Origin of the sequence: Bacillus sp. FSL W8-1127 (genome assembly GCF_038006725.1) — a bacterium.
GTDB lineage: Bacteria > Bacillota > Bacilli > Bacillales > DSM-4216 > Bacillus_O > Bacillus_O smithii.
This window is the reverse complement of record NZ_JBBOVU010000001.1, coordinates 3,338,015-3,395,685: the sequence shown is the minus strand read 5'-3', so window position 1 is coordinate 3,395,685 and position 57,671 is coordinate 3,338,015. Positions and strand designations below refer to the sequence as shown.

General features: G+C 41.9%; 56 protein-coding genes and 2 pseudogenes (2 of these 58 running past the window's edge). 50 read left to right on the top strand and 8 right to left on the bottom strand.

The window, feature by feature from the left end:
• Positions 1-337: the 5' portion of a YojF family protein gene (locus tag NST12_RS15910; RefSeq protein WP_003354347.1), read on the bottom strand. The gene continues 11 nt to the left of window position 1, outside the view; only the first 337 of its 348 coding nucleotides appear in the window; it begins with the start codon at positions 335-337; its stop codon lies beyond the left edge, outside the window.
• 552 nt (positions 338-889) lie between these two features.
• Here NST12_RS15910 and mobA point away from each other — a divergent pair.
• The 5 genes from mobA to NST12_RS15885 all read left to right on the top strand — a co-directional run bounded on the left by mobA (position 890) and on the right by NST12_RS15885 (position 4,280).
• Positions 890-1,507 carry a molybdenum cofactor guanylyltransferase gene (gene mobA, locus NST12_RS15905; RefSeq protein WP_341102018.1) on the top strand — a complete coding sequence of 206 codons (618 nt, stop codon included), beginning with the start codon at positions 890-892 and terminating at the stop codon, positions 1,505-1,507.
• Positions 1,500-1,952 (top strand): molybdenum cofactor biosynthesis protein MoaE, encoded by a 453-nt coding sequence (locus NST12_RS15900; protein ID WP_048624280.1) that lies wholly within the window; start codon positions 1,500-1,502, stop codon positions 1,950-1,952. Before mobA ends, NST12_RS15900 begins: the two co-directional genes overlap by 8 nt.
• Before the next feature lie 71 nt (positions 1,953-2,023).
• Positions 2,024-2,257, top strand: a complete 234-nt coding sequence (gene moaD, locus NST12_RS15895) for a molybdopterin converting factor subunit 1 (protein WP_003354344.1) — start codon at positions 2,024-2,026, stop codon at positions 2,255-2,257.
• A 43-nt stretch (positions 2,258-2,300) separates the two neighbouring features.
• Positions 2,301-3,317, top strand: a complete 1,017-nt coding sequence (locus NST12_RS15890; RefSeq protein ID WP_003354343.1) for a ThiF family adenylyltransferase — start codon at positions 2,301-2,303, stop codon at positions 3,315-3,317.
• 279 nt (positions 3,318-3,596) lie between these two features.
• On the top strand, positions 3,597-4,280 hold the full coding sequence (locus NST12_RS15885; protein WP_003354340.1) for a uracil-DNA glycosylase: 684 nt from the start codon (positions 3,597-3,599) through the stop codon (positions 4,278-4,280).
• A 150-nt stretch (positions 4,281-4,430) separates the two neighbouring features.
• Here NST12_RS15885 and speE (NST12_RS15880) read toward each other — a convergent pair whose 3' ends face one another.
• Positions 4,431-5,291, bottom strand: a complete 861-nt coding sequence (speE, locus tag NST12_RS15880) for a polyamine aminopropyltransferase (protein WP_048624278.1) — start codon at positions 5,289-5,291, stop codon at positions 4,431-4,433.
• Between the two features lie 325 nt (positions 5,292-5,616).
• On the opposite strand from speE (NST12_RS15880), the gene NST12_RS15875 reads away from it, so the two are divergent.
• Both NST12_RS15875 and NST12_RS15870 read left to right on the top strand, forming a co-directional pair.
• Entirely contained in the window at positions 5,617-5,886 is a 270-nt protein-coding gene (locus tag NST12_RS15875; protein WP_048624277.1) for a YwdI family protein, read from the top strand.
• A gap of 105 nt (positions 5,887-5,991) precedes the next feature.
• Positions 5,992-6,363: a DUF423 domain-containing protein gene (locus NST12_RS15870; RefSeq protein WP_048624276.1), complete on the top strand. Its 372-nt coding sequence runs from the start codon at positions 5,992-5,994 to the stop codon at positions 6,361-6,363.
• A gap of 194 nt (positions 6,364-6,557) precedes the next feature.
• On the opposite strand, the gene gerQ is transcribed toward NST12_RS15870, so the two are convergent.
• Positions 6,558-7,043 carry a spore coat protein GerQ gene (gene gerQ / locus NST12_RS15865; RefSeq protein ID WP_327804605.1) on the bottom strand — a complete coding sequence of 162 codons (486 nt, stop codon included), beginning with the start codon at positions 7,041-7,043 and terminating at the stop codon, positions 6,558-6,560.
• Between the two features lie 549 nt (positions 7,044-7,592).
• Entirely contained in the window at positions 7,593-8,348 is a 756-nt protein-coding gene (gene hemQ, locus NST12_RS15860; RefSeq protein WP_003354335.1) for a hydrogen peroxide-dependent heme synthase, read from the bottom strand.
• A gap of 269 nt (positions 8,349-8,617) precedes the next feature.
• Here hemQ and NST12_RS15855 point away from each other — a divergent pair, with 269 nt between their 5' ends.
• Positions 8,618-9,463, top strand: coding sequence for a lipoate--protein ligase family protein (locus NST12_RS15855; RefSeq protein WP_327796724.1), 846 nt, complete (start codon positions 8,618-8,620; stop codon positions 9,461-9,463).
• A gap of 58 nt (positions 9,464-9,521) precedes the next feature.
• Here the strand turns inward: NST12_RS15855 and NST12_RS15850 are convergent, their stop codons facing one another.
• Positions 9,522-10,217: an RsfA family transcriptional regulator gene (locus NST12_RS15850; protein WP_048624273.1), complete on the bottom strand. Its 696-nt coding sequence runs from the start codon at positions 10,215-10,217 to the stop codon at positions 9,522-9,524.
• Between the two features lie 495 nt (positions 10,218-10,712).
• Here NST12_RS15850 and NST12_RS15845 point away from each other — a divergent pair, with 495 nt between their 5' ends.
• The 9 genes from NST12_RS15845 (at position 10,713) to NST12_RS15805 (ending at position 19,314) form a co-directional block, all read left to right on the top strand.
• On the top strand, positions 10,713-11,687 hold the full coding sequence (locus tag NST12_RS15845; protein ID WP_341102012.1) for a LacI family DNA-binding transcriptional regulator: 975 nt from the start codon (positions 10,713-10,715) through the stop codon (positions 11,685-11,687).
• Positions 11,687-12,571 carry a ribokinase gene (gene rbsK / locus NST12_RS15840; RefSeq protein ID WP_327796722.1) on the top strand — a complete coding sequence of 295 codons (885 nt, stop codon included), beginning with the start codon at positions 11,687-11,689 and terminating at the stop codon, positions 12,569-12,571. Before NST12_RS15845 ends, rbsK begins: the two co-directional genes overlap by 1 nt.
• Positions 12,568-12,975, top strand: coding sequence for a D-ribose pyranase (gene rbsD, locus NST12_RS15835; protein WP_048624270.1), 408 nt, complete (start codon positions 12,568-12,570; stop codon positions 12,973-12,975). Before rbsK ends, rbsD begins: the two co-directional genes overlap by 4 nt.
• Before the next feature lie 5 nt (positions 12,976-12,980).
• Complete coding sequence (locus NST12_RS15830; protein WP_048624269.1) at positions 12,981-14,483, top strand: sugar ABC transporter ATP-binding protein; 1,503 nt, start codon at positions 12,981-12,983, stop codon at positions 14,481-14,483.
• Positions 14,464-15,414, top strand: a complete 951-nt coding sequence (locus NST12_RS15825) for an ABC transporter permease (protein ID WP_341102008.1) — start codon at positions 14,464-14,466, stop codon at positions 15,412-15,414. The genes NST12_RS15830 and NST12_RS15825 overlap by 20 nt, the downstream gene beginning before the upstream one ends.
• Before the next feature lie 66 nt (positions 15,415-15,480).
• Entirely contained in the window at positions 15,481-16,416 is a 936-nt protein-coding gene (gene rbsB / locus NST12_RS15820; protein WP_048624267.1) for a ribose ABC transporter substrate-binding protein RbsB, read from the top strand.
• 342 nt (positions 16,417-16,758) lie between these two features.
• Positions 16,759-16,980 (top strand): DUF1450 domain-containing protein, encoded by a 222-nt coding sequence (locus NST12_RS15815; protein ID WP_003353397.1) that lies wholly within the window; start codon positions 16,759-16,761, stop codon positions 16,978-16,980.
• 487 nt (positions 16,981-17,467) lie between these two features.
• A complete protein-coding gene (locus tag NST12_RS15810; RefSeq protein WP_040341056.1) occupies positions 17,468-18,766 on the top strand; it encodes an HD domain-containing protein in 1,299 nt (432 codons plus the stop codon).
• A gap of 38 nt (positions 18,767-18,804) precedes the next feature.
• Entirely contained in the window at positions 18,805-19,314 is a 510-nt protein-coding gene (locus NST12_RS15805) for a YwgA family protein (RefSeq protein ID WP_081473027.1), read from the top strand.
• A gap of 17 nt (positions 19,315-19,331) precedes the next feature.
• On the opposite strand, the gene NST12_RS15800 is transcribed toward NST12_RS15805, so the two are convergent.
• Positions 19,332-19,520: a 2-hydroxymuconate tautomerase gene (locus NST12_RS15800; RefSeq protein WP_003353394.1), complete on the bottom strand. Its 189-nt coding sequence runs from the start codon at positions 19,518-19,520 to the stop codon at positions 19,332-19,334.
• A 233-nt stretch (positions 19,521-19,753) separates the two neighbouring features.
• Between NST12_RS15800 and NST12_RS15795 the strand changes: the two genes are divergently transcribed.
• From NST12_RS15795 to NST12_RS15785, 3 genes are all read left to right on the top strand, one after another.
• Positions 19,754-20,407: a site-2 protease family protein gene (locus NST12_RS15795; RefSeq protein WP_048624265.1), complete on the top strand. Its 654-nt coding sequence runs from the start codon at positions 19,754-19,756 to the stop codon at positions 20,405-20,407.
• 108 nt (positions 20,408-20,515) lie between these two features.
• Positions 20,516-20,722 (top strand): hypothetical protein, encoded by a 207-nt coding sequence (locus NST12_RS15790; protein WP_048624264.1) that lies wholly within the window; start codon positions 20,516-20,518, stop codon positions 20,720-20,722.
• Between the two features lie 170 nt (positions 20,723-20,892).
• Complete coding sequence (locus tag NST12_RS15785) at positions 20,893-21,393, top strand: YwhD family protein (RefSeq protein ID WP_003353390.1); 501 nt, start codon at positions 20,893-20,895, stop codon at positions 21,391-21,393.
• A 151-nt stretch (positions 21,394-21,544) separates the two neighbouring features.
• On the opposite strand, the gene NST12_RS15780 is transcribed toward NST12_RS15785, so the two are convergent.
• Entirely contained in the window at positions 21,545-23,602 is a 2,058-nt protein-coding gene (locus tag NST12_RS15780; protein ID WP_048624263.1) for a transglycosylase domain-containing protein, read from the bottom strand.
• A gap of 332 nt (positions 23,603-23,934) precedes the next feature.
• On the opposite strand from NST12_RS15780, the gene speE (NST12_RS15775) reads away from it, so the two are divergent.
• From speE (NST12_RS15775) to argS, 4 genes are all read left to right on the top strand, one after another.
• Positions 23,935-24,765 (top strand): spermidine synthase, encoded by an 831-nt coding sequence (gene speE, locus NST12_RS15775; protein ID WP_003353388.1) that lies wholly within the window; start codon positions 23,935-23,937, stop codon positions 24,763-24,765.
• A gap of 26 nt (positions 24,766-24,791) precedes the next feature.
• A complete protein-coding gene (speB, locus tag NST12_RS15770) occupies positions 24,792-25,661 on the top strand; it encodes an agmatinase (protein WP_003353387.1) in 870 nt (289 codons plus the stop codon).
• A gap of 332 nt (positions 25,662-25,993) precedes the next feature.
• On the top strand, positions 25,994-26,524 hold the full coding sequence (locus tag NST12_RS15765) for a DUF1934 domain-containing protein (RefSeq protein ID WP_048624262.1): 531 nt from the start codon (positions 25,994-25,996) through the stop codon (positions 26,522-26,524).
• Positions 26,521-28,191, top strand: coding sequence for an arginine--tRNA ligase (gene argS, locus NST12_RS15760; protein ID WP_328202862.1), 1,671 nt, complete (start codon positions 26,521-26,523; stop codon positions 28,189-28,191). The genes NST12_RS15765 and argS overlap by 4 nt, the downstream gene beginning before the upstream one ends.
• Positions 28,192-28,378: 187 nt before the next feature.
• Here argS and cls read toward each other — a convergent pair whose 3' ends face one another.
• On the bottom strand, positions 28,379-29,581 hold the full coding sequence (gene cls, locus NST12_RS15755; protein ID WP_048624259.1) for a cardiolipin synthase: 1,203 nt from the start codon (positions 29,579-29,581) through the stop codon (positions 28,379-28,381).
• A 318-nt stretch (positions 29,582-29,899) separates the two neighbouring features.
• Between cls and NST12_RS15750 the strand changes: the two genes are divergently transcribed.
• The 26 genes and pseudogenes from NST12_RS15750 to NST12_RS15625 form a co-directional block, all read left to right on the top strand.
• A complete protein-coding gene (locus NST12_RS15750; protein ID WP_048624258.1) occupies positions 29,900-32,026 on the top strand; it encodes a heterodisulfide reductase-related iron-sulfur binding cluster in 2,127 nt (708 codons plus the stop codon).
• Positions 32,027-32,211: 185 nt separating this feature from the next.
• Positions 32,212-33,399: an acetyl-CoA C-acetyltransferase gene (locus tag NST12_RS15745; RefSeq protein ID WP_048624257.1), complete on the top strand. Its 1,188-nt coding sequence runs from the start codon at positions 32,212-32,214 to the stop codon at positions 33,397-33,399.
• Positions 33,400-33,673: 274 nt separating this feature from the next.
• On the top strand, positions 33,674-34,525 hold the full coding sequence (locus NST12_RS15740) for a 3-hydroxybutyryl-CoA dehydrogenase (RefSeq protein ID WP_341101996.1): 852 nt from the start codon (positions 33,674-33,676) through the stop codon (positions 34,523-34,525).
• A 91-nt stretch (positions 34,526-34,616) separates the two neighbouring features.
• Entirely contained in the window at positions 34,617-35,747 is a 1,131-nt protein-coding gene (locus NST12_RS15735; RefSeq protein WP_341101992.1) for an acyl-CoA dehydrogenase, read from the top strand.
• A gap of 15 nt (positions 35,748-35,762) precedes the next feature.
• On the top strand, positions 35,763-36,905 hold the full coding sequence (locus NST12_RS15730; RefSeq protein WP_341101991.1) for an acyl-CoA dehydrogenase: 1,143 nt from the start codon (positions 35,763-35,765) through the stop codon (positions 36,903-36,905).
• 229 nt (positions 36,906-37,134) lie between these two features.
• A pseudogene (locus NST12_RS15725) lies at positions 37,135-37,280 on the top strand (TetR/AcrR family transcriptional regulator); the annotation flags it as partial.
• Between the two features lie 145 nt (positions 37,281-37,425).
• Positions 37,426-37,831: pseudogene (gene tnpA, locus NST12_RS15720) on the top strand (IS200/IS605 family transposase).
• 11 nt (positions 37,832-37,842) lie between these two features.
• On the top strand, positions 37,843-38,964 hold the full coding sequence (locus tag NST12_RS15715; protein WP_341101988.1) for a transposase: 1,122 nt from the start codon (positions 37,843-37,845) through the stop codon (positions 38,962-38,964).
• 544 nt (positions 38,965-39,508) lie between these two features.
• A complete protein-coding gene (locus tag NST12_RS15710; RefSeq protein ID WP_040341037.1) occupies positions 39,509-39,715 on the top strand; it encodes a hypothetical protein in 207 nt (68 codons plus the stop codon).
• Between the two features lie 218 nt (positions 39,716-39,933).
• On the top strand, positions 39,934-40,485 hold the full coding sequence (gene rpoE / locus NST12_RS15705) for a DNA-directed RNA polymerase subunit delta (protein ID WP_341101985.1): 552 nt from the start codon (positions 39,934-39,936) through the stop codon (positions 40,483-40,485).
• A 202-nt stretch (positions 40,486-40,687) separates the two neighbouring features.
• Positions 40,688-42,289, top strand: a complete 1,602-nt coding sequence (locus tag NST12_RS15700; protein ID WP_003353371.1) for a CTP synthase — start codon at positions 40,688-40,690, stop codon at positions 42,287-42,289.
• 570 nt (positions 42,290-42,859) lie between these two features.
• On the top strand, positions 42,860-43,219 hold the full coding sequence (locus NST12_RS15695) for a response regulator (protein WP_003353370.1): 360 nt from the start codon (positions 42,860-42,862) through the stop codon (positions 43,217-43,219).
• Between the two features lie 171 nt (positions 43,220-43,390).
• On the top strand, positions 43,391-44,257 hold the full coding sequence (locus NST12_RS15690) for a class II fructose-bisphosphate aldolase (protein ID WP_003353369.1): 867 nt from the start codon (positions 43,391-43,393) through the stop codon (positions 44,255-44,257).
• A gap of 94 nt (positions 44,258-44,351) precedes the next feature.
• Positions 44,352-44,999, top strand: a complete 648-nt coding sequence (gene fsa / locus NST12_RS15685) for a fructose-6-phosphate aldolase (protein WP_048624251.1) — start codon at positions 44,352-44,354, stop codon at positions 44,997-44,999.
• Between the two features lie 447 nt (positions 45,000-45,446).
• On the top strand, positions 45,447-46,733 hold the full coding sequence (locus NST12_RS15680; protein ID WP_003353367.1) for a UDP-N-acetylglucosamine 1-carboxyvinyltransferase: 1,287 nt from the start codon (positions 45,447-45,449) through the stop codon (positions 46,731-46,733).
• A gap of 90 nt (positions 46,734-46,823) precedes the next feature.
• Positions 46,824-47,789: a class II fructose-bisphosphatase gene (glpX, locus tag NST12_RS15675; protein ID WP_003353366.1), complete on the top strand. Its 966-nt coding sequence runs from the start codon at positions 46,824-46,826 to the stop codon at positions 47,787-47,789.
• Positions 47,790-48,028: 239 nt separating this feature from the next.
• Complete coding sequence (gene rho / locus NST12_RS15670) at positions 48,029-49,315, top strand: transcription termination factor Rho (RefSeq protein WP_003353365.1); 1,287 nt, start codon at positions 48,029-48,031, stop codon at positions 49,313-49,315.
• A gap of 201 nt (positions 49,316-49,516) precedes the next feature.
• The gene (rpmE, locus tag NST12_RS15665; RefSeq protein WP_003353364.1) at positions 49,517-49,717 is read left to right on the top strand and encodes a 50S ribosomal protein L31; all 201 of its coding nucleotides are present in this window, start codon (positions 49,517-49,519) and stop codon (positions 49,715-49,717) included.
• Positions 49,718-50,144: 427 nt separating this feature from the next.
• On the top strand, positions 50,145-50,768 hold the full coding sequence (locus tag NST12_RS15660) for a thymidine kinase (protein ID WP_048624249.1): 624 nt from the start codon (positions 50,145-50,147) through the stop codon (positions 50,766-50,768).
• Positions 50,769-50,822: 54 nt separating this feature from the next.
• Positions 50,823-51,257 (top strand): hypothetical protein, encoded by a 435-nt coding sequence (locus NST12_RS15655; protein WP_003353362.1) that lies wholly within the window; start codon positions 50,823-50,825, stop codon positions 51,255-51,257.
• 186 nt (positions 51,258-51,443) lie between these two features.
• Entirely contained in the window at positions 51,444-52,514 is a 1,071-nt protein-coding gene (gene prfA / locus NST12_RS15650) for a peptide chain release factor 1 (RefSeq protein WP_048624248.1), read from the top strand.
• A gap of 2 nt (positions 52,515-52,516) precedes the next feature.
• The gene (gene prmC, locus NST12_RS15645; RefSeq protein ID WP_341101976.1) at positions 52,517-53,389 is read left to right on the top strand and encodes a peptide chain release factor N(5)-glutamine methyltransferase; all 873 of its coding nucleotides are present in this window, start codon (positions 52,517-52,519) and stop codon (positions 53,387-53,389) included.
• 315 nt (positions 53,390-53,704) lie between these two features.
• On the top strand, positions 53,705-54,646 hold the full coding sequence (gene spoIIR / locus NST12_RS15640) for a stage II sporulation protein R (protein ID WP_048624246.1): 942 nt from the start codon (positions 53,705-53,707) through the stop codon (positions 54,644-54,646).
• A 284-nt stretch (positions 54,647-54,930) separates the two neighbouring features.
• Positions 54,931-55,830, top strand: coding sequence for an ABC transporter ATP-binding protein (locus tag NST12_RS15635; RefSeq protein ID WP_048624245.1), 900 nt, complete (start codon positions 54,931-54,933; stop codon positions 55,828-55,830).
• Entirely contained in the window at positions 55,823-57,100 is a 1,278-nt protein-coding gene (locus NST12_RS15630) for an ABC transporter permease (protein ID WP_048624244.1), read from the top strand. Before NST12_RS15635 ends, NST12_RS15630 begins: the two co-directional genes overlap by 8 nt.
• 390 nt (positions 57,101-57,490) lie before the next feature.
• On the top strand, positions 57,491-57,671 hold the beginning of the coding sequence (locus tag NST12_RS15625) for an L-threonylcarbamoyladenylate synthase (protein WP_341101965.1). Its footprint extends 860 nt past the window's final position; 181 of the gene's 1,041 nt are visible here — the first part of the coding sequence; its start codon is at positions 57,491-57,493; the stop codon falls past the right edge of the window.

Below are 57,671 nucleotides of genomic sequence, written 5' to 3'. Positions count from 1 at the left end.
GTGTGTGGCTGATTTCCAAAGCAGCCGCTAATTTTCCGTCATGGCCATGCCCCGAAAGAAGCAGTCGTCCTTGGTCATCCAGTTCAAAATGGGTGAGGCCTTCTACGTAAATCCATCCGAGATCCAACTTCAAACCGATCCGATATGGACCTGTTCCTGCGATTTTGCCATGTTCATAGTTTACTTTGGCATTCCGGATAAAACAACCGGCCGAAAAAAAGCCTTCGTTAAAATGAGAAGCATAAGCGCCGTTCGTCGTTTCCACATGGATATACACATCTTTGCCGGCGAATTGATTGATATATTCTTGGACCTTGTCAGCGAGAATCGGCTCCATTTTCTTCACCTCTATACAAAAATATATAGATTCATTGTACTAGAAAACAGATAGAATTGCGAAAAGAGTTGGGCAATGAAAGACTCTCTGCAAAATGTTCGTAACGGTCGATGGTCCCCTTCTAAATTTCTTTTCTTTCACACTAATTGTTTGAACTTCTTTTCAAACGGTGCTTACTATAGAAGCGTTGCTGACGAGTGAACAGAGTCCGAAATTCGGCGGCTGACCGCAAAGGCTTCCGCTTACACAAGTTCTGATCGTTTCCATATGCCGCTGTGGGAGAAAATACTTTTGGACGTTTTGACGCTGTCGGAAAAATAAAGCGTTTTCTGTCAAAAGGTTTGTTCGTTGTTTAACGATATAGTAAAATCAAGGAAAAAGAACAACTGAAAGATGTTCATGTAACTTTTGAACGGATGCAACGCTACATTACACTATTGGGAAGAATGTTTATTTGTCAAAGAGGCAAAAACCATCGGAATAAATTTTAATCTGTGATTTTCATTTTGTGAATCTTCAATGTAAGCAGCGCAATAGAGGGGAACGAGACAAGTGGAAACAACGGTGTTTTTGTTGGCTGGCGGTCAATCGACCAGAATGGGGATGAATAAAGCACTTTTGGAAGTCGATGGGAAAACCATGCTGGAGCGATTAAAGGATGAGTTTCAACCGTTGACTTCTAAAATGGTGTTGCTGACGGGCAGTCATTCTTATTCTATGGATCTTCCCCAGCTGCCAGACGATGTGTCTTTTCGAGGATGCGGGCCGCTTGCAGGAATTTATACGGGTCTTCTTCATTCGGATACGGAGATGAACTTGTTTGTGGCTTGTGATATGCCGTTCGCTTCCAGACGTATCGGGAAATGGATGATAGACGAATTGGCAAAGACCGATCAAGATGCCATTATCCCTATGACGGATGGGATTCTTCATCCTTTATTCGCTGTTTATAAGACATCAGCGAAAGAAGCGGCCAAAATTCAGCTTAAGCGCAAGCAATATCGTTTGAAAGAATTCCTCCGCTTGTTGGATATGAAGATCGTGGCGGAACACGATGTTCCTGATGCTTTAAAAGCAGAATATGCGAATGCTTTTTGGAATATGAATGATCCCGAATCGTTCAAAGTGGTGAAAACGATAATAAAAGGAATGAAAAGAAACGATGTTTAAGATTACAAAACAGCCAATCAAAATGGAAGAGGTAGTCCAGCAGGTGGTCCGGCCTGAAGCAGGTGCGGTTGTGACGTTTTTAGGTACGGTAAGAGAATTGACAAACGGGAAAAAGACCCTTTATTTGCAATATGAAGCCTATGAATCCATGGCAGAAAAGAAATTGAGACAAATTGGAGAGGAAATTGAAAAAAGATGGCCGGGGGCTAAAACGGCGATCGTGCATCGAATCGGCCGGCTGGACATTTCTGATATTGCGGTAGCGATTGCTGTTTCCACTCCGCATCGGAAGGACGCCTATGAGGCAAACCGCTATGCTATTGAAAGAATAAAAGAAATGGTGCCGATTTGGAAAAAAGAGCATTGGGAAGACGGAGAAGAGTGGATTGGAAATCAGCAAGGCACGATTGCTTATTCCGATGGGAAACCACCGCAGGAATCATAATGTCCCTGGTGAAATGGATGAAGTAAACGTGCAAGCAATGCAGGCATGAAGGAAGAAATGGAGGATGTAGGATGATTCGTATTTTATTTTTTGCTCATCTTCGTGAAGAAACGGGGCAATCCGAAGCAGAAATAGAAGGAGCCGGAAAAACGATCAAACAAATAAAAAAAGAAGTGGTGGAACAGTTTCACGCCAGCCGGCTCGATTCTGCTATGACAGCTGTCAATGAAGAATTCGTTCCGGAAGACTACAGAGTAAAAGAGGGAGATGTCGTTGCCTTTATTCCACCTGTTAGCGGGGGATAACAAGCGCCACAGGATGCTATTTTAACGGAAAGAAGGTGCAGCAATGGAACGGTATTCCCGGCAAATACTGTTTGAACCAATTGGGAGAGAAGGACAGAAGAAGCTTTCCCAAAAGCATGTTTTGATCGTGGGGACTGGAGCTTTAGGTTCTGCAACAGCCGAAATATTGGCTAGAGCGGGAGTAGGCCGGATGACCGTCATTGATCGCGATTACGTGGAAGAAAGCAACTTGCAACGGCAGCATTTATATAGTGAGGAAGATGCTCGCATGCGCTGGCCAAAAGCGGCCGCGGCAGAAAAAAGGCTTGGAGAGATCAATGGTCTCATTGATGTAAATTCCATTGTCGGCGAGGCAGATGCTGCATTGCTGGAAGAGTTGGCGCAGGAAGTCGATCTCATATTGGACGGTACGGATAACTTTGAAACTCGTTTTTTAATCAATGACATTTCCCAAAAATATCGAATTCCTTGGATTTTTGGAGCTTGTGTGGGAAGTTTTGGAATGACTTATACGATTGTTCCCGGAAAAACTCCCTGTCTTCAATGCTTATTAAAGCAAATGCCGATGCAAGGATTGACTTGCGACACGGTGGGAGTGATCGGACCGGCTGTTCAAATGGTGGCTGCTTATCAGTCGGCGGAAGCGTTGAAGATTTTAACCGACCATCAAGAAGATTTGCGTCCGTCTTTTGTAAGCTTTGATCTTTGGAAAAACGATCATTTGGAAATCAAAGCGGGGGCATTAAAGGATGAAAGCTGCTTATCTTGCGGGGCACAGCCTGCTTATCCTTTCTTGTCGCGGGAAGCACGCACAAAAACAACTGTTCTTTGCGGAAGGGACACAGTGCAGGTAAGGCCGGGGAAAAAACGAGACATGGAGCTATCTGCACTCGCTCTTCAATGGAGAAGAGCAGGCTGGAATGTAGAGGGGAATCCTTATTTATTATCCATTGAAAAAGAGGATCTTCGCATCGTTTTATTTCAAGATGGCAGAGCTTTGATTCACGGCACGAAAGATGAAGCCACGGCAAAAAAAATCTATCAAACTCTTTTAGGATAGCTGTTAATGAACATAAACAAGCGGCGGCCCGTTTCAACATCCGGCCGCTCTTTTACTTTTGTATTTTTCTTAAACGAATGTTTGAAAAATTTTTTGAAATCTTTATTTTTCTGATGATGCGCTTTCTGTTGTGTATACAGCAACTTCGAAAAATTTTTTGATGGCGAAGATAACCGAATCCTTCTTTGCTCGTTGGAAGTAGCGCTTTTCGACAAAAATTGATAAGGTATAGTTGAATCAAGAATAAACATTTCATGGAAAAGGCAAAGGTGGGAACGAATGAAAAAGAAAATTCTATCCAATGACTGGGCTCCGTTATTGGAGGAAGAATTTGAAAAAGAATATTATCTACGCTTGCGTGAATTTTTAAAAAAAGAATATCAAACAAGAATTGTTTATCCGGACATGTATGATATTTTCAATGCCCTTCATTTTACTCCCTACAAGAACGTAAAAGTAGTGCTTTTAGGGCAAGATCCTTATCATGGACCTAATCAGGCCCACGGTTTAAGTTTTTCAGTCAAACCGAATGTTCCAATCCCTCCTTCTTTAAAAAATATTTTTCAAGAATTGCATGATGATCTAGGCTGCTATATTCCTGATAACGGCTGTTTGATCCCTTGGGCGCGCCAAGGCGTTTTGCTGTTAAATACAGTTTTAACGGTTCGCCAAGGAGAAGCCCATTCTCACCGCGGAAAAGGATGGGAGCAATTTACCGATCGGGTGATTTCGCTCATCAATAATCGAGAAAAACCGGCGGTATTTATTTTGTGGGGGCGTCCGGCTCAAAGCAAATTGCCGCTGATTGATCAGACGAAGCATTTTATCATCCGCTCGCCGCATCCTAGTCCATTGTCCGCAAACCGAGGATTTTTTGGCAGCCGTCCGTTTTCAAAAGCAAATCGCTTTTTGCGGGAAATAGGTGAGACAGAAATTGACTGGCAAATTCCCAATCTTTCATAAACCATCTTTCATTCTTTTGACAAATAACAACAAAAGTCGAAATGTTTCACGTGAAACATTTCGACAAAATGCTTGAAGGATTTTTTATCATCCAAACGAATCTATTGTGAATTTCCAGCTTTTCTTGCATGCATGGATATAGAAAGAAGTTTATTTCAGCAGGTTTTTCATTTGCTGAGGGAGAAGAAAACAGCTTTGGAAAATTTCGGCGTTGAAATATTTGGTATCAAGGTTAGGTACTTGTTTGCTGTTAGTATCAATCGGATAGACTTTTGATCCTAGCGTAAAACTCCACATTCCTCCTGGGTAGGTTGGAACAACAGCTTTATAGACACCGGCATAAGGGAATAAATTTTGAATATGATCAAACGTTTGTTTAAGAATCTCCTGATGGAACAAAGGAGATTGACTTTGACATACTATAATGCCGTCTTTTTTTAATACTTTTTCTACGCTTGCATAAAAGTCATGTGTAAATAATGCTTCTGCGGGCCCGACAGGATCGGAGGAGTCAATGATGACCACATCATATTCGTCTTGGCGATTTTTCACGAATTCAATCCCGTCTTCAAAAATAAATTGAACGCGGGGATCGGATAAGTTCCCTGAAACATCCGGTAAATATTGTTTGCAAGATTTCACTACCAGTTCGTCAATTTCCACCATATCGATTTGTTCGATGCCGGGATGTTTGGCTGCCTCTCTTGCTGCGCCGCAGTCGCCGCCTCCGATAATGAGCACTTTTTTAGGATGGGGATGAAGCAGAATAGGAACATGGGTAATCATTTCATTATAAATGTGTCCATCCAAGGAAGTCGTTTGTACAACCCCGTCTAAAACCAGCATTCTTCCGAAATCATACGAATCTACAATCATGACATGTTGATAGGGGGATTGTTCTGAGAAAAGAATCTCTTTTAGTTTATAACTGATTTTCAGCGTATTTCGGTCATTTTCTGTCAGCCATAGGCTCCCGTCTATTTCTTGCAGCCATTCGAGATTAGTGTTCATCATGATCGTCTCCTTTCTTTTTTGATTCCCATACAAATGTAAAAATTAGACCTGTTTTGATAGAATAGATCTATACGACCCATATTGTAGCAAAACAAAGCATACTGTGAAAATACTCGGTTTTCGGGCCTTGTTTTACGGATTATTTGAAAAAGTGGCGACGATTTACAGAAGAATTTTTTCGCTTGAATTACATATTTCAGAACGATCATAATGGAATTATGATGTCCTTTTCATTTTGAAAGCATACCGATAAAGCCAATAGAGGACTTTTAATCCGTGAAACAGAGAAGGGTTTAAAAATGGGCTTAGGGAGGTGGAGATTTTGCAGATCAGCCATTATCAACTTTTAAAGAAAATTGAAGAGGAAACAAAAAAGGCGCGCCAAGAAGAAAATAGCGATGCATTATATCAGCATCTTTATACCATAAAAACTCTGTGTGAAGTTGTGCTCGATTCACAATTGAACCCTGCGGCATTTTTGGAAGAGAACAGCACGCCTGTCAGTCCTGCTGAAGAAAGGGCTTTGCCTTTGCAAGGAAACAAGCTGGAAACGGATGATGGAGCCAACGGAGATTCCATTTTTGATTTTTAACGAATTTTTTGCCGCTGGACCCGGAGATGGAAACACTAAAATGCTTTTTAAGCAGATGGCTGTATAGATAAGTGGCAGCAAAACCTTGAAGGGAGAGGGAACAGGATGAAAATTTTTGTCATAATAGGGGCTATTAATGCACTGCTGGCTGTGGCGTTGGGGGCGTTTGGCGCACATGGACTGGAAGGAAAATTGGAACAAAAGTATATGGATATTTGGAAAACCGGCGTCCAATATCAAATGTTTCATGCACTTGGGCTGTTGATTGTCGCCATTTTAGCGGGAAAATATCCGGCTAGTTCACTTATTTCTTGGTCGGGATGGCTTTTGTTTATTGGAATTGTGCTCTTTTCGGGAAGTTTGTATGTACTCAGTTTGACGAAAATTCATATTTTGGGGGCCATTACTCCTTTAGGCGGGATCTCGTTTTTAATAGGTTGGTTTTTGCTTGTTTTGGCAGCAACCAAGTGGATGTAAAAAGATTGGATTGTCAATACAATCAAATATTAAAAGGAAGAGGCGATCCCATCCGCTTTTGTAGGGGCCTCTTCTTTTTTTGATTGTTTCTGTTTTGTGCTTGTGATATCCGCGAAGCTAGGGATAGAAATCATGCATTTGAATCGTTAAACGAGCAGGATCATCACGCTTAAAACACCCCAATAAAGGGCACGTTATCTTGGCTGGTACGATCCGCCTGGTCCGCCGCCTCCGCCTGCAAACGGATATTCATACTCAATCGGTTCTTCAAATGTAATGTAGTCCACGTATACCATAGGAAGCAAATAGCGTGTGCCTGTTTGCGGATCGCTTATAATAAGATGATCGCGGCCGGCTGCCTCGATAACTCCTTTGAAGATTTTGGCATTCCATTCTCGATTGTTTTCAAATGTCATATATACGGTGACGAGTTTCCCTTTATTCAGCCGTAAAATATTTTCAATATACGATTGCTCTAGGGGAAGCATTCCCGGAATATATTGAGCGACGCTGGTTGGAGTTTGTTGGCTTGGAGCAGCACCTCCTACTTGCTGCTGTTGCTGGCTCGCTCCAGGGTAAAAGGGTACATGAGGATATGGGCTTGGCTGGACCGCTTGAGCCGGATATCCTTGCGGATAAGTATAATACACTTGTTGGTTACCACTTGGTTGTTGCCTCATTCGAGATCCTCCTTATTCTAATATTCATACACCTTGGGCAAGAGGTTTAATAGAAAGTAAAAGGAATAGACCTGCCTGGTTCTATTCAGGAAACTGTTCATGAAACAACCACTTTTTAGTTGACGGGTGAAATGGTTCTTTTGCCAACCATTTTCTATTTCTGGCTCTTCTGATATGTCTTCGGAGGTTGGAAGCATGGCGCTGCCAATAGGTCTTATCAGTTGCAAACAGGAAAGCAATGGCATTGGAACATCCATCTTTTATGGATTATAGGCTTACCTTTCCTATAAAACAGACAGAAAAAGCACCATCTTCGCTATAGGCAGTTTTTCTGTATTTCACCTCACTTTTTGAAGAGCGTCTTTATGTTTTTTAATGAAATAGCCCATTTTCATACTTATGCAAGCATCTTCAAAAAATGAACAGCTTTCTTAATGAATTGTACAAATTTTGCGACAAAGTTTTTTAGGGGGAAAGAATACAGGTTTTCATAAACGGAGAGAAAGAAAAAGGTCCTTAAGAGTTTGGCTCTTAAGGACCTATCTCGATTTATTCATTGATATGAAAAAATTGAGGAAGTTTTTCTTTTTCCAACAACGGACCGACGAAGAATGAACCGAATTCGCCGTAGCGGGCGCTTACTTCATCAAAACGCATTTCATAGACCAATTTTTTAAATTGGAGAACATCGTCGGCAAATAAGGTAACTCCCCATTCGTAATCGTCAAAACCGACCGAACCGGAAATAATTTGTTTGACTTTGCCGGCATATTTACGTCCGATTAATCCGTGGCTTCTCATCAATTCACGGCGTTCTTCCATTGGAAGCATATACCAGTTGTCGTTTCCTTGCCGGCGTTTGTCCATTGGATAAAAGCAAATGTATTTCGATTTTGGCAGAATGGGATAAAGCCGAGAACGCACATATGGATTTTCATATGGATCTTCATCGGAATCAGAAGGGAGATAGTTGCTTAGTTCCACGACGGATACATATGAGTAGCTCGGGATCGTAAACTCCGCGATTGTTAGTTTATTAAATTCATTTTCCAGCTCGTTCAATTCTTCCATTGTTGGGCGCAATGTCATAAGCATTATATCGGCTTTTTGCCCCACGATGGAGTAGAGCGCATGGCTGCCTTTTTGTTCAGCTTGTGTTTTTTCTAATTTTTCTAAGAAACGGTTAAGTTCAGCCAGAGCTAATTGACGTTCTTCGCTGGAAAGAGTTTTCCACAGGGCCCAATCGATGGTTCGAAAATCATGAAGGACGTACCAGCCGTCCAGTGTTTGCGCAGCTTCACTCAACGATATCAACTCCTATTCAAAATGCTTCAACTTTCTCTTTTTTTAATATACCATAGTTTGTCCCTATTCATCTGAAAAGAAACCTGTGCAGTTGTGGCTAATTCTTGAAGCTTCATTTAGAAAGTGGGATTACAATGAGAGAAACCGAAAATTTCCTAGAAGTGGACCTTTATTTTAGGCAGGCGAACAATCGCATTCTATTCTTTCCATCCGTGAAATAGCGGTGATATAATAGGATCACGAAACGATGACTGAAGGAGAATTTTTTGATGAGTAATGCTTTGGCTCTATTACAACAGAAAGCGTGGAGGATTATCGACCAATCGAGTTTAGGGCCGATGTTTGACGCTTTGCAATCGTTCGCGGCTGATGATACGCTTTGCACTTCCGTTGGAGCAGGTGCTTCCCCTGCGACTGCAAGAGCGTGGGTTCACCATCAGACGGTAGTTCTTGGCACCCAAGATACGAAACTTCCTTTTCTTCAAGATGGTTTAAGAGTCTTAGAAAATGCGGGCTACCGCTATATTGTCCGAAACTCGGGCGGACTGGCTGTATTGCTTGATGAAGGAGTTTTAAATCTTTCTTTAATATTTCCGGATACGGAAAAAGGCATCGATATTGATAGAGGGTATGATGCCGTGTGGAAGCTGGTTCAATTAATGTTTCACGATTATCCTGAAGAAATCGAAGCGAGAGAAATCATAGGTTCTTACTGTCCCGGAAGCTATGATTTGAGCATTCGCGGAAAAAAGTTTGCCGGGATATCGCAAAGACGAATAAAAAATGGCGTTGCCGTCCAAATTTATATAGGCGTCACCGGAAGCGGGGCAGAACGAGCGGAGTTGATTCGAAAATTTTACCAAGCTGGGAAAAAAGACGTTGTAACCAAGTGGGAGTACCCCGAAATTCGGCCGGAAGTGATGGCCTCCCTCGCTGAGTTAATCGACCCAGCTTTATCGATGACGAAAGTGATGACCCGATTTTTCACGGCATTAAAAACGGTCAGTGAAACCCTTTATATGAGCCAATTGGAAGGGGAAGAAATAGAGCTCTATCAGTACTACTTAAATCGGGTAACTGAACGCAACGAAAAGCTCTTGGCTGCCTCCTGCTAATGCAAAAAAGATCCGTCCTCAACGCCAAAGCATCGGCGGAGGACAGATCTTTCTATAATCATTCAGCCACTTTTTCTAAATTTCCGTTTCGATCCATTTTAAAAGTAGTCGGAGCGGGTTCCTCGTCTTCAAACAAGACTAGTTTGCGGGCGCGGTTCATAATCTTTATTAAAGTTTCGTAGTCTTCTTGCATAATCATAGAATTTTTTTCTAGTTCTTTCACTTTCTTTTCCAATTCTTCTTTTTCTTGCTTTAAGGTCGCAATTTCCTGCTTCAATCTGGCATTCTCGCTTTTTAAAATATCTGCGTGGTAGTTGGAATGGGTCATGTTTTGCAAGAATGCAATGACTTTTTCCAGCGTGATTTCACCGCTTGGTGCGATAACGGCAGGCAATGCCGCTTCTTGTTCTCCGGTTTTTAGATTATCGTTTGCCACGGGCAGGGACATCGCTTCCACTTCCTCTATGGAAGGCACAGGCGGCTGATAAAGAAGTTTCTTTTTGCCTCCTTGGTCTTTGCCTAACAGCCTTTGCCGCTGTTTTCGCTGCTTTTTCGCAAGCTGAAGAGCTTTTTCATATTGATGGCGGACGACAGCGTTCCAGCGAAAGCCGCAAGCAGCAGACGTCCGGTTTAACTTGTCCCCAACTTCCTCAAAAGCGTTTAATTGAGTGCTTCCTTCTCTTACATGACGCAGTACAGTTTCTGCTAAAAGCAGATCATTTTCTTCAGTCCAGGCATCCTGGCGTGTTTTCATGGTTCTCAACTCCCTTTTGTAAAAATGTTCTTTTCTTATCTACATCTTGGTCAATAACGAATAGTTTTATACATTTGCAAGAAAATATTTTGAGTAATAGTTTGATATGGAATTTTGGACGGCGAAAAAAGGAGAGTAAATGACCGTTTCGGCGATAATCATCACTCTGCGGATTTTGGGAATGAAGGATTAATGGCAAAATTTTTCTTTGTTTTATTGGTGATCAAAAAGAAATCACTCTGCTAAGAAGAAGGCATTCATGAGACCGGGAAGATCAACCTTATCAACCTTCCAAAAGAACGAGGCTATTTCGAGTTCATTAAAAAATTCTGAGCAAGCAAAGCCGTTTTAAGAGAGAATGTATTCGTTCAACTTGGAGAAAGAGAACAAACTAATTTATCATGATTTTTTTACAAAAAATTAAGGATTGCACTTTTTAGCATGAAAGAGTAAGATATATGTAAACGGTTACAGTTTTCGTAGAGGTGAAACCAATTGGTGACGATTAGAGACGTTGCGAGAGAGGCGGGGGTCTCTGTAGCAACGGTTTCCCGTGTTTTAAACAAGAGCGGATATGTACAGGAGGATACGAAAAAATTAGTTCTGGAAGTCATTCAAAAGCTTAACTACAAGCCGAATGAAGTGGCTAGATCTTTATACAAGCGGGAATCCAAACTAATCGGTCTTTTGCTTCCAGATATCACCAATCCTTTTTTTCCCGAATTAGCCCGTGGTGTGGAAGATGCTGTTCAACATGAGGGATATCGTTTGATCGTTGGCAACAGCGATGAAGATATGGAAAAGGAGTTTCGTTATATTGAAACGTTTCTTCAAAATCATGTAATGGGCATCATTGCATCCACGATCCATTCAGATCGTTTTTTGAATTTAAAAATTCCTGTCGTGCTGCTCGATCGAACGACAGATCAATTTCCTTCTGTTTACTCCAATCATCAGCAAGGAGGGAGATTGGCAGCTAGAACATTATTGGAACGCGGGAGCAGAGAGATTACGGTGTTAAGAGGACCGCAGCATATACGTCCTGCACAAGAACGTTTTCTAGCCGCTCTTGACGTTTTAAGCCAATCCAGTGCTTGCTTCTACGTCATGGATACGTCCTTTACTTTTAATGGAGCAAAAGCCAGTGCAAAGGAAGTTTTTCAAAAGTATCCTAAAACAGACGGAATATTGGCATGTAATGATGTGGTGGCAACCGCTGTCCTTCATGAGGCGTTGAGAATCGGCAAAAGAATACCGGAAGATCTGCAAATAATCGGATACGATGATGTCCCCATTAGTGAACTAGTTTTTCCGCCCTTAACCACCATTCATCAACCAGCCTATAAAATGGGCGAAGAAGCAGTCAAGCTTTTGTTGGCTATTTTAAGAAAAGAAAAATGTATGGATACTCGGATAAAACTGCCCGTAAAATTAATAGAAAGAGAAACGACAAGAAAGGTGGAGTCTTAATGGTTAAAATAGTGGTAGTCGGAAGTTCGTCCATGGATTTAGTGGTCACTTCACCAAGAAGACCAGAAGCAGGAGAAACCATTATTGGTACTTCTTTTAAAACCGTGCCGGGCGGTAAAGGAGCAAACCAGGCCGTGGCAGCGGCAAGACTTGGCGCCGAAGTGACATTGATTGGTTGTGTCGGTGATGATCATTATGGAAGTTTGATCGTCGATAATTTACAAAAAAATGGTGTTTCAACCGATTTTGTGAAACCGGTTACAGGCGTGGAGTCAGGCACAGCCCACATTACTTTGGCGGATGGAAACAACAGCATTATTGTCGTAAAAGGGGCGAATGATTTCATTACTCCAGACTATGTAGAGATAGCCTTAGAGTCCATCAAGAAAGCGGATGTAGTGTTGATTCAACAAGAAATTCCGGAAGAAACAGTAGAATATGTGGCAGACGTTTGTGCTTCGAATGAAGTGAAGCTTGTCTTAAATCCGGCGCCTGCCAGAAAAATTAATCCAGAAGTGATATCAAAAGCAACGTTTTTAACGCCAAACGAACATGAATATCAAGTTTTATTTGACGGGAAAGAACGATCTGAGATGCTTGCCGCTTTACCGAATAAATTAATCATTACGGAAGGAGAGCATGGGGTGCGTTATCATAACGGAACAGAGGAAGTCGTCATTCCGTCTTACAAAGTCGATGTGGTCGATACGACAGGAGCCGGGGACACGTTTAATGCCGCATTTGCAGTCGCTTTGGCAGAAAGAAAATCGATAACAGAAAGCTTGCGATTTGCGAATTGCGCTGCTTCCCTATCGGTTACCAAGTTTGGGGCACAAGGTGGAATGCCGACGCGGGAAGAAGTGGAAAGGGTGGTTGCAAAATGAAACGACATGGAATCGTGAACAGTTCTATTGCAAAAGTCCTTGCGGATCTCGGCCATACCGATTGGATCGTCATCGGTGATTTAGGCCTTCCGGTGCCAAAAGATATTCCCAAAATTGATTTAGCCATAAAAATCGGAACTCCTACCTTTCAAGAGGTTGTGAAGGTCATACATGATGATATGGTCGTCGAAAAAGCCATTGCAGCTGAAGAAATCAAAACGAATAATCCCGCTCAGTTTCAATTTTTAGAATCTGAATTTAGCGGAATGGTGGATTTTATCTCCCATGAACAATTGAAACAGTTCATGAAACAAGCAAAAGCGGTCATCCGAACAGGAGAAGCAACTCCTTATTCCAACTGTATATTGCAAGCAGGCGTCATTTTTTCAACAGGAAAGGAGTGAAAAAAGTGCGGATTGAAATGAAAAATATTCATAAATCATTTGGTGCTAATAAAGTACTTGATGGTGTTTATTTTACGCTAGAACCCGGCGAAGTACATGCACTGATGGGGGAAAACGGAGCCGGAAAATCAACATTAATGAACATCTTGACAGGTCTTCATAAAAAAGATAACGGCAAGATTGTCATCGATGGAAAAGAAACGGATTTTCAAAGTCCAAAAGAGGCAGAAGATGCCGGAATCATGTTTATTCACCAAGAATTAAATATTTGGCCGGAAATGACCGTGCTAGAAAACTTGTTTATTGGGAAAGAAGCAACGAATAAACTCGGAATTTTAAATACGAAAAAAATGAAAGCGCTAGCAAAAGATGTTTTTAAACGCCTTGGGATGACTCTTCCCTTGGAACAAGAAGCGGGTCTTTGTTCTGTTGGAGAACAACAGATGATCGAAATTGCCAAAGCCTTGATGACCGATGCCAAAGTGATCATAATGGATGAACCTACCTCTGCTTTAACAGACAGGGAAATTCAAAGACTTTTTCAGTTGATGGAATCTTTGAAAAAAGACGGCGTATCGATTGTGTACATTTCTCACCGTATGGAGGAAATTTTTACGATTTGCGACCGCATTACCATTATGCGCGACGGAAAAACCGTCCATACTTCCCCGATAAAAGAAACGAACTTTGATGAAGTAGTGAAAAAAATGGTGGGGCGTGAACTAAAAGATCGTTTTCCGGAGAGACGACCTAAACCGGGGAAGATCGTGTTTGAAGTCAAAAATTTAACAAGAAAAGGCTACTTCGAAAACATTCATTTTTCGCTTCGTTCAGGGGAAATTTTGGGTATTTCCGGTTTGATGGGTGCGGGACGCACAGAGATCATGCGCAGCCTATTCGGCATCGATCCGCTGGATGAAGGGGAAATATTCATAGACGGCCAAAAAGTAACGATTAAAAATCCATATGATGCTGTGCGAAAACATATGGCTTTTGCAACGGAAAACCGAAAAGAGGAAGGATTAATTTTAGACTTTTCGATTAGAGAAAACATTTCCCTTCCTAACTTATTTAGCTTGGCACCTAAAGGAATCGTTCAAAGTGAAGAAGAGGAAAAGTTCGTCGACATGATGAGCAAGCGTTTAAAAATTAAAACATCTTCAATAGAAGAAGCTGCAGGAAATTTATCAGGCGGTAATCAACAAAAAGTGGTCATTGCGAAATGGATTGGCATTGGCCCGAAAGTTTTAATTTTGGACGAACCGACAAGAGGAATTGATGTTGGCGCCAAACGTGAAATTTACCAGCTCATGAATGAATTAACCGATCGTGGAATGGGGATTATTATGATTTCCTCGGAACTTCCTGAAATATTAGGGATGAGCGACCGCATTCTAGTCATTCATGAAGGGAAAATCGCAGGTGAACTTCAAGGAAAAGAAGCTGACCAAGAAACGATTATGACGTTAGCGACTGGAGGAAAATTACATGAACACACAAACAACTAAACGCCCATTGTCGCAAGTGTTCTCAAAATTGGGTCCGTTGATTGCACTTGTTCTATTGTTCGTAGTTGTAGCCATTTTAAATCCATCTTTTCTAGCACCATTAAATATACTCAATCTACTGCGACAAGTATCTATTAATGCATTAATTGCTTTTGGAATGACGTTTGTTATTTTGACCGGTGGCATTGACTTATCGGTTGGATCGATGTTAGCGATTTCAAGTGCTTTAATGGCGGGAATGATTGTATCAGGCATGGATCCTATTCTGGCCATCATCGTTAGTGTTTTACTCGGTACGCTCATGGGGATGTTTAATGGATTGCTTATTACGAAAGGAAAAATGGCACCCTTTATTGCCACTTTAGCAACGATGACGATTTATCGAGGACTTACGCTCGTTTACACAGACGGCAACCCTATCACAGGATTAGGGAACCATTACACCTTTCAATTATTTGGGCAAGGATACTTTCTGGGAATCCCTGTTCCTGCGATTACGATGATCATTACCTTCGCCATTTTATGGTTTGTTCTTCATAAGACGTCATTCGGTCGCAAAACATATGCCATTGGCGGTAATGAAAAAGCGGCCATTATTTCTGGTATTCAAGTCAATCGTGTAAAATGGATGATTTATGGATTAGCAGGTACGATGTCTGCTTTGGCCGGTTCGATTTTAACGTCTCGATTAAATTCAGCAGAGCCGACAGCGGGAACGGCTTATGAAATGGATGCGATCGCCGCTGTTGTTTTAGGTGGAACCAGTTTATCCGGGGGAAGAGGTAGAATTTTCGGAACTTTAATTGGAGCACTCATAATTGGAACATTAAACAACGGGTTAAACTTATTGGGGGTTTCCTCCTTTTACCAACAAGTTGTAAAAGGTGTCGTCATATTAATAGCGGTTTTAATTGATCGGAGAAAAGCATAAGGAAACAATCTTTTGAAAACCTATCAAGTTTTGAAAATAACATCGTAATTGAAGGAGAAAATCAAAATGAAAAAATTAGCAGGCATAATGATGATGTGTATCGTTCTCTTGTTAAGCGCATGTTCACTTGAGCCTCCTAATTGGGCCAAACCAGCCAAAAAAGACCATTTAAAAGACATGAAAATTGGCGTCAGTATTTCCACTTTAAATAACCCATTCTTTGTCACGTTAAAAAATGGCATTTTAAAAGAAGCCAAGAAAAAAGGAATGGATGTCATAGTCGTAGATGCCCAAAATGATTCCACCAAACAAGTCAATAATATCGAAGATTTAATTCAACAAGGCGTTGACGTTTTGCTCATTAACCCAACGGACTCAGCAGCCATTTCGACTGCTGTGAAATCGGCTAATAAAATGGGGATACCCGTTATTACGATCGACCGTTCAGCTGACGAGGGAAATGTCGCAACATTTGTAGCTTCTGATAATATAAAAGGCGGCAAAATGGCAGCAAACTATATCATCGATCAAGTTGGGGAAAAGGCAAAAGTGGTTGAACTTGAAGGTCAGCCAGGTGCTTCTGCTACACGTGAACGCGGTGCAGGATTCCATAGTATTGCAGATAAAAAACTGGATATTGTCGCGCGGCAAGCTGCCGATTTCGACCGATCCAAAGGCTTAAATGTAATGGAAAATATTTTACAAGCTCAAAAAAATATTCAAGCGGTATTTGCGCATAATGATGAAATGGCATTAGGCGCTATCGAGGCGATCAAAAGTTCAGGCCGCGATATTGTAGTCATTGGATTCGATGGAAATGACGATGCGATCAAAGCCATCAAAAAAGGGAAATTATCTGCTACCGTGGCTCAACAGCCGGAACTGATTGGTCAAAAGTCCGTACAGGCAGCCATTGATGTTTTACAAGGAAAGAAAGTAGAAAAGAAAATTGCTGTACCGTTAAAGCTCGTTACAAAAGAGAACGTATCAAAAATGAAATAAATATTTGCTTTTCAGGTCCCCATATAAATGGGGATTTTTTTATTGTTGACGATGCCGACAGCCGGGAAACAGGATCATAAAACGAATTCGTAAAGCAGATACGATTTTTTATGGATGAAAAAGAGAAAGCACGTTCAATTCAGACAAAGGAGCCCGGCATGTTTTTCGAGAGGGAATCAAAGTCCTTTTCATATGTCTATCATCCCGTCTCCCATTCGCAGAACATGATAAGAAATCACGATTTTTCCAACGAGACAGGCTGCCCGTTGAACTTGCAAACTGCTAAATTAAGGGGTAAAATACCGATAGCTTTAAGAGACAAAACAGAAGGGATTGTATGGAATGGCAAACGAATTTCGTGTTTGCGATGACTGTCAGGCTGTCAATTTGAAAACGTTGCTGCCTAAGCTAAAAGCCTTGGATCCCGATGCAGAGATTAAAATCGGCTGCCAATCCTACTGCGGTCCAGGCCGCAAAAAAACGTTCACCTTTGTGAATAACCGCCCGGTTGCAGCATTAACGGAAGATGAATTGATAGAAAAAGTAAAGAAAAGACTAAAATAGATGAAACGTGTCACCTCATTCCAAACGGAAAAGGTGATTTTTCATTATCTGGGATGGAAGACGGGGGATTCGCAAAAGTCTGTTTGCTGATACAATAGAAATAGGTTTGATGAGGAAAGAGAATTCCTTGCGTTTCGTTCAAATGACGTGGGTGTTGGCATAAGAAAAGCTTTTGATGCAAACATCCTGATGTCCCGCGATAGGATATTTTGTATATAAAAGGATCTTTGCAAAGTCTTTTCGTTTTTTTGGGATTATAAAGGATGTTTTTCCATTTTTGGTTGCAGGACAACTAGTGCTGCTCCCGTTTATCTAATGAACGGATCATACGTCATTGTTCAATCCGTTTTTATTTCACCATATTTTAATTTGAAAGGAGGAAGTACAGGAGTGTTTTGCCATTGCACAACACTCATTCCTCCCCCTGCTTTTACGGAGCTTTATCCTGGCTATTATGGAACAGTGGGGGTCTTCTGTGCGCAGTGAGATGGACTATTCCAAAAAAAAGTTAGATGAAGAAAAAGTGTTTAAAGACCCGGTTCATCGGTATATTCACGTAAGAGACCAAATGATTTGGGATTTGATCGGAACGAAAGAATTTCAAAGACTGCGGAGAGTCCGCCAGCTTGGTACAACGTTTTTGACATTTCACGGCGGAGAACACAGCCGTTTCAGCCATTCACTTGGTGTTTATGAAATCGTCCGCAGAATTGTCGATGATGTGTTTGATGGCCGACCTGAGTGGAATAAAGAAGAACGTCTACTTTCGCTTTGCGCCGCCTTGCTCCATGATGTCGGACATGGACCTTTTTCTCATTCGTTTGAAAAAGTCTTTGATTTGGATCATGAACAATTTACGAGAGAAATCATTCTCGGCGATACGGAAATCCATCAAGTCCTCTCAAGAGGGGGAAGCGATTTTCCTGAAAAAGTGGCGGAAGTGATAGCCAAAACGTACCATAATAAGTTGGTTATCAGTTTGATTTCCAGTCAGATTGATGCGGATCGCATGGATTATTTGCAAAGAGATGCGTATTTTACCGGCGTCAGCTACGGTCATTTTGACATGGAGCGGATACTGCGGGTTATGCGGCCTCGGGAAGATCAAGTGGTGTTTAAATACAGCGGCATGCATGCGGTAGAAGATTACATAATGAGCCGGTATCAAATGTATTGGCAAATTTATTTTCATCCTGTGACTCGAAGTGCGGAAGTGGTGTTGACGAAAATTCTTCACCGCGCAAAAGAACTGTATCGAAATGGTTATTCTTTTAAACAGGATCCCGTTCACTTCTATTCTTTGTTTCAAGGCGATATTACCCTTGAAGATTATTTGAAGCTGGATGAATCCATTATCCTTTATTATTTCCAAATATGGCAGGAAGAGGAAGATCCGATTTTAAAGGATCTCGCCAATCGCTTTGTCAACAGGAATCTTTTCAAATATATCGAGTTTGATCCGGCTAAAGAATATAAGAAATACAGTGAATTAGAGTCGTTGTTTCGAAAGGCCGGAATCAATCCGGATTATTACTTGGTGTTGGATTCGTCATCAGATCTTCCTTACGATTTTTATCGCCCAGGTGAAGAAGAGGAACGTTTGCCCATTCATTTGCTGATGAGGAACGGGGAATTAAGAGAACTGTCAAGAGAATCGGATATTGTGGACGCGATATCCGGAAAGAGGAGGACGGATCATAAACTCTATTATCCTGCCGACTTCCTCAAAGATGACCGTTCAAAACCGTCGATCAAACGAAAAATTCGCGAGATACTGGACATTTAAATGGTAAGTAAGGAATTTTGGAGTAGGAGATGACCACGTTGTTAAAAGAACATGTCAAATTGATGAGTGCCTTTTCCGCCTGTGGGGAAATTATCGGTCGAAAAAAATTGCAAAAAATGATTTACATTGCCAAGAAAATATCCTTTCCTTTTCAAGAAAAGTTTCAGTTCCATTTTTATGGACCCTATTCAGAAGAGCTGACGTTGAGAGTGGAAGAATTATGCAATATGGGATTTGTTCATGAAGAAAAGGAAAAGAAAGGCGGCTATTACCAATATCGCTACACCGTTACAAAAGAAGGAATGGATTTTTTAAAGCTTTATGAAGAGGAGATACCTAAATTAAAAGAATGCGTGCTCCATATGAATGAGCAAAGCGCCCGATTTCTGGAGCTGGTATCTACCGTTTTGTATTTCGATCATTTGTCCGAGGAAGAAGTAAAGGAGAAAATTTTCACCTTAAAAAAGAAGCAAAACTATACGGAAGAAGAAATTGAAAAAGCGTACCAGTATATTGAAGAATTAAAAGGAATCGCCAAGCCCCAGTGAGGCTTGGCGTTCCGGGATCAGTTTTCATCGCTCAGGCGTTTGCCGGCGACGGCATAATGGTTTTTGGACATTTCTTCAATAAAAACAGTCACTTTTTCTTTCGGAGCTCCTGTCGTTTCTGAAACTGCTTCCGTGACTTTTTCCACCAGCGCTTTTTTCTGTTCATCTGTACGACCTTCCAGCATTTTTACGGTTACATAAGGCATATGTATCACTCCTTTATACTTTCTTATCTCAGATTTTATGCTTTTCTTTTGGAAACAGCAAGGAAAGAACAATCTGTGATAAAATTTTCAAAGTTTTAGTATAAGATGTTGATAAAGGAAAGTTTTTCAAAAGGCAGGAAAACAAAAGATGCACGTTGAATAGGGGAAGCATCCGTCATTTTTCCTAATAGTTTGGCTGTCTAAAAATAACATCAAATAAAGGAGTCGATAGTTTGGATCGTTTTTTTGCTTATTCGTTTCAGGAACTTCCGTTTGTCATTATCTCTTTAGTGGTGGCTTTTACGGTGCATGAATTTGCACATGCTGCTGTTGCTTATAAATTTGGTGATTCTACGGCCAAAGATGAAGGAAGATTAACATTAAACCCGGTATCGCACTTGGACCTGATCGGAACGTTGTTTCTTTTGATTGCTGGTTTCGGATGGGCGCGTCCCGTACCTGTCAACCGCAGCCGCTTTCATAACCCAAGGCTGGCCGGTGTTCTCGTATCGATTGCCGGACCTTTGAGCAATTTTTTGATTGCGTTTCTCTCTTATGTGATCATGTTTTTTTTCATCCGTTCCGGAAGTGGTTCCGCATTGCCGCAGTTTTTCGTGGATTTATTAAATATGATGTTGTGGCTGAATCTTGTTCTTTTTGTCTTTAATTTGCTGCCGTTTCCGCCACTGGATGGATATCGCATTATTGAAGATCTTGCAACACCGTCTTTTCGGGTCAAAATGAGCCAGTATGAGCAATATGGGGCGCTGATCTTTTTAATTTTAGTCATTACTCCGCTTGACCGTTATACGATTCATCCCCTCTTCAATATGGTAGTGCCGGCGATTTTGCAAGGGTTTAGTTCGTTGTTTTCTCCGTTTTTTTAAAATGTGCGAATAACAAGTACATAGTCGTTGCTAATTGTAGATGCCATTGCAAGGCTATGGCTTGATTGCCGCTATTATGTTCATTGACTGAAAAAGGGCGGTTATGGAATGAGAAAAATTTATGAATATCTGTCCATCGATGAGAAAAAAGAAGCAGTCGAAAAATTGAGAGAAGATCTCAGAAAACTAAAAAAAGAAATCGATCAAAATCAAGATTCTTTTTCTAGTTTCATCCTTGAAATATTGTATAGTACACGAGATAAATGGAATTTAGAAATGGAAGAATTAGAAGCTGGGATAAAAAGTAAAGAATGATCTTGAAAGATGAAGATTCGATGGAGAAGGCATGGTTGACAAATCACAGCTTGGATGGCGCAGCCGCTTGATTCAACTGTAAATTCAAAATGAAAAAAATCTCTGTTTGGATATGGAAAGCGTTTGCGATATATTGAGAATAAAATCTTGTTCAAGGAGAGGTTGGATACATGGAGAAAAAGAAAAATATCGGGTTTCATATTATCAAAAATGATCCACTGGATGGCCATAGAGGATTCGGAAAAGGAGCGGTAAGCCTAGACAATGTTTCACCGGTCATCATTGACGTGGAGGCGGGTGAAGCGTTTGTCGATTTAGGCGCCATGCATGCGCGCAGTGAAGTAGAGAAGAGAATCAAATTTACTCCTCATAAGGAAGAAGTGCCGGATGGGAAACCGTACTGGATCGTTTGGGTGACCGTCCAGCAAGGAGAAGAAGGACCTTATTATTACGGGGCGACCGCTTGCGAAATGACCGTCAATCAAGAAACAAGAAGAGGCTACAAATCTTTGCCCGAACATGTGAACCGATTGGATAAATCGTTAAAGGGACATTTTATATTGGATCATATGGATGCCAAATCCAAAAAAGTGTTAAAAGACTTTTTGGAAAGCCATGATAAAGGCATGTGGGAGCGATCCAGCGAACAATTGAAAAATGGCTTGCAATAATTTTTTTGTGTGGAACGACGATTATTTTATAAATCTAAGATAGTTGTTAGAAAAAACAAGGATGTTCGAACCGTTTGCCACTAAGAATAATGAAGACACGAAAAAACCCGGTAGACAGATTCCGGGCTTTTTCTGTTGGCAGGCCGTTTGGTTACAAGCCAAACAACCTTTGAAACCAATTTTTTTCTTCTTTCTTTTTGGTTGGATTTGAATGATCTTTTTTCTTCAAGTGTTCCGTACAATATTCGGTCGGCTCGGTTCCGGCAACAAAATAAGTCTTTACGGAAACGGGGCAGTCTTTGGTTGCCAGTTTTCCGTTCAGCGGATTGATGGCGACCGCTTTCACTCCTTTTGGTGGTTTGAATGATTTCTTAGGCTGCCCTTTTAACGATTTTTCCATAAAAGCGGCCCAAATTTTTTTCGCGAGTTTCTTGTCCTCTGTTAATGTTATTTCTTTTCCGTTATCGTATCCCGTCCATATCCCTGTTGTCAGCTGAGGGGAGAAGCCGATCATCCAATGATCGGCGGAAGTCGAGCCTGATTTGCCGGCATAAGGTCTTGTCAGATCTTTCAGCATTGATGCTCCTGTGACCGTTGCGTAGCCGTTTAATTTTTTATCGAACATGCCCGTCATCATATGGGTCATCACAAAAGCGAGACGTTTATCCAATATTTGCTTTTGCAAAGGGTGATTATCATAAATCACATTTCCGTGGGAGTCTTCTACTCTTTTGATAAAAACGGGCTCGATTTGTTTCCCTCCGTTGGCAAACATCGAGTAGGCGTTCACCATTTCGATTAATTTGACCCCGGAAGTCCCAAGTGCCAAAGAAGGGACATTTTCCAATGGGGTTGTAATTCCGAATTTTTTGGCCGTTTCGATCAATGTTTTCGGCTTAAGAAAAATATTGGTTTTGACGGCGTAAATATTGTCCGATACAGCTAAAGCTTGTGCCATCGTAATTTCACGGTTGGCATACTGGTCGTTAAAATTGTGCGGTGTGTAGGTGTTTTGACCATGGTTGAAATGAAAAACAGTATATTCGCTTCTTAACGTTGTGGCAGGTGTAAAGCCGTGCTCCAAAGCAGCATAGTAGAGAAAGGGCTTCATAGTGGAACCCGGCTGCCGGATGGCTTGCACAGCACGATTGAAAGGGCTTTGTTCATAATTGCGCCCTCCGACAAGCGCGGTGACGTAGCCGGTTTTCGGTTCCATTGCCACGAGCCCTACCTGTATTTGAGAGTTTGGAGAGATTTGATTTTGGATTACTTTTTCTGCCAGTTTTTGCTGTTTCAAATTTAAGGTTGTATAGACTCGAAGCCCGCCGAATTCAATCGTTCGATCGTCCAAGCCCAAATCCGTTTTCAGCTTTTGTTTGACGACATCTTGAAAATAAGGGGCTATATTGTTTTTCGGATCCGATTGTTTTCCGACAATCGTTAGTTTCTCTTTTTCTGCCTGTTGGCGTTGTTTGGCAGTAATATAGCCGTCTTTCTCCATTTTGCGCAATATTAATAATTGACGTTCTTTCGCTTTTTGAAAAGAAATAAGCGGCGAGTAGATGCTGGGGCCTTTAGGAATGCCGGCCAGCATACTGGCTTCCGCGAGAGAAAGGTCTTTCGCATCTTTATTGAAATAAAATTTGCTGGCTGCTTCAATCCCATATGCGCCGTGGCCATAATAGATGGTGTTCACATATCCTTCTAAAATCTGTTTTTTTGTGTAATTCATTTCCAAGCGGATCGTATAAAATGCTTCCAACAATTTTCGGTTCCACGTTTTGTCGTGATGAAGAAATAAATTGCGGGCATACTGCTGGGAAATGGTGCTGGCTCCCTGAACTTTGGACATCGCTTTTACATCAGCCAAAGCGGCTCCGGCAATTCTTTTTAAATCAAACCCATGATGTTCGTAAAACTTTTGGTCTTCTATCGAAACGGTGGCATCGAGGAGGTAAGGAGAAATGTCCTCTATTTTCACCCAATATCGTTTTTCTCCGCGGTTGGATTCTCCTATTAACGTTCCGTCGTCCGCATACAAAAGAGTAGATTGAGGAACTGAAAGCGGCGGAGGACCTAAAAGTTTTGCATAGGAGAATATGGCGAGAACTCCGGCCGAAAATAATATCAATAAAAGCAGGGAAATAAAGAAGAAAGCTCGAAAGTATTTCACGGTTTTACTGGATCTTGAATTTGTGATAATTTCCATATTTTCACCCCGCTTGTATATAAAAGCAGTTTTCTCTCATTTTTTAGTATGAAAAAAAAGTCAGCTTTTTAAACATCGGCAGGTGAAAGGAGCGGCATAGGCAGAAAAAAACTCTTGAAATTTTGGCAGTTTCCAATATACTGATTGACATGTTTGGTTTTTTCTTTTAGGATTTATTGTTTTTCCACTCTTTTAATCAGAAAACTCCCATCTTGTAAATTTGATAAGAATGGGGAATTCTAATAAGCTAAACGATGGATAAAATCTATCGTTTCATGAGAAAAATGGCTGAAAATGTTTAGAACAAATTTAAAATGAAAGGAAGCAGGTTAATGGCTGGACTTTGGTTTACTGAAAAGCAGACGGAAAATTTTGGAATTACGATGAAGGTCAAACGGACTTTACATACAGAGAAAACGGACTTCCAATACTTGGAAATGGTTGAAACGGAAGAGTGGGGAAACATGCTTCTTCTCGACGGAATGGTGATGACCACTCAACGAGACGAATTTGTGTACCATGAAATGGTGGCGCATGTTCCGTTGTTTACTCATCCAAACCCGGAAAACGTTCTGGTCGTGGGTGGAGGAGACGGCGGTGTAATCCGTGAAGTGCTCAAGCATCCGAATGTGAAAAAAGCGACTTTAGTCGATATCGATGGCAAGGTCATTGAGTATTCCAAGAAATACTTGCCGGAGATTGCATCCGGGTTGGAAGATGAACGAGTGGAAGTAAAAGTCGACGACGGTTTTATGCATATCGCACAAAGTGAAAATGAATACGATGTCATCATGGTTGATTCAACGGAACCGGTCGGACCGGCAGTCAATTTATTTACAAAAGGCTTTTACGCCGGAATTTCCAAAGCGCTGAAAGAGGACGGCATTTTTGTCGCACAAACCGATAACCCTTGGTTCAAAGCCGATTTAATCCGCAAAGTTCAGAAGGACGTAAAGGAAATCTTCCCGATTACGAGATTGTATCTTGCCAATATCCCGACGTATCCAAGCGGTTTATGGTCATTTACCATCGGTTCGAAAAAATATGACCCGCTTGCGGTGCCTGATGAACAATTTCTTGATATTGAAACAAAATACTATACGAAAGAAATTCATAAAGCAGCATTTGTTTTGCCGAAATTTGTGCAAGATTTGACAAAATAAGAGGTGCCACAGGGAGGTCTTGAAACATGCGCTTTGACGAAGCTTACTCGGGAAATGTGTTTATTGGCAGCCATCCAAATTACGAGGAAAGTTCAGTCGTCATATACGGTATGCCGATGGATTGGACGGTCAGTTACCGGCCAGGTTCCCGGTTCGGGCCGGCCCGGATTCGGGAAGTGTCGATTGGACTTGAGGAATACAGCCCTTATTTGGACAGAGAACTAAAGGAAATCCGCTATTTTGATGCCGGCGATATCCCCCTTCCTTTCGGGAATGCAGAAAGAAGCTTAAAAATAATCGAAGAGTATATTGACCAATTGCTGGCAGACGGGAAATCTCCTCTGGGAATGGGGGGAGAGCATCTCGTGTCGTGGCCGGTCATTAAATCCGTCTATAAGCGCTATCCAAATTTGGCGGTGATTCATATGGATGCCCATACAGATTTGCGGACGGATTATGAAGGAGAGCCTTTATCCCATGCGACTCCGATTCGAAAAGTAGCTGAATTGATCGGTCCTGAGAATGTATTTTCGTTTGGCATACGCTCCGGAATGAAAGAAGAATTTCAATGGGCGAAAGAAAATGGTATGTACATTGCCAAATTTGAAGTTCTTGAACCTTTAAAAGAGATTTTGCCACGATTAAAAGGCCGGCCGGTTTATGTGACGATTGATATCGATGTGCTGGATCCGGCTCACGCTCCGGGAACCGGAACGGTAGATTGCGGCGGGATTACTTCAAAAGAATTGCTCGCATCCATTTTGGAAATCAGCCGTTCCGAAGTTCAAGTGGTGGGAGCCGACCTTGTCGAGGTGGCGCCTGTGTACGACCACTCTGAGCAAACGGCTAATACAGCCAGCAAATTGATTCGCGAAATGCTGTTGGGCTGGTTTTAATCATATCATTTTGGCTTATAAAAAAGGATCTGCTCAAGACGGCTGGGGGAAGGAAAACTTCCCGGCTAAGCTGTTTTAGGGCAGATCTTTTTTTTATAAAATTTGATTTCGTTAAGCAAGCTTTTAATTAGAAAAGGTGTGGAAAAATTTTTTAAAGACTCCCTACATTGCCTTTTGAAGAAATCCCTCTTATAATGATAAAGTTATAGTGAACGAAAAACGGAACGGTTTTTTTAGTTTGATTGAACAGGAATGAAAACATTGGGCATGGCACCGCAAAAGTGAAAACGAGTCATTGCACTTTCCAGAATATTGTCCCAAGAGGATTAAAAGTGCCGCTCGACATGACTGTTGACATTGATTTAAAGATGCAAATAAATGGAATGAGTCTTTTTGAAAGGGATGTGGAGGGTTTGGCGGATTCGATCGACCAAAAAAGAACAGTCAAAATTCATCTGTCTACAGTGATTACGAACGATGAGGAAAAGGAAGAATTTGAACTGGTTTTATTTGGGGAATACTTTGAAAAAGGCGGATCCGTTTACTTAAAATATACGGAAGTCCAAGAAGAAGGGACCGTTAGAACGATTGTAAAGATGTCAGGTGAAGAAGCCGTCATTTTAAGAAATGGAGCGGTAAAATCCAGGCTTGTTTTCGATAAAAATCACCCGATGAGCGGTTCTTACGACAGCCCTTATGGTACACTGTTATTAAATACGATCACCCGGAACATGGATCGATATACATACAGCGAGAAGCCGTTGAACGGCCGTTTGGCTTTGACATACGATTTATTTATGCAAGGAAAGTTCCTCGGAATATATTCCTTGTCCATCACGTTTGAGGAGGTAAAGAATGTATGAATATCGTAGGAAAGATTCAGGAACAGTTGAAATCGGAAATTAAAGCGGCTGTGTTAAAAGCGGGGCTGGCAGCGGAGGAAGAGTTGCCGGCTATTGTGTTAGAAACTCCAAAAGATAAAGCGCACGGCGACTATTCGACCAATATTGCGATGCAGTTGGCTCGAATCGCGAAAAAGCCGCCTCGCCAAATTGCGGATGAAATTAAGAATCAATTCGATCGTTCCCAGGCATCGGTAAAAGAAATCGAAATTGCCGGACCGGGTTTTATTAATTTTTTTATGGATCATCATTATTTAACAAAGTTAATTCCGGCCATTTTAGAGGCGAAAGACCGCTACGGCGAGTCCAACGCGGGAGCTAGACAAAAAATTCAAGTGGAATTTGTATCGGCTAACCCAACAGGCGATTTACATCTTGGACATGCCCGCGGGGCGGCAGTCGGCGATTCATTGTGCAACGTAATGGAAAAAGCCGGTTATGAAGTGACGCGCGAGTATTATATTAATGATGCCGGAAACCAAATCCATAATCTTGCCCTTTCCGTGGAGGCTCGTTATTTTCAGGCGCTCGGAAAAGATAAAGATTTGCCGGAAGACGGCTATTATGGAGAAGATATCGTCCAGATCGGGAAACGTTTAGCAGAAGAGTTCGGGGATCGATATCTTCATGTAGACGAGCAAGAACGCTATCAATTTTTCAGAGAATACGGCTTGAAATATGAAATGGAAAAACTGAAAAAAGATTTAGAAAACTTCCGTGTATCTTTCGATGTTTGGTATTCGGAAACATCTCTTTATAAAAATGGAAAAATCGATGAAGCGTTGGAAGTATTGCGCAAAAGCGGCTACACATATGAAAAAGACGGTGCTCTTTGGTTTCGCTCTACCGCTTTTGGCGATGACAAAGATCGTGTACTCATTAAAAGCGACGGTTCTTACACATATTTAACACCGGATATCGCGTATCACCGCGATAAATTCGAACGCGGGTTTGATAAAGTGATCAATATTTGGGGAGCGGACCACCACGGCTATATTCCGAGAATGAAGGCAGCAATCTCGGCGCTTGGCTTTAATGCAGAGAATCTGGAAGTAGAAATTATACAGCTTGTTCATTTATACAAAAACGGCGAAAAGATGAAAATGAGCAAACGTACCGGAAAAGCGGTCACAATGCGTGAACTGATTGAAGAAGTGGGTCTGGATGCGGTTCGTTACTTTTTCGCGATGAGAAGCGGGGACACTCATATGGATTTTGATTTGGATCTTGCCGTTTCTCAGTCTAATGAAAACCCGGTTTATTATGCACAATACGCTCATGCGCGCATTTGCAGCATTTTGCGGCAAGCGGAAGAACAGCAAATTTCTATTGATGATCAAGTAGATTTATCGTTGCTTGGAACGGAAAAAGAAATTGATTTATTGAAAAAACTAGGATATTTTCCACTAGTTATCGCTGACGCAGCAGAAAAGCGGACGCCACACCGGGTAGCCAATTACATTCAAGAGTTGGCTTCTGCTTTCCACAGCTTTTACAATGCCAATAAAGTTTTGGATCAAGATCATCTTCCTTTATCCAAGGCTCGACTTTCTTTAGTGAAAGCCGTTCAAATAACGCTTAAAAATGCATTAAGCTTGATCGGTGTTTCTGCACCGGAAAAAATGTGAGAAAAAAGCGATTCAAGAACATTTTTTGCTATTTCATTCGGCTTGCCCATTCCTCGAGGCGTTTTTTCGGAAGAAACAGCGATTTCGTCCAAAAAACGGGCCAAAACTGGAGGAATGGAGAGCCTTTCATGCAATAGGGGGTATACCCCCCCTTTTTTCATGGAAAGAAGAAGCTGAACGCCTCATTTTATAGCAAAGGAAGCAGCGTTTTAGCCAATGTGGCTTTTGCATAGGTTGCCGGATCCATTTTTTTGGCTTCTTTATACGTCATGATTTTCGATTGACGTATGTCTTCTTGAATCTCTTTCATGATCACGTTTTGGATAAAAGAAGGGTTGTAAATAAAGCAATTGCACTCAAAATTCAGGCTGACGCTTCTTTGGTCAAAGTTCGTCGTTCCGATAATGGCTTTCTCATGATCAATGATGATCGCTTTTGCGTGGTAGAAACCGGCTTGAAATTCGTAAACGTTTGCTCCTGCTTTCAATATTTGTTGAAGAAAAGGATAGGCGGCTTCCCGAACAAGCGGATGGTCTTTTTTACAAGGGATGATAACGGAGACACGGACGCCTCGTTTGAGAGCTTTTAATAAAGCATCTAAAAGGCGTTTCGTTGGAATAAAGTAAGGGCTGCCGATCAATATAGACTTTTTTGCTTTCAACAGCTCATTTTCTAATTGTTCATCAAGGCCGACTCCGTCCGAAAAGGTAAATTGATGCATGATTCCGCCATTTCCTGCATTTGGAACAGACGAGTCTGCAGGTTCCGTATCTTTTTCACCCGCCGCTTGCCAATCCATCCTAAATTCTTTTAGGAGATCTGAAACGCCAGGGCCTGTCAAGCGAAGATGGTAGTCGCGCCAGGGGGATAAACGCAGCTTTCTCCCGATGTATTCGCCGCCGATATTAAAGCCGCCGATATAAGCAATTTTTTTATCAATGATGGTGATTTTGCGGTGGTTCCGCTGCTGAAAAGTAAAAAAGAAAAAAGGGGGTTTCGGGCGGTTAGAAAAAGCAAACTGAACGCCATTGGCTTTTAACTGTTTGATCCTTTTTCTTTTTAAACCGAAGCTTCCGACCCAATCGCATAGAAGACGGACTTGTATTCCTTCTTTCGCTTTTTGCTCTAAAAGCTTTAAAAAATGTTCGCTAAGGGCGTCGTTTTTTACGATATAAAAGAGGATATCAATAGAACTGGTCGAATCGTTTATATCTTTAAACAAACGTTTGAAAAAATCCTGTCCATCCGTAATGAATTCAAGATCTCCTGTCTGTATAGGATAATTTCGCAGCGCGACGCGTTTTCTAAACCATTTTTTTCCGAAGTAAAAATCGATGGTCAACCAAATAATGAGAACGATAACCAATCCAACAGCCCACATCCATATCATAAAGCCATCCCCTTTCCATATGTCGTCATCTTTTTTTAGTCTGTCCCATTCCTAGCCATTTTACGTGCGAGAATGAAAGGATCTTGTTGCTTCAAGAAGCATTTAGCCTGTTATTGAAGATAAAATTCCAGGAATGAAAGCCTCGATCCGCTGTCTGTTTTTGGTTGATTGAAAAAGTTTGTTCGAGAAAAAGGTTGACTGAACATTCATTCATTATATAATAGAAATAAGTAAATTCAGAAAATTATATATTTTTACTCTAATATAATTGAAAAGAAGAGCTGTTCAAAGATAGGGGAAGGGAGTGCTGAAGAAGATATGAATGGATTATTATGGGTAAATTTGATTGCGGCCATTCTTGTCACTGCTTACGCTGTGTATTTGTTTGCCTATGTGGTCAAAACGCGAATAGAATACATCAAACTGGGAAAAAAAACAGAGTTTGACCACCGTGTTAAAGAGCGTTTGAACAAGATTTGGGTTTATGTTTTCGGCCAGCAAAAATTATTGAAAGACAAGAAAAGCGGAATATACCATGTGATTTTTTTCTACGGATTTATTCTTGTGCAGTTTGGGGCGGTCGATTTTATTTGGAAAGGAATTGCCCCGGGGTCCCATTTGCCGCTTGGTCCGGTGTATCCAGGTTTTACTTTTTTTCAGGAAATCGTCAGTTTGCTGATTTTATTTGCGGTAGGTTGGGCGTTTTATCGCCGATATATTGAAAAGCTTGTTCGTTTAAAACGAAATTTTAAAGCGGGACTCGTACTTCTCTTTATTGGATCGCTCATGATATCCGTATTGGCGGGTAACGGCATGGACATCATTTGGCACGAACCATCCATTAGCTGGACTTGGAACGAGCCGGTAGCTTCCGCCATAGCGGTGGCTCTAACGGGGATCGGCAAGACAGCTGCTGTCACCGTATTCTATATTTTCTGGTGGATTCACTTGCTCGTTCTGCTGACATTCCTTGTTTATGTGCCTCAATCTAAACATGCTCACTTGATCGCCGGTCCCGCAAATGTGTATTTAAATCGGCTGGACCATAAAGGAAAACTACACCCTATCAATTTTGAAGATGAATCTCAACAATCGTTCGGGGTCGGCAAAATTGAAGATTTCACACAACTTCAGCTTGTTGATCTTTATGCTTGCGTGGAATGCGGAAGATGCACAAATATGTGTCCGGCGACAGGGACAGGAAAAATGTTGTCACCGATGGATTTGATCGTCAAACTTCGGGATCATTTAACGAATTACGGAGCCTCGGTCACCTCCAAACAGCCTTGGGTGCCGGCGTTCGCTTTTCAAAATACGAAAGGAAATCAGCTTGCTTTGGCCGCGAAAAACGAAGGGTCCATAGAAGCCGCAGCCGCTGTAGACTATAACCCATCTTTAATAGGCGATGTCATCACGGAAGAAGAAATTTGGGCATGCACCACTTGCCGCAATTGTGAAGACCAATGCCCGGTGATGAATGAGCATGTCGACAAGATTATTGATTTGCGCCGCTATCTTGTTTTAACAGAAGGGAAAGTGGCGCCTGATGCCCAAAGAGTCATGCAGAACATAGAAAGGCAAGGGAATCCGTGGGGGTTAAACAGAAAAGATAGAGAAAATTGGCGGGATGCTCAAGAAGACGTTCATGTTCCGACTGTAAAAGAAATGAAGAAAGCGGGAGAGGAATTCGAGTATTTATTCTGGGTTGGATCGATGGGTTCATTTGACAACCGCAGCCAAAAAATTGCTTTGTCTTTTGCAAAATTGCTAAATGAAGCGGGCGTTAAGTTTGCCATTCTCGGAAATAAAGAAAAAAATTCCGGCGATACACCACGCCGCCTTGGAAATGAATTTTTATTCCAAGAGCTGGCTCAACAAAATATCGCGGAATTTGAAAAGATTGGAGTGCGGAAAATCGTCACTATTGACCCGCACGCTTACAATGTATTCAAAAATGAGTATCCGGATTTTGGATTCAAAGCGGAAGTCTATCATCACACTGAACTTCTGGCCAAGCTGGTAAGGGAAGGGAAACTCCGGCCGAAATATGAAGTGAATGAAACGATCACATTCCATGATTCTTGTTATTTGGGCCGTTACAATGATGTTTTTGACCCGCCGCGGGATATTTTGAAGTCCATTAAAGGGGTAAAATTGGTGGAAATGGAGCGCAATCGTGAAACAGGAATGTGTTGCGGGGCAGGCGGAGGATTGATGTGGACAGAAGAAGACACAGGTCAACGTATCAACGTGGCTCGCACTGAACAAGCGTTAGCTGTCCGGCCGACAGTGATTAGTTCAGGATGTCCCTATTGTTTGACGATGTTGTCTGATGGTACAAAGGCTAAAGAAGTGGAAGAGACAGTGGCTACACTGGATATTGCTGAAATTCTGGAAAGAGCAGTGTTTGGTCCGAAAGAAGCAGAAATGCCAATTTCATCTTGATCAAAAGACGATATAATGCATTAAATTTTGAATTTTCAAAAATGTATTTACCTTTCATCCGAATTTCATTTAAAATAAAGAAAAGATGATAAGGGGCACTTGTCCATTTCTCCTTATTCCATACATTGAGCGAATGTTCATTTGTGTGTAAGCGTTTCCTTTATAAGGGAAAGGAGATGGAAAAAATGGTGAAAACAGTGATTGTTGAGGGAGCAAGGACGCCGATCGGAAAACTTGGAGGGAGTTTACGTTCTTTAACGGCTCCCGAACTTGGAGCGGTCGCGATGAAAGAAGCGATGCTTCGAGCAAATGTTCAACCGGCGGAAGTCGATGAGGTGATCATCGGGACCGTTCTTCAAGGAGGACAGGGGCAGCTTCCGTCCAGACAGGCCGCGAGAAAAGCGGGAATTCCTTGGAACGTCAAAACGGAAACGATCAATAAAGTCTGCGCATCAGGAATAAGAAGCATCACATTGGCGGACCAAATCATTCGTGCGGGAGACGGAGAAGTAGTGGTAGCAGGCGGAATGGAGTCGATGTCCAATGCTCCTTACGTTTTGCAAAACGTCCGTTCCGGCTTGAGAATGGGCGATGACAAATTGGTGGATTTAATGATCTATGATGGTTTAACGTGCGCCTTTTCAGGAGTCCATATGGGTACGTTCGGAAACAAGACCGGAAAAGAACTGGGCATTTCCCGCGAAGAACAAGATGAATGGGCTTATCGCAGCCATCAGTTGGCCATTAAGGCAATGGAGGAAGGAAAGTTTGCCGAGGAAATTGTTCCTGTCGAAGTCCCGCAGCCAAAAGGCGAACCGGTGTTGGTGTCCGATGATGAAGCGCCGCGTAAAGATACGTCCATTGAGAAGCTGGCCAAATTAAAGCCGGCTTTTGATCGAGACGGAACGATCACGGCGGGAAATGCTCCGGGTGTAAATGATGGAGCGGCGGCTCTGGTTCTGATGAGCGAAGAGCGCGCCGAAAAAGAAGGCAAAAACATCCTTGCTCGGATTATTGCTCATGAGGCTGTGGCGGTAGAGGCGGAAAATTTTCCGAAAACTCCCGGATTGGTCATTAATGAGCTTTTGAAAAAAACCGGAAAATCAATTGATGACATCGATTTATTTGAGATTAATGAAGCTTTTGCCGTAGTGGCGCTGGCAAGCAGTCAAATAGCCGGGATCGATCTTGATAGAATCAATGTCAATGGCGGGGCGGTTGCTCTCGGCCACCCGATCGGGGCAAGCGGAGCACGGATAGTTCTCACGTTGGCATACGAGTTAAGAAGAAGAGGCGGCGGAATAGGAGTGGCGGCCATTTGCAGCGGCGGGGGTCAAGGTGATGCCGTTATGATTGACGTTCCCAAACAATAAAGTGTGGTTTTACCTGTTTGGTTGATGGACCTTTCGTCAGGACAGATGCGGCTCAGATATCGTTTTCACTTTAAAAGCGAGGGATTCAAATTCTATAGAAAAGATTACACGAATTCAATGGGGATACCGTTTTGACAACCGGAGAAGGAAGCCTCCGGCAGCTGCTCCTTTTTGCGCCTTTTTAGCTGGCGTGAAGGGGACGGAGGCTGTCTTCCTAATGAAAAAGAAGATTTGGAAGTGTCTGGTTCCCGAATGAATGGTTGAGGTGAAATGAATGGATATCAAAACGGTCATGGTTGTCGGCGCCGGCCAAATGGGGTCCGGAATCGCACAAGTTTGTGCGCAATCCGGCTATCAAGTTATCGTAAACGACATTAAGGAAGAATTTTTAGACAAGGGTTTCGCAGTCATTGCCCGAAATTTAGCCCGGCAAGCGGAAAAGGGAAAGATAACAAATGAGGAGAGAGATCAAACGCTTTCCCGATTAAGGAAATCGATTGATATTCAAGATGCCGGTGATGTGGATTTAGTCATTGAAGCAGCAGTAGAAAATATGGAAGTCAAAAAAAGCATTTTTGCTGAATTAGACAAATATGCGCCGGAGCACGCCATTTTGGCCTCCAATACTTCATCCTTGCCGATCACGGAAATCGCTGCGGCCACGAATAGGCCGGAAAAAGTAATCGGCATGCATTTTATGAATCCGGTGCCGGTAATGAGGCTTGTGGAGATTATTCGCGGATTGCAAACAGCGGAGGAAGTGTATCAATCCATTGAGTCCTTGACCAAATCTCTTCAAAAAGTGCCGATTGAAGTAAATGACTTCCCTGGATTTATTTCGAACCGAGTACTGATGCCGATGATCAATGAAGCCATTTATGCATTATATGAAGGGGTCGCAACAAAAGAAGCCATCGATGAAGTGATGAAATTGGGGATGAATCATCCAATGGGACCGCTTACGTTGGCCGATTTTATCGGCCTTGATACTTGCTTGTATATTATGGAAACCCTTCATGAAGGGTTCGGCGATGATAAATATCGTCCATGTCCGCTTTTAAGAAAATATGTAAAAGCTGGGTGGCTAGGCAAAAAAACGGGAAAAGGATTTTATGAATATTCTTAAACATTGTTTGAATAAGGACAAAGGGGTTTAAAACAGGGACAGCGAGAAGAGCTGTTTAGGCTGTCATCACTACTTTCTTGGGGGGACAGCGATGAAGCTTCACTTCACGGAAGAACAGGAAATGTTTCGAAAAGCGGTTCATGATTTTGCCAAGGAAGAAATAGAGCCGTATTTGGACCGAATGGAGCAAGGGGAGTTTCCGAGGCGTATTGTAGACAAAATGGCAAAAAAGGGGCTAATGGGCATTCCTATTCCGGAAGAATACGGAGGCCGCGGACTGGATTTTATTTCTTATATTTTGGCAATTCAGGAGCTGTCCAAAGTCAGCGCAACCATTGGAGTTATTTTATCCGTTCATACGTCCGTTGGCACGAATCCCATTTTGCATTTTGGAACTCCTCAACAAAAACATAAGTATATTCCGAAGTTGGCAAAGGGAGAGTATTTGGGAGCTTTTTGCCTGACCGAGCCAGGTTCCGGTTCAGATGCGGCTAGTTTAAGAACGAGAGCGGTCAAACGAGGGGATCACTATATTATAAACGGTTCAAAGATATTTATAACGAACGGAGGGGAGGCGAATACATACATTGTGTTTGCCTCCACTAATCCTGAAGCAGGAAGAAAAGGGATTTCCGCTTTTATCGTTGAAAGGGAGACTCCCGGTTTTCATATAGGAAAAAACGAACGGAAAATGGGGCTTCACGGCTCTCGAACCGTTCAATTGACGTTCGAAGACATGAAAGTGTCAGTAGAAAACTTACTCGGAAAGGAAGGCGAGGGGTTTAAGGTGGCGATCACCAATCTCAATACCGGACGCATCGGCATTGCGGCCCAAGCGTTGGGAATTGCGGAAGCTGCCTTGGAAAAAGCGGTCTCCTATGTCAAAGAGCAGCGGTCAACGGGGGAATCGTCCATCTCTGAGCAAGGCGTGGACTTTCGATTGGCGGATATGGCAACGAATGTGGAAGCGGCAAAATTGTTAGTATACCGGGCGGCGTTTTTGCATTCCCGGGGGCTTCCATGCGAGAAGGAAGCATCCATGGCAAAACTATTCGCATCCAATATCGCCATGGAAGTCACAACGGAGGCAATCCAAGTCTTCGGGAGGGAGGGCTATTCGAAAGACCATCCCGTTGAGCGCTATTTCCGAGATGCCAAAATCACCCAAATCTATGAAGGAACAAATGAAATACAAAGAATCGTCATTAGTAAACGGTTGTGAGAAGAGGTGCTGAAAATGAATTTTCAATTATCGGAAGAGCATGAAATGATTCGAAAAACAGTACGTGATTTCGCCCAAAAGGAAGTGGAGCCGACTGCAAGTGAACGGGACGAAGAAGAACGTTTTGATCGGACTTTATTTGAAAAAATGGCAGAATTAGGACTTGCTGGAATCCCGTGGCCGGAAGAATACGGCGGGATCGGCAGTGATTATCTTGCGTACTGTATTGCGATAGAAGAGCTGTCAAGAGTAGACGCTTCTATTGGCGTTACCCTTTCGGCCCATACATCTCTTGCCGGTTGGCCGATTTATAAATTCGGCAGTGAAGAGCAAAAACAAAAATATTTAAGACCAATGGCGGAAGGAAGAAAGATCGGAGCATACGGTTTGACGGAACCGGGATCTGGATCGGATGCCAGTGCAATGAAAACCACTGCGCGGCGGGATGGAGATGACTACATCTTAAATGGGTCGAAAATTTTTATCACGAACGGCGGTGAAGCGGATATATATGTCGTCTTTGCCATGATGGAACCGGAAAAGAAGCACCGTGGCATTAGCGCGTTTATTGTGGAAAGCGGATTTGAGGGATTTTCCATTGGCAAAAAAGAAAAAAAGCTGGGAATCCGCTCTTCGCCTACGACGGAAATTATTTTTGAAGATTGCCGGGTTCCAAAAGAAAATCTTCTTGGAAATGAGGGAGATGGCTTTAAGATTGCCATGATGACGTTGGATGGAGGGAGAAATGGGATTGCCGCTCAGGCGGTTGGTATTGCTCAAGGCGCTTTGGATGCCGCAATAGCCTACGCGAAAGAGCGTCATCAATTTGGCAAGCCGATCATCGCCAACCAAGGAATTTCTTTTAAATTAGCGGATATGGCAACCGGTGTAGAAGCAGCCAGATTATTAACCTATCAAGCTGCTTGGCTTGAATCGCAAGGTCTTCCATACGGAAAAGCTTCCGCCATGTCGAAGCTTTTTGCCGGAGATACAGCGATGAAAGTCACAATCGAAGCCGTTCAAGTTTTTGGTGGCTACGGGTTTACAAAAGATTATCCGGTGGAACGCTTTATGCGTGATGCTAAAATCACCCAAATCTATGAAGGAACACAAGAAATTCAAAAACTGGTTATCTCTAGAATGTTAACAAAGGAATAAAAATCGAAAAAAATATCAACGGCAAGAGCTTGCCTATAAAATAACCATGATCCCAATTGGACGAGAAGTCGGAAGTCTGACTCCTCTGCGTTTTTTTGCACAGTATCAAAAGGTCTCCGTCAAAGAGGGCGCCAGAATACGCAAAGGAGCGCAGACTTTTTTTACCGCAAATGGTCAAAAGCAGCCAAGACTAGAACAAACTATGCCTGATGAAAAGGCGGTCGATCGTATGAAAGGAAGAAAAGTTCATGCTTCTGTAAAAGATGAACAACTGATTCAAAAAAGGCGAAATGAGATGATTAGAGGGACGGTCCTTTTTTTAAAAAAGAGTTTCATCGCACAACTACTAAAGAAATGGCAAGTGAATTTAACTTCCCTCCGAAAGAAGTCTCCTACTTCTAAACGTGAAAGTGCGGAAGCACCAGTGAAAGTGGGAGATGAATTTCGGTTAGGCGTAGCCTAAAGTTGTCTCTTTTTTGTACTACGATATAATCAGTATTTATATAAATGAAAGACTGTTATATCAACGGAATTAGATAATAATAATCATTCGGTATTCCTTTTGTATTATCATCTTGTTCTGGTCGTAAAATATCGCAGACAAGTGATTGATGACCCCATATCTGACTATGCAAAAGATATGTTTATTCGACTTGGTGAACATTACAATATTTCCTTGGGCGAATGGAATCACGATCTTGACCATGTACATATTTTGTTCAAAGCACATCCGAATAGTGAACTATCAAAGTTCATCAATGCCTATAAAAGTGCAAGTTCTAAGACTTATCAAAAAGCATTTTCCACAAGTGAAAAGAAAACTTTGGAAAGAGTATTTTTGGTCAAGAAGCTTTTGCTTACTTACAACAGGTGGTGCGCCCATTGAAGTGATAAAGCAGTATATAGAAAATCAAGGGAGGAAGTGAGGTGATTTGATATGGCAAACAAAGCATATAAATTTCGTCTGTACCCAACACAAGAACAAGAGCGACTTCTTACAAAAACCTTCGGTTGCGTTCGTTTCGTCTACAACAAAATGTTGGCTGAACGAATGGAAACATATGAACCATTCAAGGACGACAAAGAAGCCTTGAAAAAGCAAAAAAAATTCCCGACTCCTGCAAAGTACAAAAAGGAATTTCCATGGCTCAAAGAAGTAGACAGCCTTGCGTTGGCAAACGCTCAACTGAATTTGCAGAAGGCATACCAAAACTTCTTCTCTGGTCGTGCTGAATTTCCGAAGTTCAAAAGCCGAAAGGCGAGACAGTCCTACACAACCAACGTGGTCAACGGAAACATTATGCTTTTGGATGGTTATATCAAATTACCGAAACTGAAACTTGTAAAAATCAAACAACATCAAGAAATTCCGTCACATCATATCATCAAGTCTTGTACGGTTTCTCGAACAAAAACAGGAAAATACTATGTTTCTATTCTCACTGAATGCGAACATCAACCTGTACAAAAAGAAGTACAAGCTGTGGTTGGATTAGATTTTTCCATGAACGGTTTATTTGTCGATAGTGAAGAAGGTAAGACAGCCAATTACCCTCGTTTCTATCGCCAAGCCTTGGGAAAATTAGCGAAAGAACAGCGTGTTCTATCACGCAGAAAGAAAGGTTCTAATCGTTGGCACAAGCAACGACTAAAAGTGGCGAAGCTACATGAAAGAATTGCGAATCAACGAAAAGACTTTCTACATAAGGAATCGCACAAATTAGCGAAACTATATGATTGCGTGGTTATCGAAGACCTCAACATGAAGGGAATGTCCCAAGCACTCAATTTCGGCAAAAGCGTTGCTGATCATGCATGGGGCATGTTCACGAAATTTCTCCAATACAAGTTAGAGGAGCAGGGGAAAAAGCTTCTCAAAATAGATAAGTGGTTTCCATCATCCAAAACTTGTTCATGTTGCGGTCAAGTAAAGGAGTCTCTATCTCTTTCTGAGCGCATATTCCATTGTGATTGTGGTTTTGTAGCAGATAGAGATTGGAATGCTTCTATCAATATCAAGCGTGAAGGATTGCGACTGTTGGCATTAGCATCATCATAAATAGAGCATGGAACAGGCTCGATAGCTAAGTAAATTTCGTACCGTTAGGTGCGATTACCTTAGAAGCCCTCACCTCTAAGCGAAGCGAAGGTGGCGGGTAGTTCACAGTACATAAAATGGATTTTAAAAACGTTGGAACAAGGAAAGAGCTAAAAGATTTGGCAGGTTTCTGTGTATTCTTTCCGATAAAAAACTGCGTATTGTAAAAAACCAAATCAATTTCGTCTGTCCAAGACATAAACATAAATTGTGAATATCTGTCTTTTTTACAAACCACCCTTTCATTTGGAACGAAAGGGTGTTAAAAGAAGAAGAGGAAAGGATGAAATCAATTTTGTCGTACGGATGGAAAGGCCGGTCGGTTTCTGATCATTCATAAGACATTTCAATATTTTGCTCATCTCTTCGAAAGACGGGACCAAGCACGTCAAGTGATGATCAAAAGAGGGGTCCCTCTCTTTTGCTGAAGCTGCAGTAGGGAGTAGTATATGAAGAATATTCGCGCTATAATAATACAGCGAAAGATAACTTGGGGCGTGGAGCGATGAAAATTTTGCGAAGATGGGTCGCAATCGGTTCCTTTGTAGCTGTCTCCTCCTTTCTTTATGAAAAACAATTGGGAGCTGTTCCTTTTTTGTTTTTATCTATTTTTTTCCTGACGGCTGCTTATCGAGTGAAGACAAAAGATCGGAAGAAAATGAATGTGAGCATCTGGGGAACTTCTTATAAGAGTGAAAAAATGAGTGAATAAGCGGATTATATATGGCATAAACAAAGCATTATTGTTTATAATGGAAAATATGTATTCTAGTGTTCAATAATGTACAGAGCGTAATTTCAGCATAAGAAAAGGCTGGGTTTTAATCCGTGTTCTTTATGTGCTCTTGAGCAGGAAGCACCCGAATGGATCAACACTTTGTTTTTTTCGCTCCTTAAAGAGTGTGGAAATAGAGAAAGGAAGTGCGAACAGTGAATCTTGAACAGTTGTCGAAAGATGAGTTAAATGAAATGTCTTTTATTGAGCTGGCCTTTGCCATTCTAGAAAACAAAAAACAAGCCATTCCATTCCAACAATTACTGAACGAAATTCAAAAAATATTAGAGTTGTCCGATGAAGAAATTCAGGATAAAATGGTTCAGTTTTATACGGATTTAAATATTGACGGTCGTTTTCTTGCCTTAGGTGAAAACCAATGGGGGTTAAGAGCGTGGTATCCAATTGATCAAATTGAAGAAGAAACCGCTCCGACGGTGAAAGTACGAAAGAAAAAGGCGAAAAAAGCGGTGGAAGATGAACTCGAAGATTACGATGATACGGTGGAGGATGGTGATTTCGAAGATCTGGATGATTTTGATGACAGCCTCGACGAAGTAGAAGATGATCTGGATGACGAAGAGGATTTTGACGATTTGGATGAAGAAGAAGATTTTGATGACGATCTTCTGGATGAAGACTATGATTTGGACGAAGACGAATTGGACGAGGATTTAGACACTATTGACAAAGAAAAGGAATTATAATTCTGCGCTTGACTTCTTTTAATGAGAATTGTAGTATGTTATCTGGGCTCTATAAAAACTTTTTTGTATATAAAGAAGAAAGAACGCTCCCTTACTGTTCATAGGTAAGAGGGGCGTTTTTGTATTTTACCCAAAAAACTAAGGAACATTATATACAACAGTTGTTTCAGATATCAGCGAACATTATGAAGGGGGAACTAAATTGACAAAATATATATTTGTAACTGGCGGTGTGGTTTCTTCTTTGGGAAAAGGAATTACGGCTGCATCTTTAGGCAGGCTTTTAAAAAACCGAGGATTAAATGTGACGATTCAAAAATTTGATCCGTATATCAATGTGGACCCAGGTACAATGAGTCCATATCAGCATGGAGAAGTGTTTGTTACGGATGATGGAGCGGAAACGGATCTTGACCTTGGGCATTATGAACGTTTTATTGATATTAATTTAAATAAATACAGCAACGTTACAACCGGGAAAGTGTATTCGGCTGTATTAAGAAAAGAAAGACGCGGTGAATACTTAGGCGGAACGGTGCAAGTTATCCCCCATGTAACGAATGAAATTAAAGATCGGGTATTTCGGGCAGGAAAAACGACGAACGCGGATGTGGTGATCACAGAAATCGGCGGAACAGTCGGCGATATCGAGTCGCTGCCATTTTTAGAGGCAATCCGTCAAATTAAAAATGATGTTGGGCGTGACAATGTGATGTACATCCATTGTACGTTGATTCCTTATATAAAAGCAGCTGGTGAAATGAAAACGAAGCCGACCCAACATAGCGTAAAAGAATTGCGCAGCCTCGGCATTCAGCCAAATGTGATTGTCGTGCGTACAGAAATGCCGATATCGCAAGAAATGAAAGATAAAATTGCTTTGTTTTGCGATATAGATCCAAAAGCTGTCATTGAGTCAAGAGATGCCGATACATTGTATGCCGTTCCGCTCGCTCTTCAAGAACAAAAACTAGATGAAATTGTTTGCCAACATTTGAAATTGCAATGTCATGAAGCGGATATGACGGAATGGAAAGAACTTGTCGACCGCGTGAGAAACTTATCGCGGAAAACAAAGATAGCTTTGGTCGGAAAATATGTGGAACTTCAAGACGCTTATATTTCCGTTGTTGAGGCCTTAAGACATGCCGGGTACGCTTTTGATTCAGAAATTGAAATTCAATGGGTCAATTCGGAACATGTGAACTCGGAAAATGTATCCGATTTGCTCAAAGAGGCAGATGGAATTTTAGTTCCGGGCGGATTTGGCGATCGGGGAATTGAAGGAAAGATCGTTGCCATCCAATATGCCCGAGAGAATCGGGTTCCATTCTTGGGCATCTGCCTTGGCATGCAGCTGGCGTCGGTGGAATTTGCTAGAAATGTACTGGGATTGGAAGGAGCTCATTCTTCTGAAATTCGTCCTGATACAAAATATCCGATTATTGATTTGCTTCCGGAACAAAAGGATGTAGTGGATCTTGGCGGAACTTTGCGGCTTGGATTGTATCCTTGCAAGCTTTCGGAAGGGACAAAAGCGTATGAAGCTTATAAAGAAGAAGTCATTTATGAGCGTCATCGCCATCGATATGAATTTAATAACGAATATCGGGAACAAATGGAAAAACATGGTTTTGTTTTTTCCGGTACAAGTCCGGATGGGCGTTTGGTTGAAATCATCGAATTAAAAGATCATCCTTGGTTTGTCGCCAGCCAATTCCATCCTGAATTTACTTCAAGACCTACTCGTCCGCAGCCGTTGTTCCGTGACTTTGTAAAAGCCGCTATAGAAAATCAAGCATAAGAAAGTATCTTATTCAGATATAGATCAAATGAATGTGTGGAAAAACACATCTATCATTTGACATGAAATCGTTGAAAGAGGACAAGGCTTTTTAAAAAGATCAATAGAATGATGGTCAATCGAACTTCTGTGCAGAAATTGGTTAGCCGCTTCTGCACAGAAGTTTTGTTTTTTTGGATCGCTTTCAAACAGTCAATCAGCACGATTATGGATTATTTTTCCTTTTTGAGTGAATGGGCCATTCATCCTTTCAGAAAGGTCGCAGACAAACGGATGGAATGAATGGAAAATGAAACGTGAAAAAGGGCCTTAATTTTGTGGAGGATATTTTTTGTTTAAAATCTACTTTTATAATACAATATGGCAAAATTATGGTTTTAAACATCTCCAGAAAGAAGGAATTTAATCGTAAAAAAGAGAAGTATAGTTTTGATTTAGAGAGATAGATGTGGTTCAGGATAGGAGGAGGTACCTCTTTCGCTGTTCATGTTTCATTGTTTATTTAGTTGGGATGGGGCATCAATATACATACCGGTACGAATTCAAACCATTGTAAGGGGTGGGATCCATATGGCAGAGAAAATATTAATCGTCGACGATCAATTTGGGATTAGAATTTTGTTGAACGAAGTCTTGCAAAAAGAAGGGTATGAAACGTACCAAGCCTCCAATGGCGCACAAGCTCTTGAAATTGTCGACCGGTATTCTCCTGATTTAGTGTTGTTGGATATGAAAATTCCCGGAATGGATGGCATTGAAATACTCAAAAGAATGAAACAAAAAGACCCGGATATCAGGGTGATTATTATGACCGCTTATGGAGAACTGGATATGATTCAAGAGGCAAAAGAATTGGGAGTTCTCACACATTTCGCAAAGCCGTTTGACATTGATGATATACGCAATGCCGTTAAGCAATATATTTCTTAATTTCGGGTATATTTGAACAAGTGAAGAATTTTTTTTGTGAAAACGTACCCATGTTGGTAAAAAAGATATGAATTTGGTATCATAAACAATGTAAATTCCATCCGTTGGTTTAGGTAAGGGAGGGTCCTTTGCCGATTAAACTTCCAGGGAATGAGTTAAGGAGGAAAAATTATGCCTTTAGTTTCCATGACTGAAATGCTTAACAAAGCTAAAGATGAAGGATATGCTGTGGGTCAATTCAATATTAACAACTTAGAATTCACCCAAGCGATTCTACAAGCAGCTGAAGAAGAAAAATCTCCTGTTATTCTTGGAGTTTCTGAAGGCGCAGCTCGCTACATGGGCGGATTTAAATTGGTTGTAAACATGGTTAAAGCATTGATGGAAGAATATCAAATTACGGTGCCAGTGGCTATCCATCTTGACCATGGTTCCAGCTTTGAAACATGCGCAAAAGCGATTCATGCTGGTTTCACTTCCGTTATGTTTGACGGTTCCCACTACCCTCTTGAAGAAAACATTGCGCTGACGAAAAAAGTAGTGGAACTTGCCCATCTTTTTGGCGTCTCCGTTGAAGCGGAACTTGGCCGCATTGGTGGACAAGAAGATGACCTTGTTGTTGAAGAGGCAGAAGCAATGTACGCTATTCCTTCTGAATGCGATCGTCTTGTGAAAGAAACGGGTGTAGACTGCTTTGCTCCTGCACTGGGATCTGTTCATGGTCCGTACAAAGGAGAGCCGAAACTTGGTTTTGACCGTATGAAAGAAATAAGAGATTTAACAGGAGTTCCGCTCGTGCTTCATGGTGGTACAGGAATTCCAACAAAAGATATTCAAAAAGCCATTTCTCTTGGCACTGCCAAAATTAACGTAAATACAGAAAACCAAATAGCTTCTGCAAAAACTGTTCGCCAAGTTCTTGCAGAAAAACCGGATTTGTACGATCCACGTAAATACTTGGGACCGGCCCGCGATACCATTAAAGAAACGGTTATCGGCAAAATCCGCGAATTTGGTTCTTCAGGAAAAGCATTTTAAAATCATGAATAGTCAGTTTGAAACCGCCTTATCTTAATAGGGCGGTTTCCGTACATTACTCAATTGAAAATAATGGAAGAGGTGTGGTGGCGTCATGAAATTTTTTATTGATACAGCTAATATAGAAGAGATTAGAGAAGCCCATTCGTGGGGGATTCTATCAGGTGTGACAACCAATCCTTCTTTAGTAGCAAAAGAAAATGTTTCTTTTCAAGATCGCCTTCGTGAGATTACATCCCTTGTGGATGGATCTGTCAGTGCAGAAGTGATTGCGACGGATGCGGAAGGAATGATTCGGGAAGGACGGGAATTGGCTCAAATTTCTCCTAATATTACGATTAAAGTACCTATGACTCCCGATGGATTAAAAGCCGTTTCCACTTTTAAAAAAGAAGGCATTAAAACAAACGTAACCCTTATTTTTAACGCCAATCAAGCCCTTTTAGCCGCTCGTGCCGGAGCTTCCTATGTTTCTCCGTTTTTGGGACGACTGGACGATATTGGGCATGATGGTTTGGAATTGGTCGAAAAAATTGCTAATATTTTTGCGATCCATGATATTGAAACCGAAATCATTGCTGCTTCTATTCGCCATCCTCAGCATGTCACCGAAGCTGCCTTAAAAGGCGCTCATATCGCCACTGTTCCGTTTAAAGTATTGAAGCAAATGTTCCATCATCCGCTTACTGACAAAGGTATTGCTGCTTTTCTTGCCGATTGGGGCGGAAGATCGCTGAAATAAAATAAATTTTTCATCAGCGGGGCGCTTCCCCTGCTGATGTATAAGTTTTTGGAAAGTCTGACTTTCCTTGATTTGCTTAGCCGGAGCACCTTCTAGCGGAATAGCGGTAATCCCAAAGAATGCATCAAAAGACAAAAATCTATGATTTGAAAAAAATTCCAATATTTATACATGAAAAAAGATATTTTGTTTAAACTAAAAAAGAATCCATGAAATCCTCTGTTTGAATGGATAAATATAAGTTCTTAAAAGTAGTGAAATCGTTATCTTTTGTTTTAGCAGGAAGGCAGCAAACTGCGGCACCAGAACAGTTGTGTTGCAAGTGATAGAGCCATCCTATGAAATAAAAATCCCGATCAATCACACTTGTCATCAATGAATGATGAACAATAATGTGATGGAGTTTCGTTTAATTTTTTCAACAAGGTAATCGGAAGGGAGTCTACCATGGAAAAGCTAAAAATCGCAGGAGGATATCCACTAAAGGGAACGGTAAAAATTGACGGAGCAAAAAACAGCGCTGTGGCTCTTATACCGGCAACGATTTTAGCAGAGTCTCCGGTAACCATTGAAGGATTGCCTGATATTTCTGATGTCCAAATTTTAAAACATTTATTGATGGAAATTGGCGGTAAGGTTACCTTTGAAAAAAATGAGATGACAGTTGATCCAACAGAAATGGTTTCCATGCCGCTCCCCAACGGCAGGGTGAAAAAGCTGCGCGCTTCCTACTATTTAATGGGTGCGATGTTGGGCAGGTTTAAAAAAGCCGTTGTTGGACTCCCTGGAGGCTGTCATCTTGGACCACGCCCTATCGACCAACACATTAAAGGTTTTGAAGCGCTCGGTGCTGAGGTAACAAACGAGCAAGGAGCCATTTACTTACGTGCGAAAGAGTTGCGAGGGGCGAGGGTGTATTTGGATGTGGTCAGTGTAGGCGCCACGATCAATATCATGCTGGCAGCAGTGAAAGCGAAAGGGCGGACAGTGATCGAAAATGCGGCGAAAGAGCCGGAAATTATTGATGTAGCCACCTTGCTGAATAATATGGGAGCCAAAATCAAAGGAGCCGGGACAGACGTGATTCGAATTGATGGAGTGGAACATTTGCACGGGTGTCGGCATACCATTATTCCTGATCGAATTGAAGCAGGCACATACATGATTTTGGCTGCGGCGATTGGAGAAGGAATTCTCATCGACAATGTCATTCCCCCTCATTTAGAGTCCGTCACAGCCAAACTTCGGGAAATGAATGTACCCATTGATATCGGAGATGACCAAATATTTGTCGGGAAAAGCGGCGAAATCAAAGCAGTTGATATTAAAACTCTTGTTTATCCAGGATTCCCAACAGATCTGCAGCAGCCATTTACCACTCTTCTTACTCAAGCTAAGGGCACATCAATTGTGACAGATACCATCTATTCCGCACGCCTCAAACATATAGATGAACTGAGAAGAATGAACGCCAAAATTAAAGTTGAGGGCAGTTCCGCCATCATTGACGGTCCGGTTAAGCTTCAAGGGGCGAAAGTAAAAGCGAGCGATTTACGCGCCGGTGCTGCACTTGTGATCGCAGGCTTGCTCGCGGAAGGCATTACGGAAGTGACAGGTGTCGAACATATTGATAGAGGATACAGCCATATAGTGGAAAAATTAAACGGCCTCGGTGCGACAGTTTGGCGTGAAAAATTATCAGAAGAAGAATTAGAACAAATAAAAAGTTCCTGATTCACTCTATTTTCCTCCTAAATGTGTTACAATAAATCTGTAATTATGTTATACAAATTCTAGTTATGTGTAATACAGGAGGAACCCATTATGGAGAGAAGCTTATCGATGGAACTTGTCCGCGTGACGGAAGCGGCTGCTCTTGCTTCAGCGCGGTGGATGGGACGAGGAAAAAAGGACGAAGCGGATGACGCTGCTACAACGGCAATGAGAGATGTGTTTGACACGGTTCCAATGAAAGGCACCGTGGTTATTGGCGAAGGCGAAATGGACGAAGCACCGATGCTTTATATAGGAGAAAAATTAGGGACAGGCTATGGCCCTCGAGTGGATGTAGCAGTAGATCCGCTGGAAGGAACGAATATTGTCGCATCCGGCGGCTGGAACGCTTTAGCGGTCATTGCCGTTGCGGATCATGGCAACCTTTTGCACGCTCCCGATATGTATATGGATAAAATTGCGGTCGGTCCGGAAGCTGTTGGACAAATTGACATCAACGCTCCGATCATCGACAATTTAAAAGCAGTAGCAAAAGCAAAAAACAAAGACATTGAAGATATCGTGGCAACGGTTTTGAACCGCCCGCGTCACGAGCATATCATCGCCGAGCTTCGTGAAGCAGGAGCTCGCATTAAATTAATCAACGATGGAGATGTAGCAGCTGCCATCAATACAGCTTTTGACCATACAGGCGTTGATATTCTTTTCGGAATTGGAGGGGCGCCTGAGGGAGTAATTGCAGCCGTAGCCTTAAAGTGTTTAGGCGGAGAAATTCAAGGAAAACTTATGCCGCAAAATGATCAAGAATTGAATCGGTGCAAAAGCATGGGAGTCGATGTCAATCAAGTTCTCCGCATGGAAGATTTGGTGCGGGGCGATGACGCCATCTTTGCTGCTACCGGCGTCACGGATGGAGAATTATTACGAGGAGTTCAATTTAAAGGCACTTATGGTTCAACACACTCTGTGGTCATGAGAGCAAAATCAGGCACGGTTCGTTTTATTGAAGGACGCCATAGTTTAAACAAAAAGCCGAACCTCGTCATAAAACCTTAAGGAACCGCCCAGAGAATTGAACAGTTCTTCCTTTTGATCGTACAGGCTCCCGGCTTGTACGATTTATTCCTTTCTTTTTTGTTCTCTTATTGATACATCCCTATGAACCAGTTAAAATAGATATGGCTTTCGCGAATTTTCCGTTCTATCTCTTCCTCATATATTTGATTAAAACTATTGCCATTTGATGAAGAATAAAATGTTGTGAAAAACTGAATAATAAAAAGTGTGGTGTCAAAATGGAAGAACTAACAATCTCATGCTTAGAAAACATGAAACTGAAAGAATTATATGAGTTAGCCAAAACGTATAAAATTTCCTACTACAGCAAATTAACCAAAAAAGAATTAATTTTTGCCATACTGAAAGCAAGGGCAGAACAAGAGGGCTTTTTCTTCATGGAAGGCGTTCTTGAAATCATCCAGTCAGAAGGGTTTGGTTTTCTCCGTCCCATTAATTATTCGCCAAGCTCTGAAGATATTTATATATCGGCATCCCAAATTCGACGATTTGATCTCCGAAATGGTGATAAAGTTTCCGGAAAGGTTCGTCCTCCAAAGGAAAATGAACGTTATTACGGCTTGCTTCATGTAGAGGCCGTCAACGGGGATGATCCTGAATCAGCAAAAGAAAGGGTGCACTTTCCGGCTTTAACACCGCTCTATCCTGACCGACAAATAGAACTTGAAACTTCACCATCCAATCTATCCACCAGAATCATGGACATCATCACTCCAGTGGGATTTGGCCAACGCGGACTCATTGTGGCTCCGCCAAAGGCAGGTAAAACCATGCTTCTAAAAGAAATTGCCAACGCTATCACAACCAACCACCCTGAGGCAGAATTAATCGTTCTGTTGATAGATGAAAGACCTGAAGAAGTGACTGATATTGAACGGTCCGTTCAAGCAGAAGTCGTCAGTTCTACATTTGATGAAGTTCCGGAAAATCACATAAAAGTAGCTGAACTTGTTTTGGAAAGAGCCATGCGTCTTGTAGAGCATAAAAGAGACGTTGTGATTTTAATGGACAGCATCACCCGGCTTGCCAGAGCTTATAACTTAGTCATTCCGCCAAGTGGAAGAACGTTGTCCGGAGGAATTGATCCGGCTGCTTTCCATCGTCCGAAGAGATTTTTTGGAGCTGCCCGCAATATTGAAGAAGGCGGGAGCTTGACGATTTTGGCAACTGCTCTTGTGGATACGGGTTCACGCATGGACGACGTGATTTATGAAGAATTCAAAGGAACCGGCAACATGGAACTTCATCTCGATCGGAATCTTGCTGAGAGAAGAATTTTTCCGGCGATTGATATTCGTCGTTCCGGAACGCGTAAAGAAGAATTGTTGATTGATAAAGAACGGCTGGATGTTTTATGGGCGATTCGAAAAACGATGTCAGATTCTCCGGATTTGGCAGAGAAATTTTTGCGCAAGCTTAAACAAACCAAAACCAATAGTGAATTTTTTGAGCAAATTGCTGAGGAAATGAAAACGAATGGGATGTCTAAACGGATTTTGATGTAAAAGCATTGAAAATGAACACGTGATCTGGGGAAAGATTTGGTGGCTTTTTTCACCAGAAGAGGCAAACACTTTTGTTGCAATGAAATACATTTTCTGCTATAATCCTACTAGTGTTTTTTGAAAAAAGAAGTATGCGGTTGTTTCCGCACTTTCATAGAACTCTGTTTCAGATGACTCAGGGCATAAAAGGAGATGAAAAGAATGAAACCAGGTATTCATCCTGAATACAAAAAAGTAAAAGTAAAATGCGCTTGCGGAAATGAATTCGAAAGTGGTTCCGTGAAGGATGAGCTTCGCGTTGAAATTTGTTCTGAATGCCATCCTTTCTACACAGGACGTCAAAAATTCGCTTCTGCAGCCGGTCGTGTTGATAAATTTAATAAAAAATACGGTCTTAAATAAGAATCGAAAGAGTGACAGGCGAGTTTTATCAACTGCTTGCCTGTTTTTTGTTCCCGGCGGAAGCAGCTATAATAGTCTCTTGTTCGTGGAAACAATGGTATAGGGGCAATGAACGATATTGCCTCTATTTTTTTGCAGCTGCTTTGCCCGGAGAAGGATCTGCTTTCCGGGGCCGGGAAAATGGATGGGGCTGCATCCTGGACATGCATGACGGCAGTACGGGGTATAAAAGGATCATTGCCGTTTGCAATCGTTTTTTACTTATTTAGATCGGACTTCGTGTCTAAAACACAAAATCGTTTTTTACGGGAAATGATCCGTAAAAGCTTATGGAAATCTTGAGAAGGCAGTGCGGGATGCAGGCCCCGGCTGCTCATTGGTTTCTTAAATTCTTGAACGGAATTTCTTGGAAAGTGGGGCTCTTTCTATGTATGTCATGGAACATTCCGGTTGGGTGGAAGTCATATGCGGCAGCATGTTTTCCGGGAAATCGGAAGAGTTGATTCGTCGTGTTCGCAGAGCAGAATTTGCAAAACAAAACATCCTTGTATTTAAACCAAAATTGGACAATCGTTACAGCGAAGAAGCGGTTGTCTCTCATAACGGAATATCCTTTGAGGCAATCCCGGTAGAATCTTCTCAAGAGATTGTGGAATTGGTCACGGAAGACATTGATGTTGTAGCGATCGACGAGACCCAGTTTTTTGATGAAGGCATTGTTGAAGCCGTAAAACATTTAGCGGATCGAGGACACCGTGTGATCGTGGCGGGATTAGATCTCGATTTTCGCGGAGAGCCTTTTGGACCCATGCCTGCTTTAATGGCGACGGCAGAAATGGTCACAAAACTACAAGCTGTTTGCACGGTTTGCGGCTCGCCTGCAAGCCGGACACAACGGCTTATAAACGGTTCGCCGGCTAGTTATGATGATCCGATCATCTTGGTAGGAGCGTCCGAAAGTTACGAGCCGAGGTGCCGCCATCATCACATCGTTCCTGGATCAGAGAAAGAACTACAAAAGAAAAGCTTAGCTTCCTCTCAGGAAATATAAAGCAATAGTACCCTCCTTTTTATTGGTTATCCTAAGAAAAGGAGGTGTTTTTTTATGCGTTTTTTCCTGATGGCCGCTGTGGTGTTTTTGCTGTTGAACGGCTGTGGAATGATTGAAAGGGATTCGACCTATGGAGAACGGGAAGACCGTCATGGAGTTCAATTTGTAAGCCATCGAGATCGTCTCGGCAGCCAAGAGCGCAGGGAGCGTGACGACCCGACAAACACAAACCAAAATCCTAATTTTATTGATCGAGCGCCCGATCAGCCGAATTTAGGCACTGATATTGAGAAAGCAAAGCAAGTGATTCGCAATGATACAAATCGTTATGAGATTGATTCCGTTTGGATCAACGGACGGACGATGTGGGTAAAAGTCAATACCCACAGAAAACTGTCCGATGAAGACAAAGCGGAAGCAAGATTGCATAGAAAGCTCATCCAAGCCCTTCCGCGTTACCGGATCGAGGTGGATATCAAGCAGCGATAAGCTCCCTTGCGTTAGGGAGTCCTTTTTATATGTATAAGAAAAAGGTCCAACTGCCCTTAACTGCTCGATAAGTTCAACTAACAAAATCCCCGCTTATGAAAGTTTCACTTAATTTTTTGGTGTTGTGGCTGGCCATCCTGTATACTATAATAAGAACGTTTAAGACTGAACGTAGAGGTGACATGAATGTTTGATCGTTTGCAGGCAGTGGAAGACAGGTACGAGAAATTAAATGAACTGCTGAGTGATCCCGAAATTGTGAACGACCCGAAAAAGCTTCGGGATTATTCAAAAGAGCAGTCGGATATAGCCGAAACCGTGCAAACGTACCGTGAATATAAAAAGAAAAAGCAGCAATACCAAGAAGCGAAAGAAATGCTGGAGGAAAAGCTTGATCCGGAAATGCGCGAAATGGTAAAAGAAGAACTGCATGATCTCGAGGGTCAACTGGAGGATTTGGAAGAGCAATTAAAAATCCTGCTGCTTCCGAAAGATCCGAATGATGATAAAAACGTTATCATGGAAATCCGCGGAGCGGCAGGGGGAGAAGAGGCAGCCCTTTTTGCGGGAGATCTGTACCGCATGTACAGCCGCTATGCTGAATCAAAAGGTTGGAAAACAGAAGTAATCGAAGCGAATCCAACAGGACTTGGAGGATATAAAGAAATCATTTTTATGATTCAAGGTAAAGGAGCTTTTTCTCGGTTAAAATATGAAAACGGCGCTCACAGGGTTCAGCGTGTTCCGGAAACAGAATCGGGCGGCCGGATTCATACATCCACTGCGACGGTTGCTTGTCTGCCGGAAGCGGAAGAAGTAGAAGTGGAAATCAATGAAAAAGATATTCGCGTCGATACGTTTGCTTCCAGCGGTCCGGGCGGGCAAAGTGTAAACACAACCATGTCGGCAGTCCGTTTAACTCATATTCCAACCGGAATTGTTGTGTCTTGCCAAGATGAAAAGTCGCAGATCAAAAATAAAGAAAAAGCCATGAAAGTATTGCGCGCCCGCATTTATGACAAATATCAGCAGGAAGCGCAGGCAGAGTACGATGAAAAACGCAAATCCGCTGTCGGCACAGGAGATCGTTCTGAACGCATTCGCACGTATAACTTTCCGCAAAATCGCGTTACCGATCACCGAATCGGTTTGACGATCCAGAAGCTTGATCAAGTGCTGGAAGGAAAACTGGATGAGGTGATTGATGCTCTCATCTTGGAAGAACAATCGAAAAAACTGGAAAATTTAGAGGACTAGACATGGCGGGATGGAAATTATACGAAGCCCTTAATTGGGCTTCTTCTTTTTTAAAAGAGCATAAACGCGATCAAAATGCGGGAGAAATTTTGCTTATGCATGTCATGAAAATAGATCGAGCCAAACTGTTGGCTAATTTGCGAACAGATTTAAGCCGAAAAGAACAAGAACAGTTTGTTGACTGGGTGCATCGTCATAGCGAGGGCGTCCCCGTCCAATATTTAGTAGGTTCTGAAGAATTTTTCGGCCGAACTTTTGCAGTGAATAAAAACGTGTTGATTCCGAGGCCGGAGACGGAAGAGTTGGTTTATTACGCTTTAAAAAGAATGTCTGTTTTATTTGACGGCAAAAAGGGATTGACGATTGCGGATATCGGTACCGGGAGCGGAGCCATCGCTGTTACCGTCAAATTGGAACGGTCGGACTGTATCGTTTATGGTGTGGATATTTCCCGGCCGTCGCTCGATGTGGCTATCCAAAACGGAAACCGTTTAGGAGCTGATGTTCAATGGGTGGAAGGAGATTTGTTAACGCCATTCATTGATAAAGGAATAAAATTGGACGTCATTCTTTCGAATCCTCCTTATATTCCGCTGGCCGAAAAGGATTTATTAGCCGATGTCGTGAAAGATCATGAGCCGGAATTGGCTTTATTTGGAGGGCAAGACGGATTGGATCTATATCGCCGGTTTTGCACCCAGCTTCCGCTTGTATTAAAAGAACAGGCTCTTGTCGGTTTCGAAGTCGGTGCCGGCCAAGGGCAAGTTGTAGCGGATATGCTGAAAAAAGTGTTTCCTAAAGGGGACATACAGGTTGTGTTTGATATAAACGGCAAAGACCGCATGGTATTTATGGAGATGAAGAATCATCAGTGAATGCAGCTGGCGAAAGGGTTCCTTGAATGGAAACAAACAGAGGCTCTGAAGTTGATAGAATAAAGAGATCCTATTTGAATTTCTCATCAAAAAAGAAACCCCCTTATGCGCCATGCTTTCTGATTTTTGTTAGTCCATTTAAGTGAATAAGCCTGTAGGAAGCCACTTGGGGAGGAAGATCGACGACCCGGGTGGCTTTTTCGTTTTGTCTGATAAGGCTTGTACTGAAAATAGGTTTCTATGAAATTTTATTTTCCGTGTTTAATTGCCGGTGATTATGTCCACACTGCTTTTTAGAGGGGAGAGGTGGATGAAATGAAAAAGTATACGGCAGTATTCTATTTATTGATTCTTTCAATGGGAACCATTTTCAGTTTATATATACCGAAGCAGGAAACAGCCGCGGAGGAAACAGTGGTTATCCCGGATCAGGCGATTCGATTAAGGATTTTGGCCAACAGCGATAAGCCGGAGGACCAAGCAGTGAAAAGAAAAATACGCGATGAAGTGAATGCCCATATTCAGTTGTGGGTGAAAGATCTTACTTCTATCAGCCAAGCAAGGAAAGTGATCAAAAGCAAACTTCCGGAAATACAACGTATTGCTTCCCGCGTCATGGACGAGGAAGGAATTCATCAATCGGTGAAAGTTGAATATGGGAAGCACATCCAGTTTCCAACCAAACTGTACGGTCAATATTTATATCCGGCGGGAGACTATGAAGCGGTTTTAATTACATTAGGAGAAGGGAAAGGAGCCAACTGGTGGTGTGTTCTCTATCCTCCGCTTTGTTTTCTTGACTTTTCTAACAGTGTGGCCGTTCGCAATGAAGCGGAGGCAAATCCGGGTGTGAACGAGAAAAAAGAAAAGACCGAAAAAAGAGAAACGAATAAGAAAGAAGAGGTCGAGTCGGCACCATCGACAGTGGACAAAGAGGACGATTCAACGGTGACTGAAAAGAATCCAATCGAGGCCCCGAGAAAAAAAGATGAAACAGAAACAAGTTCAACGGGAGAAGGTATCGAACAGCCTTCTTTATCTGCCGCGGGCGCAGACGGCCAAATGGAAAATAAAAGCGAGTTGTCGAGAGACCATTCGGCAAACGTAAAGGAAACAAAAAAGAAAAAGGAAGAAGATCCTATCAAGAAAAACAGCGTCTCTAAGAAAAAAAGCAGCAAACCCCCTGTTTATGTCGGCGACGAAGAGAAAGTAAAGGTTCATTTTTTAATCGTGGATGTCATGAAAAAGCTCTTTTAATCGGAAGCACCTCGAATGGGTTGTCGAGGTGTTTTTTCATGTGCCATTTTGGGAGCATCGGCAGGAAAAAGAGAAAAAATTGGGAATTATAAAAAAACAAGAAACTTATTTTCAGCTTAAACGTAAATGTAATTTGGAGCAAGATTTTTTCGAGTCTGGGTCCTTTTCCCGAAGAAAGAGGTGCTGAAACCAGCTTCCGGCCTTTACTCAGTTAAGAGATTTTCACTCTTCTTCACTGGAGGAAGGATCTAAATAGACGGTTTGTTTTCAAAAGGAGTGATTTCATGTCTTTGAAACTGGAAAATGTGACAAAACGATTTGGTTCTTTGACAGCAGTAAATCAATTATCGTTAGAAATTCCGTCCAATGAAATTTTCGGATTTCTCGGAGCGAATGGTGCAGGAAAAACGACCACATTTCGAATGATTTTGGGGTTGTTGGATTTGTCGAATGGCTCCATTCTGTGGGACGGGAGGCCGATCAACTACGAAACCAGTCCTTACATTGGATATTTGCCCGAAGAGAGAGGGCTGTATCCGAAATTAAAGGTGAAAGACCAGGTGGTGTACTTGGCACGGTTAAGAGGCATGGACAAACAAAACGCCGAGAAGGAATTAAAAAAATGGCTGGACCGCTTTCAAGTGCCTCAATATGAAATGAAAAAAGTGGAAGAACTTTCGAAAGGAAATCAGCAAAAAATTCAATTTATCACAGCCGTTCTTCATAAACCGAAACTGTTAATTCTCGATGAACCGTTCAGCGGTCTTGATCCGGTCAATGTCGAACTATTAAAAGAGGCCGTTCTGGATTTAAAAAACAGCGGGACAACCATTGTGTTCTCCAGCCATCGTATGGAGCATGTGGAAGAACTATGCGAACATGTATGCATCATGCAAAAAGGCAGTCCGGTTTTATCAGGGTCTCTTCGTGAAATCAAGCGTTCATTCGGGAAAAAGAACATTTCCATTGCGGCCGATTTTTCGCTTGATTATTTAAAGGAGTTTCCGGGGGTATTGAAATGGAAAAAAACAAGTGAAGGAGCTCTTCTTCAAGTAGAAACGGAAGAAGTCGGACAGCCGATTTTGGAAAGTCTGATCGGAAAAGGATTTGTTCGCAAATTTTCAATAGACGAGCCTTCTTTGAATGATATTTTTATAGAGAAAGTGGGGCTTTCTTATGAATAAGTTTTGGATGATGCTCGTACATACTTATGGAACTAAATTAAAAACAAAATCGTTTATAGTGACAACGATCATTTTGGTGGCGGCCATTTTTTTGATGGCCAACATTAATAAAATCATTTCTTATTTTGACGGCCATGAAGTCAAACACATTGCTGTACTTGATGAAAGCAATGGCGTTATCTTTGCGCCTTTAAAAACGAGCTTGGCAGCCGTAGACAAAGACATAAAACTTGAAAAATCCGGCGATGACGAAACCGCTTTGAAAAAACAAGTAAGTGAAGGAAAATTAGATGGTTATTTGGTCTTGTCGCTTGATGAGCGACAATTGCCGAAAGCCGTTTACCGATCGGAATCCTCTGACTCCAATACGGCCGATCGGTTGAAAAATGCTTTGCAAACGGTGAAGGGGCAAATGGTCGCCGGAAAACTTCAGCTTACCTCTGATAAGCTGGCTCTTTTAAACTCCCCTGTTTCATTTGAAAAGGTGCCTCTTGATCGAAAGGCCCAATCAAAAGAACAGCAGGGAGCGGCGAGTGCGCTCGTATACGTTCTGTTAATAGCCATTTATATGTCTGTGCTTATGTATGCCAACATGATTGCCACAGAAGTGGCCGTTGAGAAATCCTCTCGAGTGATGGAAATTTTGATTTCCAGTGTGTCGCCGATCAAGCAGATGTTTGCCAAAATTTTGGGTGTAGGGCTGTTGGGGTTGACGCAAATCATAATCGCAATCGCAGCCGGTGTTCTGGCACTTCAAACAAATTCGGAAGTATTGTCATTTATTAAACATTTTCATATTTCCAGCATGGCTGCTTCCACGATTGGATACGCGATCGTGTTTTTCCTTCTTGGATATTTTCTTTATGCTACATTGGCTGCTTTGTTGGGATCGCTTGTCAGCAGGGTGGAAGATATTCAACAAATGGTGCTTCCAATGACGTTTTTAGTAGTGATCGGCTTTATGGTGTCCATGTATGGGATGAATCAGCCGGACGCTGCCTTCGTTACCGTTGCATCTTATATTCCGTTTTTCACCCCGATGATTATGTTTATGAGGTATGGACTATTGGGGATTCCCACTTGGGAAGTTTTAGTCGGCATTGCGATTATGATCGTTTCCATCATTATTCTGGCCGTCATGGGCGCTCGAATTTATCGAGGGGGAGTGCTGATGTACGGGACTTCTTCTTCTCTGAAAAATATAAAAACCGCCTTCCTGTTGACAAAAAAAGAACCAACGTCCGAAAGAAAGAAAAACATTCCTTTTTAATGCGGCTATGGATTGAAAAAGCGGCGAAAAAGTTTGAATATCCACTTTTCTCGTGGCATGCTTTGAATTCAATTGGAAGCCCAAACATCAAAATTATATCGTCATAAAGAACCGGACCCGCTCAAGGGTTCGGTTTTTTAACAGAGATAGGAGAAGATTCAACTTTTGATGAGGATGAAATAGCAAAAAAAGCGTAAATTCTGAAATTTATCCACTTTATCCACATAGTTATCCACTGAATAAACATTATATTATCCACATATGTGGATAATAATGGGGAATTTGTGAATATGCGTTTTTATGATAAAATAAAGGAACGCCATAATATAATTAGGATAAAGAGCGGTTGAAAACGAAAAAGAACTTTGTGAAATTGTAAGGTGAATAAGGATGGAAACAAAATGTTGGATTGTGGATAAAGAAGTGGACAACGAAACTCGTTATCCACAAATTGAAGAAGCAGCACAAGCTCTTCGGTTAAATGAAGTGGTGGCCTTTCCGACCGAAACGGTCTATGGATTAGGGGCCAATGCTTTGAGCGATGAGGCGATTGCCAAAATTTATGAAGCGA

Excerpts from the sequence above, each read along its gene's own strand:
- NST12_RS15655 (WP_003353362.1), top strand. The coding sequence starts at position 50,823 with ATGCGTTTTTTCCTGATGGCCGCTGTGGTGTTTTTGCTGTTGAACGGC.
- NST12_RS15630 (WP_048624244.1), top strand. The coding sequence starts at position 55,823 with ATGAATAAGTTTTGGATGATGCTCGTACATACTTATGGAACTAAATTA.
- NST12_RS15810 (WP_040341056.1), top strand. The coding sequence starts at position 17,468 with ATGGACTATTCCAAAAAAAAGTTAGATGAAGAAAAAGTGTTTAAAGAC.
- NST12_RS15855 (WP_327796724.1), top strand. The coding sequence starts at position 8,618 with ATGAGTAATGCTTTGGCTCTATTACAACAGAAAGCGTGGAGGATTATC.
- spoIIR (WP_048624246.1), top strand. The coding sequence starts at position 53,705 with ATGAAAAAGTATACGGCAGTATTCTATTTATTGATTCTTTCAATGGGA.
- NST12_RS15825 (WP_341102008.1), top strand. The coding sequence starts at position 14,464 with ATGAACACACAAACAACTAAACGCCCATTGTCGCAAGTGTTCTCAAAA.
- NST12_RS15660 (WP_048624249.1), top strand. The coding sequence starts at position 50,145 with ATGTATGTCATGGAACATTCCGGTTGGGTGGAAGTCATATGCGGCAGC.
- rho (WP_003353365.1), top strand. The coding sequence starts at position 48,029 with ATGGAAGAACTAACAATCTCATGCTTAGAAAACATGAAACTGAAAGAA.
- speE (WP_048624278.1), bottom strand. The coding sequence starts at position 5,291 with ATGAACACTAATCTCGAATGGCTGCAAGAAATAGACGGGAGCCTATGG.
- NST12_RS15850 (WP_048624273.1), bottom strand. The coding sequence starts at position 10,217 with ATGAAAACACGCCAGGATGCCTGGACTGAAGAAAATGATCTGCTTTTA.
- argS (WP_328202862.1), top strand. The coding sequence starts at position 26,521 with ATGAATATCGTAGGAAAGATTCAGGAACAGTTGAAATCGGAAATTAAA.
- NST12_RS15870 (WP_048624276.1), top strand. The coding sequence starts at position 5,992 with ATGAAAATTTTTGTCATAATAGGGGCTATTAATGCACTGCTGGCTGTG.
- NST12_RS15680 (WP_003353367.1), top strand. The coding sequence starts at position 45,447 with ATGGAAAAGCTAAAAATCGCAGGAGGATATCCACTAAAGGGAACGGTA.
- NST12_RS15890 (WP_003354343.1), top strand. The coding sequence starts at position 2,301 with ATGGAACGGTATTCCCGGCAAATACTGTTTGAACCAATTGGGAGAGAA.
- NST12_RS15900 (WP_048624280.1), top strand. The coding sequence starts at position 1,500 with ATGTTTAAGATTACAAAACAGCCAATCAAAATGGAAGAGGTAGTCCAG.
- rbsD (WP_048624270.1), top strand. The coding sequence starts at position 12,568 with ATGAAACGACATGGAATCGTGAACAGTTCTATTGCAAAAGTCCTTGCG.
- NST12_RS15785 (WP_003353390.1), top strand. The coding sequence starts at position 20,893 with ATGGAGAAAAAGAAAAATATCGGGTTTCATATTATCAAAAATGATCCA.
- rpmE (WP_003353364.1), top strand. The coding sequence starts at position 49,517 with ATGAAACCAGGTATTCATCCTGAATACAAAAAAGTAAAAGTAAAATGC.
- NST12_RS15695 (WP_003353370.1), top strand. The coding sequence starts at position 42,860 with ATGGCAGAGAAAATATTAATCGTCGACGATCAATTTGGGATTAGAATT.
- glpX (WP_003353366.1), top strand. The coding sequence starts at position 46,824 with ATGGAGAGAAGCTTATCGATGGAACTTGTCCGCGTGACGGAAGCGGCT.
- prfA (WP_048624248.1), top strand. The coding sequence starts at position 51,444 with ATGTTTGATCGTTTGCAGGCAGTGGAAGACAGGTACGAGAAATTAAAT.
- NST12_RS15780 (WP_048624263.1), bottom strand. The coding sequence starts at position 23,602 with ATGGAAATTATCACAAATTCAAGATCCAGTAAAACCGTGAAATACTTT.
- NST12_RS15740 (WP_341101996.1), top strand. The coding sequence starts at position 33,674 with ATGGATATCAAAACGGTCATGGTTGTCGGCGCCGGCCAAATGGGGTCC.
- NST12_RS15745 (WP_048624257.1), top strand. The coding sequence starts at position 32,212 with ATGGTGAAAACAGTGATTGTTGAGGGAGCAAGGACGCCGATCGGAAAA.
- cls (WP_048624259.1), bottom strand. The coding sequence starts at position 29,581 with ATGATATGGATGTGGGCTGTTGGATTGGTTATCGTTCTCATTATTTGG.
- fsa (WP_048624251.1), top strand. The coding sequence starts at position 44,352 with ATGAAATTTTTTATTGATACAGCTAATATAGAAGAGATTAGAGAAGCC.
- NST12_RS15885 (WP_003354340.1), top strand. The coding sequence starts at position 3,597 with ATGAAAAAGAAAATTCTATCCAATGACTGGGCTCCGTTATTGGAGGAA.
- gerQ (WP_327804605.1), bottom strand. The coding sequence starts at position 7,043 with ATGAGGCAACAACCAAGTGGTAACCAACAAGTGTATTATACTTATCCG.
- prmC (WP_341101976.1), top strand. The coding sequence starts at position 52,517 with ATGGCGGGATGGAAATTATACGAAGCCCTTAATTGGGCTTCTTCTTTT.
- rbsB (WP_048624267.1), top strand. The coding sequence starts at position 15,481 with ATGAAAAAATTAGCAGGCATAATGATGATGTGTATCGTTCTCTTGTTA.
- NST12_RS15690 (WP_003353369.1), top strand. The coding sequence starts at position 43,391 with ATGCCTTTAGTTTCCATGACTGAAATGCTTAACAAAGCTAAAGATGAA.
- NST12_RS15710 (WP_040341037.1), top strand. The coding sequence starts at position 39,509 with ATGAAAATTTTGCGAAGATGGGTCGCAATCGGTTCCTTTGTAGCTGTC.
- NST12_RS15735 (WP_341101992.1), top strand. The coding sequence starts at position 34,617 with ATGAAGCTTCACTTCACGGAAGAACAGGAAATGTTTCGAAAAGCGGTT.
- NST12_RS15730 (WP_341101991.1), top strand. The coding sequence starts at position 35,763 with ATGAATTTTCAATTATCGGAAGAGCATGAAATGATTCGAAAAACAGTA.
- speE (WP_003353388.1), top strand. The coding sequence starts at position 23,935 with ATGGCTGGACTTTGGTTTACTGAAAAGCAGACGGAAAATTTTGGAATT.
- NST12_RS15815 (WP_003353397.1), top strand. The coding sequence starts at position 16,759 with ATGGCAAACGAATTTCGTGTTTGCGATGACTGTCAGGCTGTCAATTTG.
- speB (WP_003353387.1), top strand. The coding sequence starts at position 24,792 with ATGCGCTTTGACGAAGCTTACTCGGGAAATGTGTTTATTGGCAGCCAT.
- NST12_RS15790 (WP_048624264.1), top strand. The coding sequence starts at position 20,516 with ATGAGAAAAATTTATGAATATCTGTCCATCGATGAGAAAAAAGAAGCA.
- moaD (WP_003354344.1), top strand. The coding sequence starts at position 2,024 with ATGATTCGTATTTTATTTTTTGCTCATCTTCGTGAAGAAACGGGGCAA.
- rbsK (WP_327796722.1), top strand. The coding sequence starts at position 11,687 with ATGGTTAAAATAGTGGTAGTCGGAAGTTCGTCCATGGATTTAGTGGTC.
- NST12_RS15715 (WP_341101988.1), top strand. The coding sequence starts at position 37,843 with ATGGCAAACAAAGCATATAAATTTCGTCTGTACCCAACACAAGAACAA.
- NST12_RS15635 (WP_048624245.1), top strand. The coding sequence starts at position 54,931 with ATGTCTTTGAAACTGGAAAATGTGACAAAACGATTTGGTTCTTTGACA.
- NST12_RS15750 (WP_048624258.1), top strand. The coding sequence starts at position 29,900 with ATGAATGGATTATTATGGGTAAATTTGATTGCGGCCATTCTTGTCACT.
- NST12_RS15800 (WP_003353394.1), bottom strand. The coding sequence starts at position 19,520 with ATGCCTTATGTAACCGTAAAAATGCTGGAAGGTCGTACAGATGAACAG.